Source organism: Streptomyces actuosus (assembly GCF_016921115.1).
Classification (GTDB): domain Bacteria; phylum Actinomycetota; class Actinomycetes; order Streptomycetales; family Streptomycetaceae; genus Streptomyces; species Streptomyces actuosus_A.
Map to the genome: position 1 here is coordinate 57,672 of NZ_JAFFZS010000009.1, position 57,125 is coordinate 114,796.

Annotated in this window: 53 protein-coding genes; 23 read left to right on the forward strand and 30 right to left on the reverse strand. The window is 70.7% G+C overall.

Features of this window, described 5'->3' with window-relative positions:
- Positions 1-515: 515 nt before the first annotated feature.
- The 7 genes from JS756_RS14055 to JS756_RS14085 all read right to left on the reverse strand — a co-directional run bounded on the left by JS756_RS14055 (position 516) and on the right by JS756_RS14085 (position 11,467).
- The gene (locus JS756_RS14055) at positions 516-1,640 is read right to left on the reverse strand and encodes an ABC transporter ATP-binding protein (protein ID WP_205383426.1); all 1,125 of its coding nucleotides are present in this window, start codon (positions 1,638-1,640) and stop codon (positions 516-518) included.
- A 13-nt stretch (positions 1,641-1,653) separates the two neighbouring features.
- Positions 1,654-2,715: an ABC transporter ATP-binding protein gene (locus JS756_RS14060; RefSeq protein ID WP_205383427.1), complete on the reverse strand. Its 1,062-nt coding sequence runs from the start codon at positions 2,713-2,715 to the stop codon at positions 1,654-1,656.
- A gap of 15 nt (positions 2,716-2,730) precedes the next feature.
- The gene (locus tag JS756_RS14065; protein ID WP_205383428.1) at positions 2,731-3,708 is read right to left on the reverse strand and encodes an ABC transporter permease; all 978 of its coding nucleotides are present in this window, start codon (positions 3,706-3,708) and stop codon (positions 2,731-2,733) included.
- A 99-nt stretch (positions 3,709-3,807) separates the two neighbouring features.
- Entirely contained in the window at positions 3,808-5,613 is a 1,806-nt protein-coding gene (locus JS756_RS14070; RefSeq protein WP_205383429.1) for an ABC transporter substrate-binding protein, read from the reverse strand.
- A gap of 101 nt (positions 5,614-5,714) precedes the next feature.
- On the reverse strand, positions 5,715-6,734 hold the full coding sequence (locus JS756_RS14075; RefSeq protein WP_205383430.1) for an ABC transporter permease: 1,020 nt from the start codon (positions 6,732-6,734) through the stop codon (positions 5,715-5,717).
- Between the two features lie 380 nt (positions 6,735-7,114).
- A complete protein-coding gene (typA, locus tag JS756_RS14080) occupies positions 7,115-9,031 on the reverse strand; it encodes a translational GTPase TypA (RefSeq protein ID WP_205383431.1) in 1,917 nt (638 codons plus the stop codon).
- Between the two features lie 138 nt (positions 9,032-9,169).
- Positions 9,170-11,467: an ABC transporter family substrate-binding protein gene (locus JS756_RS14085; protein WP_205383432.1), complete on the reverse strand. Its 2,298-nt coding sequence runs from the start codon at positions 11,465-11,467 to the stop codon at positions 9,170-9,172.
- Positions 11,468-11,764: 297 nt separating this feature from the next.
- Here JS756_RS14085 and JS756_RS14090 point away from each other — a divergent pair, with 297 nt between their 5' ends.
- The 4 genes from JS756_RS14090 to JS756_RS14105 are packed head-to-tail and all read left to right on the forward strand — an operon-like array spanning position 11,765 to position 15,675.
- On the forward strand, positions 11,765-12,052 hold the full coding sequence (locus tag JS756_RS14090; protein ID WP_205383433.1) for an Rv0250c family protein: 288 nt from the start codon (positions 11,765-11,767) through the stop codon (positions 12,050-12,052).
- A gap of 18 nt (positions 12,053-12,070) precedes the next feature.
- Positions 12,071-12,892: a succinate dehydrogenase subunit SdhC gene (sdhC, locus tag JS756_RS14095; protein ID WP_205383434.1), complete on the forward strand. Its 822-nt coding sequence runs from the start codon at positions 12,071-12,073 to the stop codon at positions 12,890-12,892.
- A gap of 16 nt (positions 12,893-12,908) precedes the next feature.
- Positions 12,909-14,882, forward strand: a complete 1,974-nt coding sequence (locus tag JS756_RS14100) for a fumarate reductase/succinate dehydrogenase flavoprotein subunit (protein ID WP_205383435.1) — start codon at positions 12,909-12,911, stop codon at positions 14,880-14,882.
- A gap of 19 nt (positions 14,883-14,901) precedes the next feature.
- The gene (locus JS756_RS14105) at positions 14,902-15,675 is read left to right on the forward strand and encodes a succinate dehydrogenase/fumarate reductase iron-sulfur subunit (RefSeq protein ID WP_205383436.1); all 774 of its coding nucleotides are present in this window, start codon (positions 14,902-14,904) and stop codon (positions 15,673-15,675) included.
- Positions 15,676-15,709: 34 nt separating this feature from the next.
- On the opposite strand, the gene JS756_RS14110 is transcribed toward JS756_RS14105, so the two are convergent.
- Positions 15,710-16,807, reverse strand: coding sequence for a glycoside hydrolase family 18 protein (locus tag JS756_RS14110; protein ID WP_205383437.1), 1,098 nt, complete (start codon positions 16,805-16,807; stop codon positions 15,710-15,712).
- A 231-nt stretch (positions 16,808-17,038) separates the two neighbouring features.
- Here JS756_RS14110 and JS756_RS14115 point away from each other — a divergent pair, with 231 nt between their 5' ends.
- Positions 17,039-18,823, forward strand: coding sequence for a hypothetical protein (locus JS756_RS14115; RefSeq protein ID WP_307790624.1), 1,785 nt, complete (start codon positions 17,039-17,041; stop codon positions 18,821-18,823).
- 256 nt (positions 18,824-19,079) lie between these two features.
- Here the strand turns inward: JS756_RS14115 and JS756_RS14120 are convergent, their stop codons facing one another.
- The 6 genes from JS756_RS14120 to JS756_RS14145 all read right to left on the reverse strand — a co-directional run bounded on the left by JS756_RS14120 (position 19,080) and on the right by JS756_RS14145 (position 25,996).
- Positions 19,080-21,743, reverse strand: a complete 2,664-nt coding sequence (locus JS756_RS14120; RefSeq protein WP_205383438.1) for a SpoIIE family protein phosphatase — start codon at positions 21,741-21,743, stop codon at positions 19,080-19,082.
- 271 nt (positions 21,744-22,014) lie between these two features.
- On the reverse strand, positions 22,015-22,443 hold the full coding sequence (locus JS756_RS14125; protein WP_205383439.1) for an ATP-binding protein: 429 nt from the start codon (positions 22,441-22,443) through the stop codon (positions 22,015-22,017).
- A 363-nt stretch (positions 22,444-22,806) separates the two neighbouring features.
- On the reverse strand, positions 22,807-23,232 hold the full coding sequence (locus tag JS756_RS14130) for a (deoxy)nucleoside triphosphate pyrophosphohydrolase (RefSeq protein WP_205383440.1): 426 nt from the start codon (positions 23,230-23,232) through the stop codon (positions 22,807-22,809).
- Positions 23,233-23,263: 31 nt separating this feature from the next.
- The gene (locus JS756_RS14135) at positions 23,264-23,455 is read right to left on the reverse strand and encodes an SPOR domain-containing protein (RefSeq protein WP_205383441.1); all 192 of its coding nucleotides are present in this window, start codon (positions 23,453-23,455) and stop codon (positions 23,264-23,266) included.
- 424 nt (positions 23,456-23,879) lie between these two features.
- Positions 23,880-24,632, reverse strand: a complete 753-nt coding sequence (locus tag JS756_RS14140) for a GntR family transcriptional regulator (RefSeq protein WP_205383442.1) — start codon at positions 24,630-24,632, stop codon at positions 23,880-23,882.
- Positions 24,633-24,808: 176 nt separating this feature from the next.
- Positions 24,809-25,996: a DUF4190 domain-containing protein gene (locus JS756_RS14145; RefSeq protein WP_307790626.1), complete on the reverse strand. Its 1,188-nt coding sequence runs from the start codon at positions 25,994-25,996 to the stop codon at positions 24,809-24,811.
- A gap of 499 nt (positions 25,997-26,495) precedes the next feature.
- Between JS756_RS14145 and JS756_RS14150 the strand changes: the two genes are divergently transcribed.
- Positions 26,496-28,076 carry a S8 family peptidase gene (locus tag JS756_RS14150; RefSeq protein WP_205383444.1) on the forward strand — a complete coding sequence of 527 codons (1,581 nt, stop codon included), beginning with the start codon at positions 26,496-26,498 and terminating at the stop codon, positions 28,074-28,076.
- A gap of 310 nt (positions 28,077-28,386) precedes the next feature.
- Here JS756_RS14150 and JS756_RS14155 read toward each other — a convergent pair whose 3' ends face one another.
- The 3 genes from JS756_RS14155 to JS756_RS38065 form a co-directional block, all read right to left on the reverse strand.
- Entirely contained in the window at positions 28,387-28,848 is a 462-nt protein-coding gene (locus JS756_RS14155; protein ID WP_205383445.1) for a hypothetical protein, read from the reverse strand.
- 187 nt (positions 28,849-29,035) lie between these two features.
- Complete coding sequence (locus JS756_RS14160) at positions 29,036-29,434, reverse strand: hypothetical protein (RefSeq protein ID WP_205383588.1); 399 nt, start codon at positions 29,432-29,434, stop codon at positions 29,036-29,038.
- Entirely contained in the window at positions 29,341-29,655 is a 315-nt protein-coding gene (locus tag JS756_RS38065) for a thioesterase domain-containing protein (RefSeq protein ID WP_368861098.1), read from the reverse strand. Before JS756_RS38065 ends, JS756_RS14160 begins: the two co-directional genes overlap by 94 nt.
- Before the next feature lie 49 nt (positions 29,656-29,704).
- On the opposite strand from JS756_RS38065, the gene JS756_RS14165 reads away from it, so the two are divergent.
- Positions 29,705-30,766, forward strand: coding sequence for an IS630 family transposase (locus JS756_RS14165; protein WP_205383446.1), 1,062 nt, complete (start codon positions 29,705-29,707; stop codon positions 30,764-30,766).
- A gap of 61 nt (positions 30,767-30,827) precedes the next feature.
- On the opposite strand, the gene JS756_RS14170 is transcribed toward JS756_RS14165, so the two are convergent.
- Entirely contained in the window at positions 30,828-31,358 is a 531-nt protein-coding gene (locus JS756_RS14170) for a hypothetical protein (RefSeq protein WP_205383447.1), read from the reverse strand.
- Positions 31,359-31,454: 96 nt separating this feature from the next.
- A complete protein-coding gene (locus JS756_RS36760; RefSeq protein ID WP_240203736.1) occupies positions 31,455-32,696 on the reverse strand; it encodes a polyprenyl synthetase family protein in 1,242 nt (413 codons plus the stop codon).
- Positions 32,697-33,115: 419 nt separating this feature from the next.
- Here JS756_RS36760 and JS756_RS14185 point away from each other — a divergent pair, with 419 nt between their 5' ends.
- From JS756_RS14185 to JS756_RS14195, 3 genes are all read left to right on the forward strand, one after another.
- A complete protein-coding gene (locus JS756_RS14185; protein WP_205383448.1) occupies positions 33,116-35,293 on the forward strand; it encodes an MMPL family transporter in 2,178 nt (725 codons plus the stop codon).
- Positions 35,294-35,729: 436 nt separating this feature from the next.
- Positions 35,730-36,194, forward strand: coding sequence for a hypothetical protein (locus JS756_RS14190; RefSeq protein WP_205383449.1), 465 nt, complete (start codon positions 35,730-35,732; stop codon positions 36,192-36,194).
- Positions 36,195-36,303: 109 nt separating this feature from the next.
- On the forward strand, positions 36,304-37,026 hold the full coding sequence (locus tag JS756_RS14195; protein ID WP_205383450.1) for a helix-turn-helix domain-containing protein: 723 nt from the start codon (positions 36,304-36,306) through the stop codon (positions 37,024-37,026).
- A gap of 473 nt (positions 37,027-37,499) precedes the next feature.
- Here JS756_RS14195 and JS756_RS14200 read toward each other — a convergent pair whose 3' ends face one another.
- Entirely contained in the window at positions 37,500-39,680 is a 2,181-nt protein-coding gene (locus JS756_RS14200) for a DEAD/DEAH box helicase (RefSeq protein WP_205383451.1), read from the reverse strand.
- A 146-nt stretch (positions 39,681-39,826) separates the two neighbouring features.
- On the opposite strand from JS756_RS14200, the gene JS756_RS14205 reads away from it, so the two are divergent.
- The 3 genes from JS756_RS14205 (at position 39,827) to JS756_RS38835 (ending at position 40,888) form a co-directional block, all read left to right on the forward strand.
- Positions 39,827-40,078, forward strand: coding sequence for a hypothetical protein (locus JS756_RS14205; RefSeq protein ID WP_205383452.1), 252 nt, complete (start codon positions 39,827-39,829; stop codon positions 40,076-40,078).
- Positions 40,078-40,470, forward strand: a complete 393-nt coding sequence (locus JS756_RS14210; protein WP_205383453.1) for a type II toxin-antitoxin system VapC family toxin — start codon at positions 40,078-40,080, stop codon at positions 40,468-40,470. Before JS756_RS14205 ends, JS756_RS14210 begins: the two co-directional genes overlap by 1 nt.
- Before the next feature lie 334 nt (positions 40,471-40,804).
- Entirely contained in the window at positions 40,805-40,888 is an 84-nt protein-coding gene (locus tag JS756_RS38835; protein ID WP_498063048.1) for a CPCC family cysteine-rich protein, read from the forward strand.
- Between the two features lie 129 nt (positions 40,889-41,017).
- On the opposite strand, the gene JS756_RS14215 is transcribed toward JS756_RS38835, so the two are convergent.
- Complete coding sequence (locus JS756_RS14215) at positions 41,018-42,154, reverse strand: Fic family protein (protein ID WP_205383454.1); 1,137 nt, start codon at positions 42,152-42,154, stop codon at positions 41,018-41,020.
- A 605-nt stretch (positions 42,155-42,759) separates the two neighbouring features.
- Between JS756_RS14215 and JS756_RS14220 the strand changes: the two genes are divergently transcribed.
- From JS756_RS14220 to JS756_RS14230, 3 genes are read left to right on the forward strand one after another with little or no spacing between them, the layout of a single operon-like run.
- Positions 42,760-43,146, forward strand: coding sequence for a CPCC family cysteine-rich protein (locus tag JS756_RS14220; protein WP_205383455.1), 387 nt, complete (start codon positions 42,760-42,762; stop codon positions 43,144-43,146).
- Positions 43,143-43,874, forward strand: a complete 732-nt coding sequence (locus JS756_RS14225) for a HEAT repeat domain-containing protein (RefSeq protein ID WP_205383456.1) — start codon at positions 43,143-43,145, stop codon at positions 43,872-43,874. Before JS756_RS14220 ends, JS756_RS14225 begins: the two co-directional genes overlap by 4 nt.
- A 3-nt stretch (positions 43,875-43,877) precedes the next feature.
- A complete protein-coding gene (locus tag JS756_RS14230) occupies positions 43,878-44,507 on the forward strand; it encodes a DUF6000 family protein (RefSeq protein WP_205383457.1) in 630 nt (209 codons plus the stop codon).
- 17 nt (positions 44,508-44,524) lie between these two features.
- On the opposite strand, the gene JS756_RS14235 is transcribed toward JS756_RS14230, so the two are convergent.
- Both JS756_RS14235 and JS756_RS14240 read right to left on the reverse strand, forming a co-directional pair.
- Positions 44,525-45,061, reverse strand: coding sequence for a CbrC family protein (locus JS756_RS14235; protein WP_181802339.1), 537 nt, complete (start codon positions 45,059-45,061; stop codon positions 44,525-44,527).
- Between the two features lie 66 nt (positions 45,062-45,127).
- Complete coding sequence (locus JS756_RS14240; protein WP_039658204.1) at positions 45,128-45,484, reverse strand: hypothetical protein; 357 nt, start codon at positions 45,482-45,484, stop codon at positions 45,128-45,130.
- Positions 45,485-45,581: 97 nt separating this feature from the next.
- Between JS756_RS14240 and JS756_RS14245 the strand changes: the two genes are divergently transcribed.
- Positions 45,582-46,124 carry a hypothetical protein gene (locus JS756_RS14245; RefSeq protein ID WP_205383458.1) on the forward strand — a complete coding sequence of 181 codons (543 nt, stop codon included), beginning with the start codon at positions 45,582-45,584 and terminating at the stop codon, positions 46,122-46,124.
- Positions 46,125-46,142: 18 nt separating this feature from the next.
- Here the strand turns inward: JS756_RS14245 and JS756_RS14250 are convergent, their stop codons facing one another.
- The 3 genes from JS756_RS14250 to JS756_RS14260 are packed head-to-tail and all read right to left on the reverse strand — an operon-like array spanning position 46,143 to position 48,494.
- Positions 46,143-46,604, reverse strand: a complete 462-nt coding sequence (locus JS756_RS14250) for a hypothetical protein (protein WP_205383459.1) — start codon at positions 46,602-46,604, stop codon at positions 46,143-46,145.
- Entirely contained in the window at positions 46,601-47,137 is a 537-nt protein-coding gene (locus JS756_RS14255) for an NUDIX domain-containing protein (protein WP_181802336.1), read from the reverse strand. Before JS756_RS14255 ends, JS756_RS14250 begins: the two co-directional genes overlap by 4 nt.
- Position 47,138: 1 nt before the next feature.
- Complete coding sequence (locus tag JS756_RS14260) at positions 47,139-48,494, reverse strand: NsdA family TPR-like regulatory protein (protein WP_205383460.1); 1,356 nt, start codon at positions 48,492-48,494, stop codon at positions 47,139-47,141.
- 223 nt (positions 48,495-48,717) lie between these two features.
- On the opposite strand from JS756_RS14260, the gene JS756_RS14265 reads away from it, so the two are divergent.
- The 4 genes from JS756_RS14265 (at position 48,718) to JS756_RS14280 (ending at position 51,732) form a co-directional block, all read left to right on the forward strand.
- A complete protein-coding gene (locus JS756_RS14265; RefSeq protein WP_039658209.1) occupies positions 48,718-49,467 on the forward strand; it encodes a hypothetical protein in 750 nt (249 codons plus the stop codon).
- 76 nt (positions 49,468-49,543) lie between these two features.
- Complete coding sequence (locus tag JS756_RS14270) at positions 49,544-50,455, forward strand: aminoglycoside phosphotransferase family protein (RefSeq protein ID WP_205383461.1); 912 nt, start codon at positions 49,544-49,546, stop codon at positions 50,453-50,455.
- Position 50,456: 1 nt separating this feature from the next.
- The gene (locus tag JS756_RS14275) at positions 50,457-51,149 is read left to right on the forward strand and encodes a class I SAM-dependent methyltransferase (protein WP_205383462.1); all 693 of its coding nucleotides are present in this window, start codon (positions 50,457-50,459) and stop codon (positions 51,147-51,149) included.
- A 37-nt stretch (positions 51,150-51,186) separates the two neighbouring features.
- On the forward strand, positions 51,187-51,732 hold the full coding sequence (locus tag JS756_RS14280; RefSeq protein WP_205383463.1) for an HAD domain-containing protein: 546 nt from the start codon (positions 51,187-51,189) through the stop codon (positions 51,730-51,732).
- 201 nt (positions 51,733-51,933) lie between these two features.
- On the opposite strand, the gene JS756_RS36765 is transcribed toward JS756_RS14280, so the two are convergent.
- Complete coding sequence (locus JS756_RS36765) at positions 51,934-52,170, reverse strand: hypothetical protein (RefSeq protein ID WP_240203739.1); 237 nt, start codon at positions 52,168-52,170, stop codon at positions 51,934-51,936.
- An 8-nt stretch (positions 52,171-52,178) separates the two neighbouring features.
- Here JS756_RS36765 and JS756_RS36770 point away from each other — a divergent pair, with 8 nt between their 5' ends.
- Entirely contained in the window at positions 52,179-52,682 is a 504-nt protein-coding gene (locus JS756_RS36770) for a site-specific integrase (protein ID WP_307790631.1), read from the forward strand.
- A gap of 108 nt (positions 52,683-52,790) precedes the next feature.
- On the opposite strand, the gene ychF is transcribed toward JS756_RS36770, so the two are convergent.
- Entirely contained in the window at positions 52,791-53,879 is a 1,089-nt protein-coding gene (gene ychF, locus JS756_RS14290; RefSeq protein WP_205383464.1) for a redox-regulated ATPase YchF, read from the reverse strand.
- Between the two features lie 475 nt (positions 53,880-54,354).
- Here ychF and JS756_RS37805 point away from each other — a divergent pair, with 475 nt between their 5' ends.
- Positions 54,355-54,756 carry a DUF6542 domain-containing protein gene (locus tag JS756_RS37805; protein ID WP_307790654.1) on the forward strand — a complete coding sequence of 134 codons (402 nt, stop codon included), beginning with the start codon at positions 54,355-54,357 and terminating at the stop codon, positions 54,754-54,756.
- A 448-nt stretch (positions 54,757-55,204) separates the two neighbouring features.
- On the opposite strand, the gene ppgK is transcribed toward JS756_RS37805, so the two are convergent.
- Complete coding sequence (gene ppgK, locus JS756_RS14300; protein ID WP_205383466.1) at positions 55,205-55,948, reverse strand: polyphosphate--glucose phosphotransferase; 744 nt, start codon at positions 55,946-55,948, stop codon at positions 55,205-55,207.
- 29 nt (positions 55,949-55,977) lie between these two features.
- A complete protein-coding gene (locus JS756_RS14305) occupies positions 55,978-56,994 on the reverse strand; it encodes a 4-hydroxy-3-methylbut-2-enyl diphosphate reductase (RefSeq protein ID WP_205383467.1) in 1,017 nt (338 codons plus the stop codon).
- Between the last annotated feature and the right edge of the window lie 131 nt (positions 56,995-57,125).

Consider the following 57,125-nt stretch of genomic DNA (forward strand, 5'->3'; position numbering starts at 1 on the left):
CCTCCTCGTTGACGCGCAGGTTGTGCGCTGTGCGGACAGCGCCGGAACGCTGGTCCTTGATCGGCCTTACCGGCCAATATCGACACAAGAGGAGCAGATTGCACCCTGCATTCCGCCCTTCGGAGGAACGGCGGCGCCGGACGGACGGTGGGGCGTCCCGGCACGGCGAAGGCCCGCGCCGGGTGGCGCGGGCCTTCGTACTGCTGACGGGGGCGGGTCGAACGGTCCGCCCCCGGGTTCCGGCGTCCGGTACGACACGGCGCCCGGGCGGGGGCGGCACCGTGCCGTACCGGGCGCGCGGTGCCCCGGCCGGGACGAGCGGCGAGTCCACGGGCCGGGTCGGGGCGGGCGCGCGGCGGGCGGGACCCCGGCCGCCGCCTCGGGCACACCGGGGCCCTCGGGCCCCGGCGGGTGCGCGCCCGCAGGCTCCGGGGACGGCAACGGCCCTCCCCACGACGCGCAGAGGGGCACGGACACGCCGGCGTACCGGCCGCGTACCGCACCCCTCCGGCGCGTCAGTCCTTGCCGGCCCCGTCGCCCTCCAGCGCCTTCAGCGCCGGGTCCATGACGACGTCCTGCGCACGGCCCTGGAGCGTGGGCTCCTCCGGGAAGTGGCACGCGGTCAGGTGGCCCTCGCGGCTGCCGGAGAGCTTGACGAGCGGCGGCTCCTCCGAGGCGCACTTGTCCTGCGCCTTCCAGCAGCGGGTGCGGAAGCGGCAGCCGGACGGCGGCGAGATCGGCGACGGGACGTCACCGGTCAGGCGGATGCGCTCCCGGGCCTCGCCCTCGCCGTCGAGGTCGATCTCGGGCACCGCCGACAGCAGGGCGTGCGTGTACGGGTGGCGGGGGTGGTTGTAGATCGAGTCGCGGTCGCCGACCTCGACCACCTTGCCGAGGTACATCACCGCGACACGCTGCGAGAAGTGGCGCACGACGGCCAGGTCGTGGGCGATGAACAGGAACGCGATGCCCAGTTCCTTCTGGACCTCCTGGAGCAGGTTCACGACCTGCGCCTGGATGGACACGTCCAGCGCGGAGACCGGCTCGTCCGCCACGATCAGCTTCGGCTCCAGTGCCAGCGCGCGGGCCACGCCGATGCGCTGCCGCTGGCCGCCGGAGAACTCGTGCGGGAAGCGGTTGTAGTGCTCGGGGTTGAGGCCGACCAGCTCCAGCAGCTCCCGGACCTTCTTCTCCCGGCCACCCGCGGGCTCGATCCCGTTGACCTCCATCGGGGCCTTGATGATCGAGCCGACGGTCTGCCGCGGGTTCAGCGAGGAGTACGGGTCCTGGAAGATCATCTGGATCTCGGACCGCACCGGCGCCAGCTGCTTGCGCGAGGCGTGCGTGATGTCCTGACCCGCGTACGTGATCCTGCCGGCGGTCGGCTCCATGAGCCGGGTGATGAGCCGGCCGGTGGTCGACTTGCCGCAGCCGGACTCGCCGACCAGGCCGACGCTCTCGCCGACGCCGACCGTGAGGTCGACGCCGTCGACCGCCTGGACCGCGCCGACCTTCCGCTTGATCGGGAAGCCGCCGTAGATCGGGAAGTGCTTGGTCAGTCCCTCGACCTCGAGCAGCGTCTCCGGAGTCGTGGTGTCGGCCGGGCCCTGCTGTGCGGGGAGGGTGAGGTTGTCGCTCATGTCTCGGATCTCCCTAGCGCAGCCGGGGCTGGATCTTGTCGATGAAGAGGGTCTGCTTCTGCTCCGCCGTCAGGTGGCACGCAGAGGCCCGGCCGTCGCCCAGCGGCGGGCGGGTGGTCGAGCACTGGTTGCCGGGGACCAGGTCCGTGTACGCGCAGCGCGGGTGGAAACGGCAGCCGTCGGGCGGGGTCAGCAGCGACGGCGGGGCGCCGGGGATCGGCTCCAGCGCCTCGTCGAGGTTGCTGTCCAGTCGCGGCATGGAGCTGAGCAGACCCCAGGTGTAGGGGTGCTTCGGCGTGCTCATCACCTCGCGCGCGGAGCCGCGCTCCACGGCCCGGCCCGCGTACATCACCAGCAGGTCGTCGGCCATCTGCGAGATGACGCCGAGGTCGTGGGTGATGAAGATGATCGCGGAGCCGAACTCCTGCTGGAGGTCCTTGAGCAGGTCCAGGATCTGCGCCTGCACGGTCACGTCGAGCGCGGTGGTCGGCTCGTCGGCGATCAGCAGGTCGGGGTCGCACATCAGCGCCATGGCGATCATCGCACGCTGGCGCATACCGCCGGAGAACTGGTGCGGGTAGTCGTCGAAGCGCGTCTTGGGCTGCGGGATGCCGACCTTGGTGAGCATCTCGATCGCGCGGTCCTTCGCCTCCTTCTTGGAGGCGCCGCGGTGCTTCATGAACGGCTCGGACAGCTGCCGGCCCACCGTGTAGAACGGCGACAGGGCCGTCAGCGGGTCCTGGAAGATCATCGCCATCTTGTTGCCGCGGAGCTGCTCCAGCTCCTTCTCACTGGCGGTGATCAGTTCCTTGCCGTCCATCACGATCTCACCGTCGACGGTGGTGGTCCGCGGGGAGTGCAGGCCGAGGATCGTGAGGTTGGTGACCGACTTGCCCGAGCCGGACTCGCCCACGATCCCGAGGGTCTTGCCGCGCTGGACGTCGAAGGAGAGGCCGTCGACCGCCTTCACGGGGCCGTCCTCGGTGGAGAACGTCACCTTCAGATCGCGAACCGACAGGAAGCTCTCCGGCCCGGTCGGGGCGGATGCGTCCTCGGTCTTGGTCAGTGTGGTCACGGGGGTTCGTTCTTCCTAGGAGAGCCGGACGCGCGGGTCGATGAACGCGTACGCGATGTCGGTGAGGATGTTGACGATCAGGATGAAGAAGGCACCGACCAGCATCACGCCCATGGTCAGCGGCAGGTCCTTGGTCGTGGCGCCGTTCACCGCGAGTCGGCCGATGCCCTGCAGGGAGAAGGTCAACTCGGTGACCACGGCACCGCCGAGCATGGCGCTGAAGTCGATGCCGAAGACCGTCACGATCGGGATCAGCGAGCCGCGCCAGGCGTAGCGGAAGAAGACGTACTTCTTCGACATGCCCTTGGCGCGCGCGGTACGGACGTGCTCCTCGGCCAGCTGCTCGATCATGGAGGAGCGCGCCATACGGGTGTACTGCGCGGTGAAGATCGTGGCCATCACGCACACCGGGATGGACATGCCGACGAACCAGCCGACCGGGTCCTGGGTGAGGGGAACGTACTTGGGGTCCTCCATCAGGCCCGTGCTGTACACGAGGATGACGAGGACGATCGGCCCGAGGAAGTAGATCTGGAACGAACTGAGCACCATGGACGCGCCGGTGGCGAACTTGTCCACGAAGCTGCCGCGCCGGAAGGCCGCGAGCATGCCCGCGCCGATGCCGACGACGAGGAAGACGATCGAACCGCCGACGGTGAGGGTGAGGGTCAGCGGGAAGCGGTCCATGATGGTGCTCCACACCATCTCACCGGAGTAGAACGACTGGCCCAGGCACGGCGCGGAGCAGTGCCCGGTGGGGAAGTCGCGCCCCATGAAGATGCCCGTCATGAAGTCCCAGAACTGCTGGGCGACGGGCAGGTTGAGCCCCAGGGCCTCCCGGATGTCCGCCAGTCTCTGAGGCGAGCAGTCCTTGCCGCAGGCCAGGGAGGCGTAGTCGGAGGGCGCGGCAACGAACAGGAAGAACGTCGCCGCTCCGATGAGGAAGAGCGTGACGACGGCACCAAGTGTGCGCCGGATGATGAACTGAAGCATGGCGGACTGGCTGCTCTCTGCGGAGACGGTGGAAAGGTTTCGCTCGGAAGCGGGAGCCCGCGCCGCCTGGTGCGGGCTCCCGCTTTCAGTCCTGGAGCGTTACGACTTCAGGTACAGACGGGTCACGTCGATGTAGCTCGACACCGAGCTGTACCGGGCGCCGCCGATGTTCGAACCGAACAGCTGGAGCTGCTTGGTGTACCACAGCGGAGCAGCCGGGATGACGTTCTCCAGCAGGTAGTGCTGCGCTTCCTTCCAGGTGGCCGCGGCCTCGGTCGGCTCCTGCGTGACGGCCTTCTTGATCAGCGCGTCGACCTTCGGGTCCTTGACGTGCGAGTAGTTCGCGGACCCGTCGAAGACCTGGCTCGGGTCGTAGACCGGCGTGACGACCGTGCTGGGCGACGGCCAGTCCTGGCCCCAGCCGCTGATGTAGATGTCGTACGGGTTGTTGAGCTTGCCGATCTGCTCGTAGTAGCTCGCGGAGTCGATCTCCTTGGCCACCACGTCGATGCCGACCTTGGTCAGGGCGTCCTCGATCGCGACCTTGCGCTTCTGGCCGGCCTCGCTGTTGGAGTAGGCGAAGACCAGCTTCTTCTCGGCGGCCGGGACGTCCTTGAGGATCTCCTTGGCCTTCTCGATGTTGCCCTGCGGCGTCTTGAGGCGGCCGTACGGGTCGTAGGTGGCCTCGTAGCCCGGCAGAGTCGGGGCGAAGTAGTTCGGGGCCACGTCGCCGCCGTAGGCACCGCCCTCACCGGCGATGAGCGACTTGGAGTTGACGGCGTAGGTGACGGCCTCGCGGACCTTCTTGTCCTTCACCCGGTCCAGGTTGAAGTCCAGCTGCATGACGTAGGGCTGGTAGCCCTTGATCGTGCGCTTGCTGATCTCCGGGTTGCCGACGACGTCCTGGATCTGCGTGGCCTCGACGCTGCCGGTGAACTGGATGGTGTTCTTGTTGTCGCCCTGGTCGGCGATCAGACGCTTGGTCTGGGTCGACTCGGTGACACCGAACTGGAAGTTGAAGCCGTCCACGTACTGGTGACGGACCGAGTCGGTCTTCGGGTCCCAGTTGGTGTTCTTGACGAGCTTCATGACCTTGCCGACCTTGTACTCGGCAATCTTGTACGGGCCGGTGGCGACCGGGGCCGTGTCGTACTTCTCCTTGGTGTCCGCCTTCTCCGGGACGATGGCGTAACCGGCCATGGCCAGCGTCTGCGGCAGGTCCGGGCGCGGCTTGTCGAAGTGGAAGACGACCGTCTTGTCGTCCGGGGTGTCCAGGACGGAGGCCGGCAGGTGCTTGCCGTCGAAGCCGCCGCCGGGCAGCTGCTTGCGGTAGTCGGCGGAGTTGGCGTCGCCGGCGAGCCAGGTCTGCAGGTACGTCGGGCCGTCGAAGATGAACTTCGCGTACAGGCGCTCGACGCTGTGGCGGACGTCGGCCGAGGTGATGGCGTTGCCGTTCTGGTCCTTGACGCCGTCCTTCAGCTTGAACGTCCAGGTCTTGCCGCCGTCCGAGGACTGACCGGAGTCGGTGGCGAGGTCACCGGCGACCGAGACGTTGCCCTTGTCGTCCTCCTGGAACTGCGTCAGGCGGCGGAAGAGCAGGTTGGCGATCTGACCGGCGTCGGAGACGTAGATCTGACCCGGGTCGAGGTGGGACAGGCCCGCCTCCTGGTAGACCTGGATGGTGCCGCCGGCCTTGGCGCCGGGGACGTCCTTGGCAGGGCCGGTGGAGCCGGCGGCGTCGATGTACGCCACCGCCTGGGACTGCGTCGCAGCCTGCTTCTGGTCCTTCTTCGAGTCCGCGTTGGACTTGCCGCCCTCGTTCTTGGAGCACGCGGTGAGCGCGAGGGAGCCGGCCGCGAGGGCGACCACGACGGCGCGAGCCGTGCGTGAGCGATGAGACATCATGTGGCGAATCCACCTACCTGTCGGTTGTTATCCATGAGTACTGCCAGGCGCCGGCCGGCCGGCCGTGCGGGGGTGGCAGCCACCCCCCACCAATGGACGATTTATCGCCCGGACTTGGGGTCGAAGGCGTCCCGTACGGAGTCTCCGAGGAGGTTGAAGCACAGAACGAAGATCACCAGCGCGAGACCCGGGAAGAACATGAAGGCCGGGTCCTGCTCGGCGTAGTGCGCACCGGCCGCGAACAGTCGTCCCCAGTCGGGCGTCGGCTCGACGAAACCGACGCCGGCGAAGGAGAGGAACGCGATGGTGAGGATGGTGCTGGGCAGCTGGAACGTGAACTGCACCAGGATGGGCGTCACCACGTTCGGCAGGATCTCCTTGCGGACGATACGCCAGGGTGAGGCACCGGAGACCTTGGCGGCCTCGACGAACTCCCGCTCACGCAACGACAGTACGGTCGACCGCACCAGTCGGGCCATGCCCATCCAGCCCAGCAGCCACAGCACGATCAGCATCGCGAGGGCCCGGAAGTAGGTGGGCGTCTCCTCCCGCGGGTCCACGAAGAACGCGGTCACCACCGGCATGAAGGCGATGAAGAACAGCTGCTGCGGGAAGGAGAGGAAGAAGTCGGTGACCCGGCCGATCCAGTAGTCCGTCCGGCCGCCGAAGTAGCCACCGATGAGACCGATGACGACGCCCGTGGTCATCACCAGGGTAGTGATGCCGACCGCCATCCAGAGCGACGTCCGCATGCCGTACACCAGCATGGCGAACAGGTCCCGGCCGTACTGCGGTTCGACACCGAACCAGTGGTCGCCGGACACACCGCCCAGGTAGCCGAGCGGCAGACCGAAGTCGTCCAGCACCGGCTTGTCGGCGAACGTCGGGTCCTGGCCGTACAGCGTGTACGGGTTCGTGCCGCTGAGCTTCGTCAGCAGCGGCGCGCACAGGGAGACGACGAAGTAGAAAATCACTATCCAGGCACAGATGACACCGGTACGGTCCCGCTTGAAGCGCTGCCACATCAACTGGCCGGGGGAGCGCCCCTCGAGCTTCTGCTCGTCCTTCGCAGGCTCGGGGGTCGACTCGAGCTCAGGGTCCAAGGCGACTGGACTGGTCATGTGTGTTCTTCCCCCGGGGGGTTGGAGAGTTGAGCGCAGCACAGATACCGGCAGGTTCTGTGGTTTGGGGGAACTTTCGCCAACGTGTTCAACGCGAGTCAAGGGTGGAAGGCATAGGGATCTCCCTACCGTCCATATTTTGAGGAAAAATTGCAAAGATTGACACCTGCACGCGCTTGACTGGTGAGACACCAAACAGTCAAATCGGACACTAAGGCGCACATTTCCGTTTACATGTCCGAAACCTGAGTGTGTCGACACCGATAACCGGACAGGGTTGCGGAGAGCCTCACCAGCGCATACAGCCCGAAGGCCCGGCCCTCCGCATCGGAGGGCCGGGCCTCGGGTGATGCCCCGCGAGAAGCCCCGCGGAAGCCGGCTCAGCCGTGCTTGGCGCGGCTGGCGGCCCGGGCGCGCTCACGGGCGTCCAGGTTCACCTTGCGGATGCGAACGGCCTCGGGGGTGACCTCGACGCACTCGTCGTCGCGGCAGAACTCCAGGGACTGCTCCAGCGACAGCTTGCGCGGCGGTACGATCGACTCGGCCACGTCGGCCGTGGACGACCGCATGTTGGTCAGCTTCTTCTCCTTGGTGATGTTGACGTCCATGTCGTCGGAGCGGGAGTTCTCACCGACGATCATGCCCTCGTACACCTCGGTGCCGGGCTCCGTGAAGAGCACGCCGCGCTCCTGGAGGTTCGTCATCGCGAACGCCGTGACGGCGCCGGAGCGGTCGGCGACCAGGGAGCCGTTGTTGCGGGTCTGGAGCGTGCCGAACCAGGGCTCGTGGCCCTCGTGGATCGAGTGGGCGATACCCGTGCCGCGGGTCTGGGTGAGGAACTCCGTCCGGAATCCGATCAGACCGCGGGAGGGCACCACGAACTCCATGCGGACCCAGCCCGAGCCGTGGTTGGACATGTTGTCCATCCGGCCCTTGCGGACGCCCATGAGCTGGGTGACGGCGCCCATGTGCTCCTCGGGCACGTCGATGGTCATGCGCTCGACGGGCTCGTGGACCTTGCCGTCGACCTCGCGGGTGACCACCTGGGGCTTGCCGATGGTCAGCTCGAAGCCCTCGCGGCGCATCTGCTCGACCAGGATGGCCAGCGCCAGCTCGCCGCGGCCCTGCACCTCCCAGGCGTCCGGACGCTCGGTGTCCAGGACCCGCAGCGACACGTTGCCGATCAGCTCGCGGTCCAGCCGGTCCTTCACCTGCCGGGCGGTGACCTTGCGGTCCTTCACGGCCGCCTTGTTGTCGGCGCCCTTGCCGGTGCCGCCGCGGCCGACCAGCGGGGAGGTGTTGGTACCGATGGTCATGGAGATCGCGGGCTCGTCGACCGTGATCAGCGGCAGCGCCTGCGGGTTCTCGGGGTCGGCCAGCGTCTCGCCGATCATGATGTCCGGGATGCCGGCGACGGCGCAGATGTCACCCGGGCCGGCCTTCTCGGCGGGCTTGCGGGTGAGCGCCTCGGTCATCATCAGCTCGGAGATGCGGACGTTGGCGACGGACCCGTCGCGCTTCATCCACGCGACCGTCTGGCCCTTCTTCAGCTCGCCCTGGTGCACGCGCAGCAGCGCGATACGGCCGAGGAAGTTGTCGGCGTCCAGGTTGGTGACGTGCGCCTGGAGCGGGGCCTCCTCGTCGTAGGTGGGGGCCGGGATGTGCTCCAGGATCGTGGAGAAGAACGGCTCCAGGCTGGTGGAGTCCGACGGGACCGTGCCGTCCTCCGGCTTGGTCAGTGAGGCGATGCCGTCACGGCCGCAGGCGTAGACGATCGGGAACTCGATCTGCTCCTCGTCCGCGTCCAGGTCGAGGAAGAGGTCGTAGGCCTCGTTGACGACCTCGTCGATACGGGCGTCGGGCCGGTCCGTCTTGTTGATGCACAGGATGATCGGCAGCCGGGCCTGAAGGGCCTTGCGCAGCACGAAGCGGGTCTGCGGCAGCGGACCCTCGGAGGCGTCGACCAGCAGGACGACACCGTCGACCATCGACAGACCGCGCTCGACCTCGCCGCCGAAGTCGGCGTGGCCGGGGGTGTCGATGATGTTGATCGTGATCGGGTCCCCGCCGTCCTTCGGGTGGTATTTGACCGCCGTGTTCTTGGCGAGGATCGTGATGCCCTTCTCACGCTCCAGGTCGTTCGAGTCCATCATGCGGTCGTCGACGGAATCGAGCTGGTGGGCGGCGAAGGCGCCGGCCTGCTTCAGCATGCCGTCGACGATCGTGGTCTTGCCGTGGTCGACGTGGGCGACGATGGCGACATTGCGGATGTCGTGACGCGTGGCGGTCACAGCCATAGTGCGGCGTACTCCCGGAGTGTGAGGAAGGCCCTCGCGCACCTCGGTGTGCGGGCCCTGCCGGGCTTGACATGCCACGGCCTCACCCCATGTTACGTGGCCCTGCGGCGGGAGGCCTCCGCAGGGCCACGGGCCGCCTCAGTTCCGCGACGGGCTCGCCGACGGCTTCCCGCTCTTCTTCAGGAAGCCGATGTCCTCGTAGACCGGGGTCGCGAAGCCGAAGGCGCCTGCGTTGGCCAGGTCCGCACGGGCCGCGATCAGCTGGGGGCGCTGGAAGAGCGGGATCGAACCGGCCGCCGCCCAGATGCGGGAGTCGGCCTTGCGGATCAGGGACCGCGCCTCACTCTCGTCGAGTGTGCCGATGGCCTGGTCGAAGAGCTGGTCGACCTGGTCGGTGCCGACGCGGGTGTAGTTCTGCTCGACGGTCAGCGATCCGTCGGCGGCCGGCACGGGCTTGGCGTAGATGGGGCGGGCGTCGGTGGCCGGGAAGGGGGACGCGGGCCAGGAGTACAGGGCGAGGTCGTACTGGCCGTTGGCGATGTGGTCCTTGAAGTAGCCGTCCTCGGCCACCTTGGTGATCTCGGTGCCGATGCCGACCTTGTCCAGCATCCGCGCGATCCGGTCGGCGACCGTGCGCAGCGCCTCCGAGCCGGGGCCGGAGGGGACGACGAAGCGCAGTGTCAGCGCCTTGCCGTCCTTGGCCAGTGGCCGGGCCGCGGCACCCGCCGGGGCGGCCGTGCCCTTCGGGGCGTACGCGCCGGGCACCGCGCCGGGCAGGTGGTGCTTGTCGGCGTACTGGATGCCGTCCTGCGCCAGGTGCCGGCCGCCGTCCTCGCCGCTGGACGGTTTGTCGTCCTCGCCCACGATGTACGTGCCGTCGTCGTCACCCTCGGCTTCCGTGTCGCCGTCGCCCTTCTTCTCCCCCTCACCCTTTTCTCCCTTTTTACCCTTTTCACCCTCGTCTTTCTTTTCTTCCTTTTCCGTCTTTCCTTCGGCGGCCTCGTCCCCGCCGTTCCCGGACTTCTCCTCGTCCTTCTTCTTCTCGTCCTTCTCCGCGTCGGCTTTCCTGCCCTCGCCGCCCGCGGCCTTCTCGGTCTTCTTCTCCTCCTTGACCGTGCCGCCACGCACCCAGCCCGCGTCGGCGAGGAGGGCCTGCGCCTCGGCGGTGTCCTGGTCGCCGAGGGCGCCGCTGTTGTCGGCGTAGGCGTCCTGCCCGGACAGGGCCAGGTGGCTGCCGACCGGGACGGCCGGCAGACCGAGCGGCTTGAGGACCAGCTCGGCCAGCTCGCGGCGGTCCAGGGCGCGGGCCACGGCCCGGCGCACCCGCTCGTCGGCGAGCGGGCCGTCGGCGCCGTTCAGGGCGAGCTGGGTGTACGCGAGCTCGAAGGACCTGCGCACCTCGAAGCCGCGCAGCGCCTGCTGCCGCTTCTGCCACGCGGCGAACTCCTTGCGCAGTCGGGCGTCGTCGGCGTCCTCGTCGAAGCCGTGCGCGGCGGCCCAGGTGCGCAGGGCCTCGGTCGACGCGGCCTTGCCGGAGTCCAGGGGGCCCGCATTGCCGTGCGCGGCGCCGGTGAGGGTGCGGACGTCGGCGGGGTCGATCTCGGCGAGGTCGACGGTCCCGTCGGCCAGCGCTGCGGCCCGCTTGTCGCGCGGCACGGCGTGCAGCACGATCTCGGTCAGCTTGGCCGGCTCGCCCCACCAGCGCGGATTGCGGACCAGGACGACGTCCTTCTTCTTGCGGTCGACCTTCTCGACCTTGAAGGGGCCGGCGGTGACCTTGAGATTGCGCCGCGCCCCGTCGTTGAAGGAGTCCGGGGTACCCATGACGTCCTTGGGGTACAGCGGCGAGAACAGTGACCGCCAGTCGGCGTACGGACGGCTGAAGGTGACCCGGACCTGGAGGTCGTTGGCGCCCCGCTCCACCTTCTCGATGCGGTCGTAGCCGGCGTTGCGGGCGGTCCAGTACGCGGAGTCCTTGCCGGACAGGGCGCGCCACTGGGCGGCGAAGTCGGCGGCGCCGATCTCACGGCCGTCGCTCCAGACGGCCTGCTGGTTCAGCTTGTACAGCACCACCTGCTTGGGCTCGGTCTCGACGACCTCGGCGGACTCCAGGTAGTCGGCGTTGCGCCGGGCGCGCCCCTCGGCGTCCAGGCGGTACATCGACGGCAGGACGGCCTGGGCTACGCGGACGGTGGTGGCGTCGGCGTCGGCCTGGAAGGAGTTCAGCGTGTCGGGGACGGCGTCCACCGCCCAGCGCAGCGTGCCGCCGTCGGCGAGCTGGGCGCGGGCGGCCGGGGCGATGTCCTGCCCGGCCAGGGGCTTGCCGGCCTCGTCGTCCGCACTGCAGCCGGTGAGCAGGGTGACCGCGAGCGCGCCCGCGGTGAGGAAGGCGGCCGAGCGCAGTGCCGCGCGCGGATGGACGCCGTCGAGTGACATCTCAGGTACCTCCGGGAAGCCGCGGTCGAAGTGATCACGTTTGGCGGTATATGGAGCTGATCAGATCTTTTCGTATCTGTGCGGCCACTGAAGAGGAAAGGATCCTTCAACGCTGGGAGACACGGCGGCGGCAGGCACCAAGCCCACCCGTGCGGCGCAACACCCCGGGGGCCGCACCGGTGTGCCTCGGCCAATCGCTGCACGTCCCTTCCCAGCGCACGGCACGACGCGCAACACTCGCAGGCGCATGACCGTTGCCGCCTGGGGCCGCAGAGCCCGTGGAAGTGAGGTCACGTCATGTCCGTGCACGACGACCTGGCAGCCGTGCAGCGCTGCCTCGACGATCTGACGCGGTCGGTGGGACGGCTGGAGCAGCAGCTCGGCAACGGCGGACTGGAGATCCGCCGGGTCCGCACCGACACCGACCATCTGCGCGAGAGCGTCGCCCTGCTGCGGCAGGCCGCCGCCCCGGCCGAGCCGAAACGGCCCGACCTCGTCACCATCCCCGACACGCCGTACGACACCTCGTTGTGGCAGGACTCGGACGACGAGGGTCTCGGCGCCCGCGACCGGCACGCACCCTGACCCCGACCGGAGTCCACCGTGGCCACTGGTACGGAACCGCATCCGCAACGCGGCGGCGTGCACAACCCCACGCGCGCCGCGATCACCGCCCGTCACCTGCGCACCGACCGCTGGTGGCTGGCGCCCGCCGCCACCGCGGCCGGGCTGCTGGCCTTCGTCGTCTACTCGACGTGGCGGGCTTTCGCCGACACCGACTACTACGCGGCGCCGTACGTGTCGCCGTTCTACTCGCCCTGCCTGGCCGAGAACTGCCGGAGCATGCCGCACGGCCCGAACGCGGACCTGTTCGGCAGCTGGTGGGGGATCTCCCCCGCGGTCATCGTCCTGATCTTCCCGCTCGGCTTCCGCCTGACCTGCTACTACTACCGCAAGGCCTACTACCGGGGCTTCTGGGCCTCCCCGCCGGCCTGCGCGGTACCCGAGCCGCACCGCAGGTACACCGGTGAGACGCGCTTCCCGCTGATCCTGCAGAACATCCACCGGTACTTCTTCTACGCGGCGCTCCCGGTAGCCGGGGTGCTCACCTACGACACGGTGCTCGCCTTCCGCGACGAGGACCACGCCTTCGGCCACATGGGGCTGGGCAGCCTGGTCTTCCTCGTCAACATCGTGCTGATCTGGGCGTACACCCTCTCCTGCCACTCCTGCCGGCACATCGTCGGCGGCAAGCTCCGGCACTTCTCCCGGCATCCGGTGCGCTACCGGATGTGGCGCGTCGTGGGCCGGCTCAACGCCCGGCACATGCTGCTGGCCTGGGCATCGCTGCTGAGCGTGGCCCTCGCCGACTTCTACGTGTATCTCGTCGCGTCCGGCGTCTTCGACGATCCACGCTTCTTCTAGCGGAGTGGAGCTCTTGGTGACAGCGGTGGAACGGCAGGAGTGGGACGTCGTGGTCGTCGGCGCCGGCGGAGCCGGGCTGCGCGCCGCGATCGAGGCACGTGAGCGGGGCGCCCGAACGGCGGTCATCTGCAAGTCGCTGTTCGGCAAGGCCCACACGGTGATGGCCGAGGGCGGGATCGCCGCGGCGATGGCCAACGCCAACGAGCACGACACCTGGCAGGTGCATTTCCGCGACACCCTGCGCGGCGGCAAGTTCCTCAACCAGTGGCGGATGGCGGAACTGCACGCGCGGGAGGCCCCGGACCGGGTGTGGGAACTGGAGACCTGGGGCGCGCTGTTCGACCGCACGGAGGACGGCCGGATCAGCCAACGCAACTTCGGCGGCCACGAGTACCCACGCCTGGCGCACGTGGGCGACCGCACCGGCCTGGAGCTCATCCGCACCCTCCAGCAGAGGATCGTGGCGCTGCAGCAGCAGGACCACCGGGAGACCGGCGACCACGAGTCGCGCCTGAAGGTGTTCCAGGAGTGCACGGTCACCCGGATCCTGAAGAACGGCGACCGCGTCTCGGGGGTCTTCGCCTACGAGCGGGAGAGCGGGCGCTTCTTCGTCCTCCAGGCACCGGCCGTCGTGCTCGCCACCGGCGGCATCGGCAAATCCTTCCAGGTCACCTCCAACTCGTGGGAGTACACCGGCGACGGCCACGCGCTGGCCCTGCTGGCCGGGGCATCGCTGCTGAACATGGAGTTCGTGCAGTTCCACCCGACGGGCATGGTCTGGCCGCCGTCGGTGAAGGGGATCCTCGTCACCGAGTCGGTGCGCGGCGACGGCGGGGTGCTCAGGAACTCCGACGGCAGGCGGTTCATGTTCGACTACGTCCCGGACGTCTTCAGGGAGAAGTACGCCGAGTCGGAGGAGGAGGCCGACCGCTGGTACGAGGACCCGGACCGCAACCGGCGTCCGCCCGAGCTGCTCCCCCGCGACGAGGTCGCCCGCGCCATCAACGCCGAGGTGAAGGCCGGCCGGGGATCCCCGCACGGCGGCGTGTTCCTCGACGTGTCGACGCGGATGCCGGCCGAGGTCGTCAAGCGGCGGCTGCCGTCGATGTACCACCAGTTCAAGGAGCTGGCGGACGTCGACATCACGGCGGAGGCGATGGAGGTCGGGCCGACCTGCCACTACGTGATGGGCGGTGTGGCCGTCGACTCCGACACCGCGGCGGCGCACGGCGTCGCGGGTCTGTTCGCCGCCGGTGAGGTCGCGGGCGGCATGCACGGCTCCAACCGGCTCGGCGGCAACTCGCTCTCCGACCTGCTGGTGTTCGGCCGCAGGGCCGGGCTGCACGCGGCCGGGTATGCGGCGGACCACGCACGGGTGCCCGTGGAGGACGCGCAGGTGTCCGCGGCGTCGGCGGAGGCCCTCCGGCCGTTCTCCGCCGGGGCCGGCGAGACCGCAGGGGCGACCGGGGCGACCGCGGCGGAACCGGGTCCGCCGGAGAACCCGTACGCCCTGCACCGGGAGCTCCAGCAGACCATGAACGACCTGGTCGGCATCATCCGCCGCGAGGAGGAGATGATGCAGGCCCTGCATCGGCTGGCCGCGCTGCGTGTCCGGGTCCGCCGGGCCGGTGTGGAGGGGCACCGCCAGTTCAACCCGGGCTGGCACCTGGCCCTGGACCTCCGGAACATGCTGCTCGTCAGCGAGTGCGTGGCGCGGGCGGCTCTGGAGCGCACCGAGTCGCGCGGCGGGCACACCCGCGAGGACCACCCAGGGATGGACCGCACCTGGCGTGCCGTCAACCTGCTGTGCCGGCTGACCGGTCGGGCGGACGACGGACCGGTGCGCGGCCCGGCCGGCGACGGCGATCCCCTGCCTGGTGCGATCGAGCTCGTCCGCGAGACCACCGACCCCATCCGCCCGGACCTGCTCGCCCTCTTCGACAAGGAGGAGCTGGTCAAGTACCTGGCCGACGAGGAGCTGTACGAATGAGCAGCGAGGAGCGGCACGCATGAGTGGCTACGAGGCGCGTTTCGCGGTGTGGCGCGGTGACGCGGACGGGGGCGGCCTGGAGGACTTCCGCGTCGAGGTCCACGAGGGGGAGGTGGTCCTCGACGTCGTCCACCGCCTCCAGGCGACCCAGGCGCCGGACCTGGCCGTGCGCTGGAACTGCAAGGCGGGCAAGTGCGGTTCGTGCTCCGCCGAGATCAACGGCAGGCCGAGGCTGATGTGCATGACCCGCATGTCGGTGTTCGACCGAGAGGAGACGGTGACCGTCACCCCGCTGCGGGCCTTCCCCGTCGTCCGCGACCTGGTCACCGACGTCGGCTTCAACTACCGCAAGGCGAGGGAGATCCCGGCGTTCGTGCCGCCCGCCGGCCTCGCGCCCGGCGAGTACCGCATGATGCAGCGGGACGTGGACCGCTCGCAGGAGTTCCGCAAGTGCATCGAGTGCTTCCTGTGCCAGGACACCTGCCACGTGGTCCGCGACCACGAGGAGAACAGGACGGCGTTCGCGGGACCGCGCTTCCTGATGCGGGTGGCGGAGCTGGACATGCACCCGCTGGACGCCGCCGGGGAGTCCGGCCTGGACCGCAGGCGCACCGCCCAGGAGGAGCACGGCCTCGGCTACTGCAACATCACCAAGTGCTGCACGGAGGTGTGCCCCGAGGGCATCCGGATCACGGACAACGCACTCGTCCCGCTGAAGGAGCGGGCCGTCGACAGCAAGTACGACCCGCTGGTGTGGCTGGGCTCGCGGATCAGGAGGAGGCCGTCGCCGTAGCGGGCCCGCGGCCGGGCCCGGCCGCGGGCCCGGTTCACCCCACCCAGCCGTCCCGGTAGGCCGTCCAGTCCGCCTCCGTGGCGGCGAAGTCGACGTACAGGGCGACCCCGAATCGGGAGCGGTCGGCATCGGTGCGGGACAGTCCCAGGCGGACACCGCGGACGGCGGCGGGGACGGTCTCCGCCGAGCCGCGGTGGCCGAAGGTGTCGTCGGTGAAGAAGGGCAGGCCCATCAGCAGGTCGGTGGTGGGCGGGGTGACCTCCAGGGCGAGTGAGGTCTGCTCGGCGACGTAGCCGCCGTAGGTGCTCTGCCACTGCTGCATGGTGTCGTACGACATCACCGCGATCTGGTCGACGCGACGTGCCACCTGCCCGAAGAAGGCCTGCGACCACCACTTGGGGTGGTCGAAGAGCGCGCCTGCGGCCGAGTGCAGTCCGGGCAGCGGGTCGATCTGGTGCGCGGCGACGGACAGGACGGCATGCCGGGCGGTGGTCTCGCGGTGCAGCGCGTCCAGCAGGGAGAGGTAGTTCCGGTCGCCGGAGTGCAGGGGCTCCAGGTCGAAGTGGACCCCGTCGAAGCCGGCGTCGAGGACGTCACGGGTGGAGCGGAGCACAGCCGCCCGCGTCGCCGCCCGTTCCAGGTGCATCCCTTCCGGTTCCTCCGGGGCCAGCACGTCCCCCAGCCACGCCTGCACCCGCACCCCGGGCAGTGCGCGGTGCACGGCCGCGACGAGCCGGGACGCCCTCGGAAAGGCCGACGTCGGCAGGGTGCCGTCGTGCTCCAGCGGCCCGGCGTGGACGTACAGGTCGTGGATGCCGGTGCTCTCCAGGCGGCGGGCGAGGGCGGCGACGTCGGCGTCGCCCTTGCGTCCGTCCACCCAGGCATGACCCAGCCAGATCGCGTCGCGGCCGCGGGTGAGGGTGCCGTCGGCCGGGTCGCCCCGGTAGTTCAGGCGCAGGGCGATCTGGGTGGCGAGCACGGGCACCAGGAGGACGAGGACGAGCGCGAGGGCTGCGCGCCGGGCCCAGCGGGCCCAGCGCCTGCCCTTGCGGGGCCCCTCCGGCCCGTGCAGGGCCGGTGGGGCCCCCTCCTCCCCGTCCGTGCCGATACCGGCCGTCACTGTCTGCTCCATCCCCCGCGTCCCCGCCTCTCGCTCTTCGGACTCTCCGGCGTCCCCGGCGTCCCCGGCCGTCCGGCTTACCGGCGGCTCGGTCCCCCGGCTCCCCGGCGTCCCGGCTCCCCGGGTGGCCCCGGCTCGGACGTATCCCGCTCGCGCCCCCACAAACACCGCCATACGCTCCCACATGTGACATCGTCCAGGAGCCGGAACCGCCCGCGGCGGCGATCCGCCTCGCACATACCGGTGCGAGTCGCGCACACCGTGCTGGGTGGCACGGCCGCACTGGTGTGGTTGGTGCTTCCAGGGACGACGTCGCCGTCCACCCCTCCGGTTGCGGTCGCGCCGCCCGGGCCGTCCGCGAGCGCCGCCGGCACCGCAGCAGCGCAGCAGGACGAGACGGACCCCGCCGACCTCGTACTGCCGTTGCTGGTCGTCGGCGCGGCGGGGGCCGCCGCCGGATACGCCTATGTGCGTCGCACCCGGCGGGCACGAAGGCGCACCACGCCCCCCGCGCGCCCGCCAGACTCGGGCGGAACGGCCACCGGGCCCCGGACCCGGCCGGCGCAGTCCGCCGCCGGGGAAGCCGTCCCGCCGGCGGACGCCGTCACCCCCGCGGGCCCCGTCGTACCGTCCCGGCCGTACGAGCCCGGCCTCGGCGAACTCGACCGGCAGGCCTGCGCGGCACTGGTGGAGGCGGACGACTGCGTGCGCGCGGCGCGCGAGGAACTCCCCTTCGCCGAGGCCGCGTTCGGCGCCCAGGCGGTGGAGCCGTACGTCCGGGCGGTGCGGGAGGCCCAGGGTGAGCTGACGGCGGCGCTGCGGATGCGCCGTCGGTACGACGACGGGGTGCCTGCGGAGGAGGCGGCCCGCCGTCAGGCCCTCGCGGGGATCGTCGGGCGGTGTGCGGAGGCCGGGCGCCGGCTGGACGCGAAGGCTCCCGGCCTCGACCGGCTCCGGGCACAGGAGGAGGCCGGTGCCGCGCTCGGTGTGGCGGAGACCCGGTTCAGGGAGCTGACCGGCCGGACCGCGGCCGCCCAGGCGACCCTCGACCGGCTCGGCGAGCAGTACGCGCCCGCCGCGAGCGCGGACGTCACCGGATACGTCGAACAGGCCAAGGACCGCCTGGTGTTCGCCACGGCCCGCCTCAACCGGGCCCGCCAGGCGGCGGATCTGGGGGACACCGCCGCGGCTGCCGCCCACCTGCGCGCGGCCGAGGGCGCCGTCGCCCAGGCAGACGTCCTCGTCGGCGCCGTCGAGCGGCTGGCCGGGGACCTGTCGGGGGCGGAGGGGATGGTCGGTGCCGCGCTCACCGGCGCGGAGGCGGAGCTGGCGGCGGTCCGCGTGGCGCACCCGGCCACCGCACCCGGCGAACGCCCGGCGGGCGCAGAGACGGGGACGGAGACGGAGCGTCCGCCCCGGGCACCCGGCACACCGCCGGCCGGCCCCGGTACGCCGGGCGAGCCGGGTTCCGCCTCGCCCGGTGGGCCCGCGCACGACCTCCCCCCGGGGGAACTGCGCTCCCTGGTGATGCACGCCGACGCCGTACTGGCCTCCGTACGGCACGAACTGACGCGTGGGCGGCCCTGGGACCCGCCGGCCCTGCTGCGCCGCATCACCGTCGCTCTCGCGCCGGTCGCGAGCGGCCGGGCCGGAGTACTGCCGGCCGCCGCGCGGCTGACCGCGGGCAGCGCCGTCGCGGCGGCCGAAGGCTTCGTCGCCACACACCGGGGCGCGGTGGGAGCCCCGGCCCGCACCCGGCTGGCGGCGGCCGGGGACCTGCTCGGCTCCGCCGGCCTCGCCGAGGTGGTGCACGCCGACGTGCTCGCCCGGCAGGCCCGGGACCTGGCCGAGCAGGACGTGCGGCTGCACGGCACACCGTCCGCGGGCACCGTCGAGGACGTACTCGGTGCCGCGGGCGCGGTGCTCGGCGGGATCCTCCTGCCCGGGGGCACACCCGCGTCGTTCGGGGGGCCGCGGACGCGGGGCCGCCGCACGGGTCGGCCCGACCCGCCCGGTGAGGAGGGCTGAGCGCGCCGCCGGAGCAGCCGCGGACGGGCCGTGGCCCGTCCGCGGCACCGTCGTGGCCGGTCGCGCGTTTCCCCGCGCCCCTGGGTGGACGCTGCCGCTGCGGCAGCGGGCTTCCCCCGGCCCGCCGTTCCCACGGCAGGCGGGTCCGAGCGGTTCCGGGCCCGGCTCTCGCCCTCCGCCCCGCTCGCGTCACCCCCGGCCCGTGGGCCGGGGTGCGGCCGGCCGGGCCGCCACGGGGTCCGGCGCGGACGCCGGGTCAGAACAGGCTCAGCAGCGCCTCGGCCGGGTCGGTGAGCACCGACTCGCCGTCCGGCAGGGGCAGTTCGAACCACACCGTCTTGCCGCGGGGGGTCCGGCGGGAGCCCCAGGCCGCGGAGAGCAGGCCGACCAGTTGCAGGCCCCGGCCGCCCTCGTCGGTGTCGCGGGCGCGCCTGCGTCGCGGCTGGACCAGGCCCGAGTCCCACACCTCGCACACCAGCGTGCGGTCGAGCAGCAGGCGGAGCCTGATCTCGCCCTCGCCGTACCGCAGGGCGTTGGTGACCAGCTCGCTGACGAGCAGCTCGGCCGTGTCGACCAGCGGCTCGAGCTCCCAGGACAGCAGCTGTGCGCGGGCGGACTCGCGGGCGCGGCCCACGCTGCGCGGTTCGCGGGGCAGCAGCCAGTCGCCGACGGACTCGGCGGGCAGGCCCTGGACGCGGGCCATGAGCAGGGCGATGTCGTCCTCGCCGTGGTGGGTGTCGAGGGTGTTGAGGACGTGGTCGCAGACGTCCTCGAGCGGGTTGGAGGGGTCGGTGAGCGCGCCGACGAAGGCCTGCAGGCCCTCGTCGAGGGGGTGGTCGCGGGATTCGACCAGGCCGTCCGTGTAGAGGGCGAGCAGCGCGCCCTCCGGCAGTTCCACCTCGACCTCCTCGAACGGCTCCCCGCCGACGCCGAGCGGCATGCCCGGCGGCACGTCCAGCATGAGCGCCGACTCGCCGGGCTCGACGAGGACCGGGGGGAGATGGCCGGCGTTGGCGAAGGTGCAGCGGCGGGTGACGGAGTCGTAGACGGCGTACACGCAGGTCGCCAGGTACACCTCGGACAGGTCCGCCTCGCGCGGGCGGCGGGCGGCCCGGGTGGCCTGCTGCACGCCGCCGGGGGCGCCCAGGCCGCGGGCGATCTCGTCCAACGCGGAGAGGACTTCGGCGGGTTCGAGGTCGAGCAGCGCCAACGTCCTCACGGCGGTTCTGAGTTCACCCATCGCGACCGCCGCGCGCAGTCCACGGCCCATGACGTCGCCGACCACCAGTGCCGTTCTGTGGCCGGGCAGTTCGATGACGTCGAACCAGTCGCCGCCGACCTCGCTGGGCCGCCCGGTGGACGCGTTGCCGGGCAGGTAGCGGCAGGCGATGTCCAGGCCGGACGCCACCGGGTCGCCCGGCGGGAGCAGGGACCGCTGGAGTATCAGCGCCCGCTCGTGCTCGCGCCGGTACAGGCGGGCGTTGTCGATGCAGACGGCGGCGCGGGCGGCCAGTTCGACGGCGAGGTCGCGGTCCCGGTCGCCGAAGGGCTCGCTGCCCTTCGTCCGGGCGAACTGGGCCAGTCCGACGACGGTGTCGTGGGCGACCATCGGCACGGCGAGCGTGGACTGCACCAGGCCGCCCTCCTCGCCGGGGACGTTCCGCGGACGGGCGGTGCGCAGCGCGTCGGCGCAGGGCGAGTTGAAGGGGTAGTGGTGGACCGAGCCCAGGGCCATGGGCCCGCCGGAGCCCCGGAACGGCGCGTCGGCGACGGCGCTGGCGAAGGCCACGCGGCGCAGTTCCGCGCTGCCGTCGGCGAGTCCGGGCGCCGTCTCGTCACCGCTCAGGAGGCCCTGGTAGAGGTCGACGCTGGCCAGGTCGCAGAAACCGGGGACGACGACGTCCAGGAGTTCGCGTGCGGTGGTCTCCAGGTCCAGGGAGTTGCCTATCCGGGCGCCGGCCTCGTTCAGCAGGGCGAGGTTGCGGCGGGCGGCGGCGGCCTCGCGGGCGGCGGCGCGGCGGGCGGTGATGTCGGTGCCGAGCCAGGCGATGCCGATGGGCCGTCCGGAACCGCTGTGCACGCGGTAGAGGTTGATCGACCAGTGGCGGCGTTCGGCGGAGTCCGGGACGTGCCCGGTGACGTGCATGTCGGTGATGGAGTCGCCGGTCTCCAGGACCCGCCGCAGGGTGGCCGAGACCCGGTCGGCCTCGGGGCGGGGCAGGTAGTCGTGGACGCCCTTGCCGCGGTGGTCGTCGGGGCTGCCGCCGAAGATGGAGGCGAACCGGTGGTTGGCCCGGCGCACTCTGAGGTCGGTGTCGATGAGCAGGAAGCCGAACGGTGATTGACCGAAAATCGCCTGCGAGGCGGCGAGGTCGGTCTCGATGCTGCGCAGGGTTCGGACGTCGACGACGATGCACACGGCGGCCTTCTCGCCGCCCTTGTTCCGCGTCGGCATGACGTAGACCTCGGCGAGCCCGTCCTCGCCGCGTCCGCCGCCCTCGGGATCGGGCATCCGGAAGGGGACCACGCCCGTCCACTCGCGGCCGTCGAGGATCTCGGCCATCCTGCGCTGGCCGTTCTCGCGCAGGTCGGGGTCGACGAACGCCTCGACGGGGTCCATGCCGACGGCGCGGTCGGCGGTGATGCCGAAGATCTGCTCGGCGCGCAGGCTCCACTGGTCCACGAGCCCGTCGGGGCCGATGGAGAAGGAGGCGACCCTGATGTAGTCGTAGATGGAGCCGGGCGGGCTGCTCTGCCAGACGGGTTCGCCCGGCCCCCGGCCGCCGCCGCCGGCGGCCGTGTTCCCCGCCGCACGGGCCAGTGCCTGCGTGACGTCCGAGGCGAGTGCGCCTGCGGCCGCCGTCCTCGCGCCGTCCGACGGGTCCTCGGACTCCGTGGCCTTCGCTGGTATCTCGCTCACGCGAACCGTCCCCTCCAGCTCACCGCGTCCGGCACCGGTCACCGGCGGCGGCTGCCCGCAGTATCCAGCACTACGGCGCCGCGCAACACGGTGTTCACGATCACAGCACGGTCCAGGCTTTTTCCGGACCGCGCTGCGAGAACACTTCCCGTCTTCTAACCAGGGGACACGGCTTCGAATCACGCGCGACGGCAATCTCCGGTGGCCGAATCGCGATGCCCGACGGCGTCACGGGCCGTGTACACCCGGGCCGCTCCGACATGCCCCCGGTTCACCCAGGGATCTTCAGTTCGAACCACACCGTCTTCCCGCCCTCCCCGGGCCTGGTGCCCCAGCGGTGCGCGGCGGACGCCACCAGTTGCAGACCCCGGCCGCTCTCGTCCTCGGGCTGGGCGGCCCGCTCGCGCGGCGGGTCGGGCAGCGGGTCGGAGACCTCCACCAGCAGCACGTTCCGCGCCCCGTCGGGGCGCACCAGGCGGAGGCCGATCGGGCCGGTGGCGTGGCGCAGGGCGTTCGTGACCAGTTCGCTGACGAGGAGGGCGGCGACGTCACCGACGTTGTCGAGGCGCCAGGCGGTCAGCCGGCTCCGCACGGCGGCACGCGCGGTCCGCACGGAACCCGGCTCCGCGGGAAACGTCCACTCGGCGCAGTCGCCTTCGGTGTCGATCACGCCGATCACTTCCCAGGCCAGCGGGTCCACCCCTGTCCGATTTCTGGGGTTAATGGGGACATACCCGATATCAGGAGGGCGGTACCGTCAGGGAGAGCGCACTGTGGCACAAACGGCGTACCGGAAGCACGCCCGCATCGCCCCCGGCGCACGCCACGACACGGCTCCCCTCGGCGCGTGTCGCAGCGCCCCGGCTCGCTCCGGCGCGCAAGGCATCGCCCGTGGGGCGTCCACGGACGGCGACAGGGGGCGCCGGAGGTCGGGGGCGGCACGAACACCCACCGGTGCGGCCCGGCAACGCCACCGGCGCGCCCCCGTGGACTCCGGCACGACTCCGTGCGGCACAGCCCGGTCGTGCGCGGATCGGTCGCGGTCGGTCGTGCGCGGCCGGGGTCAGCGGGGGTCGGGGCGACGGGGTGTGGGGCCCAGCCGTGCGGCCACCTCACGGACCGCGGGTACGTCCTGGTCGAGCCAGTCCACGTCCCAGAGTTCGCCGGGCGTGAGCCAGCGCAGCACGTCGTGGTCCTGGAGGGGGTGCGGCGTGGCGGATCCGGGCAGCAGGCGGGCGGTCCAGACCGTGAGCACGTACGGCGCGCGCAGCGGCCACTCCCCCGGCACCCGCTCGACGACCTCGGCGGTCACACCGAGTTCCTCGTGCAACTCGCGCTCCAGGGCGACCTCGGGGAGCTCACCCGGCTCCACCTTGCCGCCCGGCAGTTCCCAGCGGCCGGCCAGGTCCTCGGGCGCGCTGCGGCGGGCGGCGAGGAGTCGGCCGCCGTCGAGGAGGGCGGCCCCCACCACCATGATCCGTTCGCTCATGGGCCGGAGCCTACGCCCACCACCGTGCAGGTCAGTTGCGGGTGGCGTCGCCGTTCTGCCCGATCCGCTCGACCCAGTAGAGCTGCTTGTGGCCGCGGCTGTCGAGGCTGTCGGCGATCTTCTGGGCCTCCGCCCGGGTCGCATACCGGCCGACGCGATAGCGATTGCCGTTGTCGTCCTGCCTGACGACGAGCCAGGGAAGGGAGACCACGCTGTCGTTCATCGCCCCTCACCGCTCCTTCCCGCCTCGGTCCGGCCACGCCCCGCCCGCGGCCCGCGCCATGCCTCGCCCGCTAAGGAAACCGCAATCCGCATATGCCCGAGCCTACGCCTCACCTTCACGCAGCGAACACGCCTTTTCACAAAGAGGTACGCAACCGGCCAGTACGGAAGGGGCGCACGACATCGCACGCGCCGTGCGCGCAGGACACCTCCCCCGTTCGGAGGCGTGCCGGGCACACCGGGGACGACCTGCGAAGACGACCGAAACACAACGGCACGGCAGAGGCGCACGCGCCCGAACGGGACGGGGGGCTGCCCAGGGCGACTGCCGCGGGGTGGTGCGCCACCCCACGCCAGCGTGTGACATGTCACACGGCCGGGGGTTGTGGTGCGCCGCCCCCGGCCTTCCCTTCGGCGGTCCGCGCCTACTTCACCGGCAGGTGGTACGCGACCCGGAAGCGGTCGGCCGGGATGACCACGTCGGCCGTCTCGACCGGGCGGCCCGAGGCGTAGTAGGTGCGCTGGACGACGAGCACGACATGGCCGGGGACGCCGCCGAGCGTGAGCAACTCCTCGGCGAGGCCGGGTCTGGCGCCGACCTCCTCGGTGACGTTGTCGACGATGACGTCGATCGCCCGCATGCGCTCGACGACCCCCATGCCGCCGAGCGGCCCCTCCTCGGGGAGCATCACGGGCGTGCGGCCGGTGACGGCGAGGGGCTCCCAGGAGGTGGAGAGCATCATCGGCTCGCCACCCTCCCGGAACAGGTACCGGGTGCGCATCACGCGCTCGCCGGCCTCGATGCCGAGCCGCTCGGCGACCGCGGCGCTCGCCTCGGCCTGCTCGCTGCGCGACTCCCAGGTACCGCGCGCCTCGGCGTCGGCCTGCTCCTGCCGGAACGGGGTGGCCCCGGTGGCCGGGCGGAAGCCGGAGCGGGCGACCCGGCGCGGCACGGGCCGCTCGCGCACATACGTGCCCGAGCCGGAGCGGCCCTCGACCAGCCCCTCCGCCATGAGCACCTTGCGCGCCTCCAGGGCGACGGTGTCCGAGACGCCGTACTCCTGGCGGATGCGGGCCTGGGAGGGAAGACGGGTGTGCGGTGGCAGCAAGCCGTCGACGATCTTCTTGCGGAGATCACCCGCGACGCGCAGATACGCCGGCTGCTCACCGAAAGTCACTGGCCGCTCCCATCAGCTTGTACAGACAGCAACAGCGTGGCAACCGACCGTTGTGCCGGGCAAGTAAAGGCCAGAGAATCACTCGATGTGATGACTTGTGCCGGGGGAAGGCTTTACCCAGGCACTTTCTCCCCGCTATGGCCTCGTTCACACGTCCGCGGGAACGCGCGCCGCATTCACACCGCGAGGCCGCCGCCGGCCGAGGCACCGCCCTCGCCGCCGCGCCGCTCGCCGGCACCGTGGTCGCCGAACCATTTCGGCGGGGTCGTGGTGAGCCCCAGGGCACGGCGGGCGCCGACCGTGGAATCGGCGTCGACGGACTCCCAGCCCTTGCCGCAGTGGGCGGCGAAGGTGTCCGCGTCCGTGGCCGCGGCGGCCCTCGCCCACTCGTCGCGGGCGGTACGGAGGTCCTTGAGCCAGGCGGCGACGGGGCCCTCGGCACCGGTGGACCAGGCGTGCCCGCGCAGCGCCGTGAGCTGCGCGGAGAGTGCGCCTCGGACCTCGCCGGCCCAGGCCCGACGGGCCTTCAGGTCGCCTCGGGGGGACATCTCGGGCTCCTCCCCCAGGGCGTCGTCGACGGCTGACTGGGCCCGCAGAAAGGCGAGTTGGTCGCCGTCGAGGGTGGTCGCGTCCAGGCGCAGCGAGCCGACCAGGCCCTTGCCCTCCTGCGCGCCACCGAGGACGCAGGCCACCGAGCGGTCGCCGTACCTCCAGGTGTCCTCGGTCGGACCGAGGTAGAACACCTCGACGTCGTCGGTGACGGCCCAGGCGTCCATGACGTACTCGCCGATGTGCGCGGAGCAGGCCTCGTCGGCGGCGTCGCTCACGGCGGCGCGGCCGGGGAAGGAGGAGCCGCCGGTCATCGTGAAGGTGTGGAACACCTCGCCGTCGTGCTCCCCGGCGCAGGGCACCTCGTCGATGTCGTACAGGTCCCCGTCGCCCATACCGCCGGGCGCGACGTAGCAACGGCCCTCGACGAGCGTCGAGTCGGTGCCGACGGACACCCCCTCCCGGAAGCCGTCCCACAGGTCGGTGGCGGCACCCGTGGCCAGTGCCGCCGCCCACAGCGCGAGTCCGATCGTCGACAGCACGGCCCCGACGACCGCCATGGCCGTGCCCCGCTCGCCCCTGCGGCGGATCTGCACCAGCGCGATCACACCCAGCACCAGCCCGAGAGCGGGGATGCAGCACAGCAGGCCGAGGACGAGGGCGGCGATGGCGACGCCGTTGACCGGCGCCGGCCGGTTGATCGGGCTGTAGCCCTGCGTCCACGGCTGGTACGGCGGACCGTAGGAACCCGGCGCCTGGTACGGGCCCGGCGCGGCAGGGGGCTGGTGGGGCCCGGGGGGCGGCGGTATGGACACGGGTGCCGTGCTCCTGTGTTCGTGGGTGCGGGGCGAGGGGGTCGGCGCGCGAGCGGCGGGAACTGACGTACGACTGGCCGCATCGTAAGGGGGGCGGCGAACACCCGCGGAAGGCCGGTCGCGCGGGGCGGCGTCCCGAACGCCGGGATGGAGGGCGACACACGGGGCGGCGACGCATCGGCGGAGTCCCGGAGTGAGGACGGGGGACGAGACGGGGACGAGGCCGACGGCCCGCCCGCGGCCCGGAGGGTCGTGGCCGGAACCGGCCGGGCCCGAACCGGCCGGAACGGCGACGAAGCGGGGGGAACGCCCCGGTGGAACCGTCGGACGCACCGGGCACCGGTGCCGGCCGGCGTCCCGCACGGGGGTGCGCGGTCGGCCAGGTCCGCGCAAGACCCCTTGTGCACTTCCCGTGGAAGCCCCACTCTCTCGACTGACGCACAGTCGAGGCAGACAAATTTGACATGCCCACGCCATCCCCACGAGGAGGACCCCTCACATGGCAGTGACGCGTCACACCGGCCGAAGACTGGCCGCACTCGGCACCGCAGCCACCGCACTGCTGGCCGCCGGCCTCGCCTCCGCCCTCCCGGTCGCGGCCGCCCCCGCGGCCCCGGAGGGCCGGATCCAGTACGAGGGCGCGGCGAACGCCGTGGCCGACAGCTACATCGTCACCCTCCGGTCCACCCGGGCCGGCTCCGCCGCCGGCCGCTCGCTGGCCACGAAGTACGGTGCCGCGATCGAGCGGACGTACGCCACGGCCCTCAACGGCTACGCGGTCTCGGCCTCCCCGACCGAGGCGAAGCGTCTGGCCGCCGACCCGGCCGTCGCCTCCGTCGTCCAGAACCGCACGTTCCACATCGACGCCACCCAGCCCAGCCCGCCGTCCTGGGGCCTGGACCGCATCGACCAGGCGAACCGCCCGCTCGACGGCTCCTACACCTACCCGGACTCGGCCGGGCAGGGTGTGACGGCGTACATCATCGACACCGGCGTCCGCATCACCCACAGCGACTTCGGGGGCCGCGCCTCCTACGGCTACGACGCCGTCGACGACGACAACACCGCCCAGGACGGCCACGGCCACGGCACCCATGTCGCGGGCACCGTGGCCGGCTCCTCCTACGGGGTGGCCAAGAAGGCGAAGATCGTCGCCGTGCGGGTGCTGAACAACTCCGGCTCCGGCACCACCGACCAGGTCGTCGCCGGCATCGACTGGGTGGCCCAGCACCACTCCGGCCCGTCCGTCGCCAACATGTCCCTCGGCGGCGGCGCGGACTCCGTCCTCGACACGGCCGTGCGCAACGCCATCGCCTCCGGTGTCACCTTCGCGGTCGCCGCGGGCAACGACGGTTCCAACGCGTCGAACTACTCGCCCGCGCGCGTGAGCGAGGCCATCACGGTCGGCGCGACGACGTCGAGCGACTCCCGCGCGAGCTACTCCAACTACGGCTCGATCCTCGACCTGTTCGCACCGGGCTCGTCCATCACCTCGGCCTGGAACAGCAGCGACACGGCGACGAACACCATCTCCGGTACGTCGATGGCGACACCGCACGTCACCGGCGCCGCGGCGCTGTACCTCGCCGATCACCCGACGGCGACGCCGTCGCAGGTCGGCAGCGCCCTGGCCGACGCGGCGACCGGCGGCGTGGTCTCCGGTCCCGGCAGCGGCTCGCCCAACCTGCTGCTGAACGTGGGGTCGGGCGGCAGCACACCCCCGCCACCGCCCTCCGGCGACCGGTTCGAGAACACCACCGACCACGCGATCGACGACTACTCCACCGTCGACTCCCCGATCACCGTCAGCGGCGTCCCGGGCAGCGCCCCCTCCGACCTGGCCGTCGAGGTGCACATCCGGCACACCTACATCGGCGACCTGCGCGTCCAGCTCATCGCGCCGGACGGCTCGGCCTACCTGCTGAAGAACTACGGCACCGGCGGCAGCGCCGACGACATCGACACCACGTACACCGTCGACGCCTCTTCGGAGAGCGCCGACGGCACGTGGCGGCTGCGCGTGAGCGACGACGCCTGGTTCGACACGGGCACGCTCGACGCCTGGGCGCTGCAGTTCTGACGCCCTGAACACCGAACGCGGCCCGGGACACCCGTCGACGGCGGTGTCCCGGGCCCGCTTCTCCCGGGCGACGGCCTCGGCGCGGCCCCGGTCCGGATGGACGGGGACGGCGGAGGCGCCGTCCCCGTCGAGCGGCAGGCGCAGCGGGGGTCGCCTCCGTGGCCGGGGCCTGCAGGCCGCGCGCGGCCTCGGCGGGATCCCCGGGCCGGCTGCCGCCGCGGCCCGCCCGGACACCGCGGTCCGGCTGCGCGGGGCGAGCGCCGCAGGGATCCGCCCGCGGGCCTCGCGGGCCGCTCGTGGACGCGCCGCATCAGCCCCCCGCCTCCACGGGCTCCTCCGGGGACTCCTCCAGAGGAACGTGGGGAGGCGCGTACGGGGGTGCCTCCGCGGTACCGAGCGGCGCCGGCGCCCCCGTGCTCCGCTGCGTGCTCTCCCGCGCCCCGAGGGCGTCGCTCTCCGAGTCCGGCCCGTATCCCCGCCCGACCTCGATGTCCGCGCCAGGCCTGCCGCCCGCAGACGGCGCGGCGCCCGGCCGCGGCACGGCCGCCACGGCGTCCATGGCCTCCGCCCGGTCCGCGCCGTCCGGACCCGGCACGTCGTCCGCTGCGCCCGAAGGGCCTCCCGGGTCGCCGCCCACCGCCAGCCGGGCCTGCTCCTCCTCCACGATGCGGCGGGCCAGGGCCGTGTCCGAGACGTCCAGGGCGTCCGGAGTGGACTCGGCGACGGCGCTGCGCCGCGCATAGGCGTCGAACAGGCGGGACGTTCCTGCCAACAGCCGCCGAATTGTCAGTCACCGCACTGTCAGCGGTCACGGTGCGAGGAAGGCCCGCGGAGAGGTGACGGACAGCCGTCGTCGGCCGATGGCCCACCTCTCCGCGGGCTCGCTCACTCGTCGAAGGCTGAACCCGCCAGCTTCTCGCCGACCGCCTCCCCGATCAGCCTGAGGGCCTCCGGCCCCATCAGCTCGTCGTGCGTGCCAGCTCGCGGACGTCCATCTTCTCGGTGACGTACGGCGTCCACAGCTCGACTTCCGGCGCGGACTGGGGGCGTCCTCGTACCGCCCTGACAAACAGCACCTCTCCGTCGAAGCTGCCAGGAGCGTGCTCGCTGTCGATCACCATGTTGTTACGGGTCACCCGGCCCACCCTCGCCAGTGTCTCGGCGTCGAAGTTCCCGAACAGCCCGCCCTGCTGGCCGAGGAGTTCCGCGGTGCTGCTCGCGGTCAGCGGACCTGCGGCCGGGTCGGACTCGGCTCCGGCGTACTTCAACAGCTCACCGAACAACTGCTCGTCCGATGGCACCGTGGACGTCTCGCCGCGCTGGGCCGGGTAGGAGTCGAGCATGGCGAGCAGCTCCACTCCTCGCCCGCCTTCCGCAGCTGTACGGCCATGGCGTGCGCGACGACTCCGCCGAACGACCAGCCGAGCAGGTGGTAGGGCCCCGATGGCTGCACCTCGCGGATGCGGGCCACGTAGTCGGCCGCCATGTCCTCCAGCCTCCGCGGCAGCTCCTTGTCGCCGCCCATCCCGCGCGCCTGCAGCGCATAGACCGGGTGCTCGGCCGAGATCTCGTGCAGCAGTCCGGCGTATTGATCCGAAACGGTTTGGGTTCTGGGTCGTTGGTGGGGTGTGAGCGATCTGGTGGGGGACGCGCGGCATCTGTCGCCGTCGGCGCAGGAGGCCCTGCGACTACGGGCGGTGGCCGCGTTGGTGGCGGGCCGGGACCGTGAAGACGTGGCGGCAGTCTTCGGCGTGTCGCTGAAGGCCGTCGACAAGTGGTGGGCGAAGTGGCAGGCCGGCGGCCGGGAGGCGCTGGTCATGCGCCCGCGGGGCAGGCCGGTCGGGGTGCACCAGGTGCTCGGGGAGGCCGAGCAGGCCGCCCTGCGGCAGGCGGTCCTCGACCACCGCCCCTGTGACATGGGCTTGAGCGGGCAGCTGTGGACGCGGCGGCTGATCGGTGACCTGATCGCGAAGCTGTACCGGGTGCGGCTGACCGAACCGGGGGTGGGCACGTACCTGAAGCGCTGGGGGCTGTCCTTCCAGCGCCCGGACAAACGGGCCGTCGAACAGGCCCCCGAGGCCGTCCGGCGCTGGCACCAGGAGACCTGGCCGAAGATCCGCGCGAAGGCGAAGGCCGACGGCGGTGAGATCCTCTTCGCCGACCAGGTCGGCATCCGATCCGACCAGGTCACCGGCCGCACCTGGGGAGAGAAGGGGAGGACGCCCGTGGTGCGGCGGAGCGGGAACCGGTTCTCGGTGAACGCGATGTCGGCGATCAGCACCAAGGGCCGGATGCACTTCATGGTCTTCACCGAGAGCTTCACCGCGGAGGTGATGTGCCGCTTCCTCGGCCGGCTGGCCGGCCACTTCGACCACAAGGTCCACCTCGTCGTCGACGGACACTCCGCCCACCGGTCCAAGAAGGTGCGCGGCTGGCTCGCCGCCCACCCCGACGACGTCGAGCTGCACTTCCTGCCGCCGTACTCGCCCGAGCTGAACCCCGACGAGCTGGTCAACGCCGACCTCAAGCACAGCCTGCCCCGGCAGCACCGAGCCCGCGACCAAGTCGAACTCGCCGCCGAGACCCGCCGCTTCTTCCGCCGACGCCAGCGCCAGCCACACATCGTCCGCGGCTACTTCGGCGGCCCACACGTCCGCTACGTCCTGGACGAGAACCCCATGAGTTTCTGATCAATATATACATGCCAAGGAGTTCGTGCAGATGCGTCTGCGCGGAGGGTCCTGCTGCCGCTCAGCGGTGCCCGAGCACCCCTTGCAGCGCGGGAGCTGAGGTGGTGCGCCGCCGGTAATACGCGATCGCCGACACCGCGAGGAGCGGAGCCCAGGCAAGCAGCGGGGTGTAGCAGACGGCGAGGAAGACCGTCTGGGCCCTGGTGTCCGTGAGAACGCCGTCCGCCAGATTGCCCCCCTGAACGAAGCCGACCAGAAGGCTCAGAGCGAAGAGCACGAACGACCCGACGAGCGCCGGGACCACCGCCGCGAGCGGACGCACCGGCCGGCCGCCGATCAGCGGGATCCAGCGCGGCACGACCTCACCCCACGGCTGCACCAGGCCGAGTGTCAGCAGGGCAAGCCCCTCCGTGACCGCCGTCAGAACCAGGACGTACGCCACGCCCCAGCCCGTGTGTAACGGCTGCGATGTCACCGGGAGCCCGGCGGCCAGGGCGAGCCGCCACAGGCTCGAGGGCAAGGTGAGCAGCGGTACGGCGTAGGCGGTGCGGACTGCCCAGCGCGGTACGCCCGAAGCTGTGTTCTTAAGCATGTGATCCACTTTCGTCCCTGCGGCGCCGCCGCGCATCAGCCTGTGGGTTCATCCGTCTCCCCCGTGCGAGGGAGACGGACCGACACCCCTGGACCGTCACGTCGGCTGGTTTCCGTGCTTGCGCACCGGCAGTGGGGCGTGCTTCTCGCGCAGCATCGCGAGCGCGTCGATCAGCACCTCGCGGGTCTCGGCGGGGTCGATGACGTCGTCGACCAGACCGCCCTCGGCGGCGTAGTAGGGGTGCATCAGCTCGGCCTTGTACTCCTTGACCAGCAGAGCACGGGTCGTCTCGGGGTTGTCCGAGGCGTTGATCTGCCGCCGGAAGACCACGTTCGCCGCGCCCTCGGCGCCCATCACCGCGATCTCGTTGGTGGGCCAGGCGTAGCAGAAGTCGGCGCCGATCGAGCGCGAGTCCATGACGATGTACGCGCCGCCGTACGCCTTGCGCAGAATCACCGAGATCCGCAGCACGGTGGCGTTGCAGTACGCGTAGAGAAGCTTGGCGCCGTGCCGGATGATGCCGCCGTGTTCCTGGTCGTCAGCGCGGGCGAGCAGGACGGGCAAGCAGGCCACCCCCACCGCGAGGTCCTTGCCCTGTTCCTTTCCGCTCAGCCCGGACGACGAGGTGATGTCGAGCAGGTCGTCGGCGATCTGGAACGCCACGCCGAGGTGTTCTCCGTACTCCGCGAGCGCGTCGGCCACGGCGGTGGGCGCCCCGGCCTGGAGCGCGCCGAGCCGCAGCGCGAGGGATATCAGTGCCGCCGACTTGTCGGAGACCACGCTGAAGTAGTGGACGAGCGGGTCGTCGTCCCCGCCCGGGCCGAGCAGCTCCCGCATCTGGCCCCGCACCAGTCGTGCGGAAGCCTCGGCATGCAGCGCAAGGGTCTGTGCCACAAGGTCGGCGCAGAGCCGGGCGGACGTGGCGAGCAGCCAGTTGCCCGCCATGACGGCGACGGAGTTGCCCCAGCGCGCGTTGACGCTGGGCACTCCGTGCCGGATGCGGGCCTGGTCCATCACGTCGTCGTGGTAGAGCGAGGCGGCGTGGACCAGCTCACAGATCACGGCGGCGTCCGCAACACCCGGAGCCCCGGGTTCCGCGAACTCGGCTGCCACCAGGGTGAGCAGCGGGCGCAGCCTCTTGCCGCCCGCCGCGACGAGATAGCCGACCATCTCGGTCACACGCGGGTCGGCCGCCCCCGCGGCACACTCCCGGAGCCGCTCTTCCACCCGTTCGAGGCCGGCGGCAAGGCTGGATTCCAGCTCGTCCTCACCTACGGCGATCCGGGAAAGCACCGAACGGCCGCGCTCCTGAGCGACCAGTGTGGCCACCTGCGACATCTGCCCCTCCCCCCGGGCACGTCTGCGTCGTCACGGCCCACCACGCCGAACGGTAGGAAGGGGACGCCCGGGCAGGACAGGGAATCCACCTCGACTGTCCGCAAGAGGACAGCGAGGGAATGTCCAGCAGGCGCACGGCCCTCGGTTCGGGCGACATTCCGCCGGAAGTTCCACTCCGGCTGTCACCAACGTGTCGACCAGCCCGCTCGGAGCCTGTGATTCCGGGTCGGCGCGGGAGACTTGGTGAGCAGCGCTCGAATCCCGGCCACGATTCGAGCGGCGTGCCCGCGTGCCGCTGGGGGCCATGCGCTGCCTCCCACCCCGCGTTGAGTCGCGCCGTCCGGTCACCGGGCGGCCATAGGTGCTGCCATGCCGCAGACCTGCGGCCGCGCACCACCATCCCTTTCCAAAGGAGCGTCGTGTTCGGACGGATAGGACGGTTCACCGTCAACCGGCCTTGGCTGGTCATCTTGGCCTGGATACTTGCCACGGTCGCACTGGCCACCCTGGCTCCCACGCTGAAGTCCAGTACGGACCAAGCCGACTTCCTGCCCTCCCGGTACGAGTCGGTCCAGGTCACCAAGATCCAGGAAAAGGCGTTTCCGCAGCAGGAGACCCCCGCTGCCGTGGTGGTCTTCCAGCGGACCGACGGCCGCAAGCTGACGGCCGCCGACAAGGCCACCGTCACCAAGGTGGCCAAGGAGTTCCAGGCGAAGCGGTACGAGACCTTCGACAAGGTCCTGAACTCGCCCGAGTCGGTGTCCAAGGACGGCAGAATGGCGCTCGCGAGCGTCGTCTCCGCCGAGAAGGACCCGGCCACCGAGAAAGGCCAGGAGTCGGTCCGCAAGCTCCGCGCGGACGGCAAGGAGCAGCTCCGGGGCAGCGGGCTGAAGATGGGGGTCACCGGCCCCACGGCCCTGGCGCTCGACGCCAAAGAGGCGGCCGGGAACACCGACGCCATGATCATGATGGCCACGCTGCTCCTGATCATCGTCCTGCTCGGGGTCATCTTCCGCAGCCCGCTCATCGCGCTGCTGCCGGTCCTCACCATCGCGCTGACGTTCATCGTGGCCAACGGCCTGATCGCCACCGCCAGCGAACTCTTCGGCCTCGAGGCGGACAGCAGCAACTCCGCGATCCTGATCGTGGTCCTCTTCGGTGTCGGAACCGACTACATCCTGTTCCTGCTGTTCCGGTACCGGGAGCACCTGCGCGAGGGGCGCGAGCCCAAGCGGGCCCTCATCGACTCCGTCTCGCGAGTCGGAGAGACCATTGCCTCCGCCGCGGGCGCGGTGATCGTCGCCTTCCTGGCCCTGCTGTTCTCCACCATGGGCAACCTGCGCGCGATGGGCCCGTCCCTCGCGATCTCCGTCGCTGTCACCCTGGTCGCGGCACTCACCCTGGTGCCCGCGGTCTTCTCCCTCCTCGGTACGAAGGCGTTCTGGCCGTCCAAAGCATGGCAGCGGGCCTCGAAGAACCGTCTGGCCAGCAATGTCGGCACCTTCGCCTCCCAGCGACCCGGCCTGGTCGCCACCGTCTCCACGGGCCTGCTCGCCGTGCTCGCCATCGGGGCACTCGGTTTCAAGCCCGGCTTCGACCAGGAGAGCACACTTCCCAAGTCCCTGGAGTCGATCCGGACCAACGCGGATCTGCAGAAGAGCTTCTCAGCGGGCGAGACCGAGCCGAGCCTGGTGTTCGTCACATCGCGTCAGGGCACGCCGCTCGACAAGGCCGCCCTCGACTCGTTCCGGCGGTCCGTCGCCAAGGTGTCCGGCGTCGGCGAGGTCTCCCCGGCCCGCCTGAGCTCCAAGGGCGACGTCGCCCAATACCACGTGGTGCTGAAGTTCCGGCCCTCCTCCGACCAGGCCATCAACCTGGTCGCCGGCGCCCTCAGGGACACCGTGCACAAGAACGCGCCCGAGGGTACGAAGGCGCTGGTGGGCGGAAAGACCGCGGTCCTCGCCGACATCGAGGACGCCGTCGAGCACGACTACAGGCTGGTCTTCCCGATCGCCGCGCTCGCCATCCTGCTCATCCTGGGGCTGCTGCTGCGCAGCGTCGTCGCCCCGCTCTACCTGATGCTCGCGGTCGGCCTCGGCTTCGCCGCCACGCTGGGCTCGGCGGTCTTTCTCTTCCAGAACGTCAAGGGCGAGCAGGGGCTGCTGTTCTCGCTGCCCATCGTGGTGTACCTCTTCGTCGTCGCCATCGGAACCGACTACAACATCCTCATGGTGGCGCGGCTGCGCGAGGAGGTACTCAACGGGAAGTCCACGGCCGAGTCCGTACGTCTCGCCGTCTCCCAGTCGGCCCCGACGATCGGATCCGCCGCCGTCATCCTGGCGGGCACCTTCGGTGTCCTGATGCTGGCGGACAACTCGATGCTGCAAGAGATGGGCTTCGCGGTGGCGTTCGGCATCCTGCTGACCGCCTTCGTCATGGCGCTGCTCCTGGTGCCGACACTAACCGGGCTGATCGGCCCGAAGGCGTGGTGGCCCCGGAACCGGTCCGGGCAGCACCCCGGCCACCCCGAGCAGTCCCTCGCCGGGCCTCGCCAGGAGGAGCAGGAGCCGGTGACAACCACCCCGGGCCGCTCCTGACCCAGGCGCACGGAGGACCGAGCGTACGAAGGAGCCGGGCAGCACCTCTCGGGGGGGCTGCCCGGCCCCGCGCGATCCCGCGCGGTCCCCATGGCCTGCCGTGCCACCCGCCATGGGCGCATCTTGCCGCCACGGAGGGACTGCTCTTCCAGTCCGAGGACTGATTCGCCCTGTGGTTTCGGCCCTTTGGCGCAGGGCAGTCGAGAGGTGATCACATCGTTCTCGACGGTTCCCGCAGTGTTACTGACAGGCAGTGGTCGACAGGCCATCGTCGGCATGACAACGAAAGGACGTGATGAGAGCGATGTACCACCGGTGGCTGCCGTCCGGCCCCCCATACCAGGCGAGGCCCACCGATCGTGGTGCCTCCTCCGGAAGTTCGGACGGCGGCGAGCGAGCGCGGGCCATGGGACCGGCCCTGGAGAGGCGCTCCGAGGTGCGACAACGGCATGTTGCCGACGGCCTGTTGGACACGTCGGACGCACTGGGCGACGAGCTGTCACGCAACCGTGAGCACAGCGGTCAGGCGTCCGTCACCCGGGTGGCAACGACTGACGCCGGGACGTTCGTGATCGTGGACGGCAGTGTCCCGTGCGTCCCCGCCCACGGCCCCGCCGGGGTGCGCCGCCCGGCCGTGGTGCGCGTCCTCGAGTCCCTGTTCGCCGGCGCATGGACGGCGGCCGTGCCGTCGGCGGACCGCAACAGGCTGCGGCACCGCACGCGCAGCGGGATGACCCCCGGTGTCCTGCGCCGACTCGGCGCGAGGCTCGCGGACGACGCCGGGGGCCGGGGGACGAGTGTCTCCCTGCACACCTACCGGCGACATGTGGCCCAGGTCATCGTGGCGTTGAAGATGGATGCGCGGGCCGTCGCGCTGGACCCGACGCCCGGTCACAGGTGATGCGCTCGTGGACATCGATGCAGGGGAAGAACATATGGGGCCTGCCCGGGGCGAGAATCGTATGCACTCCCGGACCAGGAGAGACGACATCGCCCGGATCCTCCTCGACATGAGTTCCCTGATCGAGGACACCGTGGCCCTGCCCAGGGGCCAGAGAGCCGAGGAGCCATGGGCACTACCGGCGGAACCGGACGAGGCGTCGGTCATGGCGGCCATCGGGGAACAGATCCGCCAGGCGCGGCAGTCGGTGGACATCTGCCTCGCCGGGCACACCACCCGTGCTCACCGGTTCGTCGAGATCCTGCGGGCACGGGACGAAACGGTCCGGGTACGGCTCGCCCGCTCCTGGCCCGGACTGGACGGAGTCCCGGAGTCTTGGGAGGACCTCGCGGCGAGCGAGCACATCGAGGTCCGGATCGCCCGCGTACCGCTGATCGACTGCGTCGTCGTCGACGGCCGGAGCGCTCTGCTGATCGCCGACTCGGCCACCGGAGCACAGGTCTCCCATCACCGGGCCGGCGGTGTGGTCGGGGCGCTGCACAGCCTGTTCATCGCCGTGTGGCGCGGCGCCACACCGGTGCCGGTCCGTTTCGGCAGGGGCGGTCAGGCCCGCGCCGAGCTCGTGGCGGGGATCCTCGGCTGTCTGCACGCCGGGATGTCGGACAAGCTGGCGGCCGATGAGCTGTCGTTGTCCGTGCGCACGTATCGGTGCCACGTGGCGGAGATCACGGCGTCCCTGGGTGCGACCTCCCGTTTTCAGGCGGGTCTGCGCGCGGCCGAACTCGGCCTGCTGCCCACCCCGCTCCCGCGAGCGGCACCCTCGGAGAGCTAGCCGGGTCCGGGCACGCTGCCAGGAATGGGGCCGTCGGCGGCCGACTCCGACAACCCCCAGCAGCGGCGCCGGCTGCAGCGTGGAGAAATCGACCCTGCTGCAGATCAGCTGCCCCGACGTGCAGCACGCAGGCCGGTGGTGCCCCACGCCTACGCCGACATCCAGCACGATACCGTGATGGGAGGTGATAACAGGTGACGAGAGGTCAGAAGATCCAGCGCCTGTCCAGCACGGCAAGAATCAAGGGGTCTGATTCCGAAGAGTCAGAACCCATTTGACCTGCATGTTGCCAGATCAGCGAAGTGGCGCCATGTCACCGGCTAGACATTGAAGCGGAATGCCTGAACGCTGATCCTGACCTGCGGCGGAGCCTCTCACACGCCCCTGACTTGGTATTTCGTCGTTGGCACGCGTCGGCTCCCGACGGCCGTTTACGGGTGTCCTGCGGACTGGCTGCGGACCGGAGGACACCCTCACTCGGACGACGGGGGCCTCTCGTCCGTCATACCCAGACGTGCCTGTTCCTCCTCGACGATGCGACGTGCCAGCTCGGTGTCCGACACGTCGACCGCGTCCGGGGTGGCTTCGGCCACGGCGCTGCGGCGGGCATAGGCATCGAATAGGCGCGTCTTGGTCTCCAGCATCTTCACCATGCGTTCGTCCACGCCTCCGGTGGCGAGGACACGGTGCACGCGAACCGGCCTGACCTGGCCCATACGGTGGGCCCGGGCCACCGCCTGATGTTCGATGGTCGGCTTGATCTGGGGTTCGCAGATGACGACGACGGAGGCGGCCTGCATGTTGAGGCCGACGCCCGCTGCCTGGATCTGCCCTAGGAGCACAGCCGGGCCCTGGACAGCGGCGAAGTCGTCGACGATCTCCTGGCGACGCTGGGCCGGGACGCCGCCGGTCAGCGGACCGAACACCGGAGTGGCCCTGGCGGTTCCGGCCGCGAGGGCCTCCTTCACCACGCCCAGTACGTCCTTGAAGTTGGAGAAGACCACCGTCTTCTGCCCGTTCTCGCCGGCCTCCTGAAGGATCTCCCGGAGCCGGTCCAGCTTGGCCGACTTCTCAGGGCGCATGTACGCGGCCCTGCGCATGGCCATGAAGTTGCCCGCGCGCACGGCGTCGCGGTACGCCTCCTCGTCCGAAGCGCTCAGCTCCTCCCACTCGTCGGTCTGTTGAAGGCTCGGGAGTTCCGTCAGCACGTCCTCCTGGTTGCGCCGCAGGTAGACCGGGGCCACAGCCTTGCGGAAGGCGACCGATCCGGCCAACGCGTCCCGTTCACCGAGGGAGTCCGCGACGTCGCCATCGAGCATCTGGACCAAGTTGCGGAACTCCACGACCCGGTTCTCCATCGGGGTCCCGGTCATGAAGAGGCTGCGCTCACAACGCTCCGTCCACAGGGCGACCGACTGAGACCGCTTGGTCTTCGGGTTCTTCACGGAGTGCGCTTCGTCGACGACGAGGAGTCCGACCTCCCCGCCACCCGGCGCCGGAAATCCGCGCAGTGCGTCGAACGTGGTCACCCCCACCCCGCCCCGCCCCTTCCAGTCGGCGAACGCGTAGTGCCGGTCAGGACCGTGGAGCACCATGACGCGCAGGGCGCTGCGGTCCTCGATCTCCCGAGTCCAGTTCACGAGGACGCTCGCCGGGCAGACGACCATGAAGTGACTCTGTCCCTCGGCAGCCAGGTGGGCGAGGACGGCGATCGCCTGGATGGTCTTCCCGAGGCCCATCTCGTCGCCGAGTATCACCTTGCGCTGCGCAAGCGCGAACCGTGCGCCGAACGCCTGGTAACCGCGCAGGGAGACCCGCCGGTGCGTGTCGTCGAGGTGCTGGGTCCGTACCCGCTCCGCGATCTCGTCCGGCAGAAAGCCCTCCGCGGCAGCCGCGTCCGGCAGCCGCCCGGAGATCTCGGCGAGCAGGCTGTAGTACTCCGCGGAGCGGAGTTCGAAGTCCACCCAGGCCGCGACGTCGGACGAGAGCCCTCGGAGCAGGTCCACGGACACCTGGGCGAGCAGCTCGGGCAGACCGGCGCGCTCCGCCTCGTCCACCAGCGACCGGATCTCGGCGACCGCCGCCCACGCGCGAGCCTTCTTCTCCCGGCCGGCCAGAAGCATCCTGACCCTTCCGGCGGCGGGCCTCGCGTCGGCCAGCAACGGACCGAGCCGTTCCGCCAGGGCGGTGGCCTTGTCGACCGCACGCCGGGCGTCCGGGCCGGCCTCCACCAGGACGTGCAGGGCCATGACGAGCGCGGTGGTGCGCGGCTCCGGCTGGTCCACGTCGATGTGGACGGCCACGGTCTCGTACACAGCCTCGGAGAGCCTGCGGGCGGCGGCGAGCATCTGGTCGACGGTGCGCTGCCCGACACCGGGAATCTGCCGCAACCGGTAGGGGCCCGCTTCGAGAACACTGCCCAGGGTGCGCAGTCCGCTCTTCTCGACGCTCCCCAGCCGCAGCCGCCCTTCGGTGACGTCCTGCAGCCGGGCGACGGGAATGGTGTCGAGCTCCCGCTTCACCTCCGCATCGTGGATCAGCTTCAGTGCCGCCCGTACCGCCTCCACTGCCCTTCCGTGGTCACCGACCACTGCCTGAGCCGCCTCATGCAGTCGCGCTCCCCTCGCGACCGTGTCCCGCTCGCCACGCCCCACGCTCCCCGCCCCTCTCTGACCCTCCTCGCATCCTCCCACCGCCCTCACCGGGCCTCGACAGGCGTTCGCTGCTCCCTGCGGGTGGACCGAAACTCGGGGCAGTGATTCACACCCCCAGACTTACGACTACCGGTAGGATCAGCACCATGAGCGGTAGCAGGAAGTATTCGATCAGCCTGCCCGAGGATCTCGCCGAGGCCGTACGCGCCCATGTCGGGCCCGGCGGTTTCTCCGCCTACGTCGCCGAGGCCCTCGAACAGAGGGTCGCCATGGACAAGCTGCGGGAGATCGTCGCCGACTTCGAGACCGACAACGAAGCTCTCACCCGCGAGGAGGTCGAGGCCGCCCGGGCGCTGCTGCGCCACGACCAGGGGCAGGCCGGCGGAGCCGCCGCCTGATGCCCGGCACCCTCCTGCTCGACAGCGAAGGACTCTCGAAGCTCTACCGCAAGGACCGCACCGTCGTGGCTCTGGTCCAGGCGGCGTCGGAGGAGGGCGTACGCGTCGCCACCAGCGCCATGACCACGCTTGAGGCCGACTACGAGCGCATCCACCCGGCCCGCATCAAGTGGGTCCTCTCCCGCGTCGACGTTCACGACGTCACCAAGGAGATCACCGACCGGGCCGCCGTCCTCCTTCGCACCCATCACCTTCACGGTCACACGTACGCCATCGATGCCGTTCTCGCCGCCATCGCCCGCAGCGCGCCCCAGCCGGTCACCGTCCTCACCTCCGACCCCGAGGACCTGACACTCCTGTGCGGCCCTTCCGTGGAGGTCGTCAAGGTCTGAGACCGCGTCGCCGCCATGCCGCCCGGCCAAACGCTGTCACCGCATCGCGGGATCGAGGACTCACTGCGGACACACAGCTGTGCCCGACCCAGCAGCAGGCGGGTCGAGCCCAGGCATTGACATAGCGTCAGACGTTGAAGCGGAATGACTGCCGCTCGATCCTGACCTGCGACGGAGCCCCGCGCAGGGCCCTGACCTGGGATTTCCTCGTTGGCATCCGTTGGCTCCCGACGGCCGTTTACGGGTGTCCTGCGGACTGGCTGCGGACTGGCCGGGCGGGCGGAGGCCGAGAAATCCATGGCGCACCGGCGGGACCAGCAAGGAGACTGCCCAGGTGAGCGACCGCTACCCCTGCCCGTGCTGCGGACACCGCGTGCTGAGCGCGATGCCCGGCTCGTACGAGATCTGGCCGATCTGATTCCGGGAGGACAACAAGGTTCAGCTCCGCCGGCCATGGGTAGCGGGGCGAGCAACAAGTTGCGCGTGCCCTGAGTGCGCCTGTTCCGCATCGCCCATCGTGACTGATTCGGCAGTTCGCGAGATGCTCTCAGTGCGTGTACGGATCAGCCAGTGCCAACGGCGTCCGGGCCGCTTCCAGAGCCGACCCCGGAAAGGCGGGCCCGGCGGTGTAGAAGCGGGCACGGGTGCGGCCGACCGGTGTCAGGACCTCCCCCGCGACCAGGTCCCGCAGGTCGCGTTGGGCCCGCTGCAGGCTCAGGTCCTCCGTTCGTTCGTAGCGTGTACGACGTACCCGCCCGGACATCGCCACATCATGCAGGGCGGAAACCACCCTCTCGTCCAGCCCCCGGCCCTCCGCGAACTCACCCAGCAGGAGCCACACCCGACTCGAACGATCCAGGCGATTGCGTACGGTCTGCGCCTGCTGGTGGTAAGCGGTGAGGTTGAAACGGATCCAATCGGAGACGTCTTGGTCGGGGCGGTAGGTGGCCCCCCGACGCTGCAACTCGCGGTAGTACTCCCAGGTATTGCCAGGGCGCCCCAGCCAAGCCTCGATCGAGGAGAACTCGGGAGCCAGTTCTCCCTGTCTCGCGATCATGAGCGTTTGGAGAGATCGGGACATTCGGCCGTTGCCATCCGCCCATGGGTGGATGGCAACAAGGTGGAGATGCGCCATGGCGGCCCGCACCAGCGGATGCGGGCCGCCGTCCGCGTTCAGCCACTCGACCAGTTCACCCGTCAACGCAGGCACCTCGGCTGCGTCCGGTGCCGTATATGCCGCGATGCTGGGGTCGCGGGCGTCTGTCACGTACACCGCTCCACGGCGCCACTGCCCGGCCGGCTTCCGCGGGGTGTGCCGGTGTCCCTGCAGCATCCAGTGGAGCGCATTGAGCAGCTCCTTGCTGTACCGGAAGTCCGCGACGTCATGCAGCGTCTGGATATAGGTCATCATCCGCTGATAGGCCAGCGTCTCCTCGCGATCCTCCTCGGAGACGTCGACATCCCGCTCACCCTCCAGCAGGTCCTCGACGTCGACCGTGGACACCCTGAAACCCTCGATCGAGTTGGAGGCCGCCACCGCATCGGCAGTCAAGAACTTGCGCAGCCCTTCGGTCCACTTCACCGGAGTTGACCGGACCTGGAGGCGCAACGAGCGACGAAGATCTTCGATCTCGCCAAGAACGCGCTGATCCTCGGCGGTGAGGGCGGGCGCGGGGAAGAGCATGCCCTTACCATAGATTGACGCAAACATTACGTCAATACGTCAGTACTCATCGACACCTCAACATCGATCCTTCACCGGAACGACGAAGAGGCCGAGCCCGCAAGAGGGACAGGGGGCGGCAGCCTGCGCCTCGATGGCGGCAGGGCTGGTGAGAGGCGGGGCCAGACCACGGTCATGGCGCCCATGAGCGTCACGCGCCATGCGAACGCCGAGGCGACCGAACGAACATCTACCATCAAACAGGCCCCGGTGTTGCGACGGCCGGTTGACTCCGGGCCGCTGCCGCGGTCCGAATGCACAACGCAGCCGGGCCAGGCGAACCGCTCTGCGGACTGTTGCGGACAGCGCGACGGCCTGACTCGCGATCCCGCAGGTCAGGCCGCCTCCATACATGCGATCAGACGTTGAAGCGGAATGCCTGAAGCCCGATCCTGACCTGCGGCGGAGTGCCCTCCAGGGCTCTGACCAGGGATTTCCTCGTTGGCATACGTTGGCTCCCGACGGCCGTTTACGGGTGTCCTGCGGACTGGCTGCGGACTGACCGGGTACCGCGGAGGCAGAGAAACCCATGGCACACCGGCGGGACCTGCCACGAGACTACGCAGGTGAGCGACTCCTACCCCTGCCCGTGCTGCGGACACCACGTGCTGAGCGCGATGCCCGGCTCGTACGAGATCTGCCCCGTCTGCTTCTGGGAGGACGACGGGGTCCAGTTCCGCTGGCCCACCATGGCCGGCGGGGCGAACAAGGTCTCCCTGATCGAGGCCCAGCGCAACTACCAGGACTTCGGCGCCTGCGACGAGCACGGCCGCCGGTACGTCCGCCCTCCGACCGAGGATGAGCCGCTCGACCCCGCCTGGCGCCCCATCGACCTGACGCGCGACTCCTTCGAGGACTGGGACGCCGAGGACCGGGCCCCGTGGCCCGACGACCGCTCGGTGCTCTGCTGGTGGCTCCCCACTTTCTGGCGCCGGGACCACTCCGCGTCATGACCTCCCACATCGAGACACTCGTCCGGCAGCTCGACGGCAAGGCCGACGAGTCCTACGACGCCCGCGCGGAGCTGATCTGGATCGGCGCCGCCGCCATACCCGCCGTCATCAACGGCCTGCCTTCCCTCGGCGGCTTCGGTCAGCTGACCGCCATCGAGGTCTTCGAGGAGGTGGGCGATCCCTGTTGCGGCCCCGCTCTCATCGGCCTGCTGGACAGCGACAACCCGACCGTCCGCGAATGGGCGGCCATGGCCCTGGCGAGCCTGAAGATCGACGGCGCGGTCGAGCCTGTGCGCCACGCCTATCGCGCCTGCCTGGAACGGGCGACGCCACCAGACTGGAGCGAGCCGGAAGGCATCCGCTGGGCCCTGACCGAACTCGGCGCACGCACCCCCGTCGTCCCACCGCTCACCGCGCGCCTACGAGCCACCGCTGCGGACGACGCCCCCGGCTGGCCCTCGACCCACTTCACCGAGATCATCAACGATCTGGCCGACCACGCCCAGGTGATCCTCTACTCCCAGTTCTGGCGAGTGGACGCCGGCCGCCCATACGGCGTCGACGGCCCCGGCCTGGACTGGGAACTCGACTGGACCGCGCCCTGGGAGCACCTGGTCGAGGAGTCCCGCACCTGGTCCCTGCTGGAAGCCTCCGAAGCCCCCGTCGGCGACAACATCTTCGTCGCCCCCACTTGGATCGACCGTACCGACCTGTACCCGGAGAGGTGACCGATGCCGTCCCAGCACCCCGAGGAAGTCGGCTACGGCCATGTGGTCGAGAGCTACGTGACGAGGACGTACGGGGGCCTCCCGCGCTATCTCGTACTGAACGGCGGGCGGTTCCTGGGCCCCCGGTGGTGGCACACCACACGCTTTACCCGGCATCTGATCGCTGACGCCGCCGCGATCAACGACGAGGAACTGGAAGCCCTCCTCGGGTACGAATGGCGCTCGCGTCTCACCGCCGGCTGGCTGATCGGCGTCGACCGCCGCGAACAGTTCCGAGCACGCATCGGCGACCTGCTCCTGGCCAGCGAGGTCTGCTATTCCGGCGGCGCCTACTGCTTCGCCTTGGCCCGCTTCGGCACACACGTCGACGCTGAGATCCTCACCGCCTACCTCGACCGCTACCTCCCCTGCACCGACCTCCACTACGACCAGCCCGCCGCACTGGGCGCCCTCCTCCGCCTCGACGCCCTCCTCGGCACCCGCCACGCCGACCGCTTCACGGACCCCGACGGCCTCTGGGACGAGTGGGTCACGGGCGTGGGGCGCCTCGGCTACCCCAGCTACACCCCCGCCGAACAGCGCCGCTGGACGGACCTCCAGTGCGAGTTCGCCAACGGCTGGACCCGGCCGTAGCAGCCGCCTGACTGCGGCTACGTGAAGTCCGCGTACGCCATGTATCGGCCGCACGTGCGGCACATGAAGAGGTAGCCCGTGGGCTGACTGTCCTTGTCCAGAGCACCCAGATAGCTCTCCACCGCCTCGGCAGACCACCCCCACGCGCCAACCTCGCTGCGCAGCGCCTGCAGGGCATCCGGGAACATGGCCAGCTCGGCCATCCCGACCGCCCCCAGGAACGCCGCACCATCACCGCAGTGGAAGAACCACTGCGGGTCCTGCCAGGAGGAGAAGCCCGGCGTACACGCGTCGACGGACATCACGACCTCAAGCGGGACATCGTCCCCGGCCGGGTCACCGATGAAGTGCGCGTCGTACTTCGAAGCGGCGCTGCCATCCGCGATGCACCACGGGCACAGCAGGTTGGAAAGTTCCTCGACCGCGTACACCGGGCCCGTGTAGATGAACCCCCGCGCCCTCCCGCAGCAGAGGCACGTCGTGCTGGACTCAACGACCGCCCCGGTCGCCAAGGGGTCGGGGTGGTAGTGAAAACCGGGCAACTCCTCGGACATGCCAGTCACGCTACCTGCGCACAGGAAGGTCGTGCCGGACTGCACCCGCCCTCGGTCCGAAGGCGGTCATGGCCGCAGCAGCCGAGCCTGCGGGTCATAGCAAACGAGCCCCATCGATGCCGCGAGATCGGCGGCGTAGGCCGAAGCCTCCTCGGCCATGCTGTATCGCATCGGGAAGTAGATGAACGGCCCGGACGCCTCGCCGATCAACGGCCCCGTCGACCAGGGGGAGGTGTCCTCCTCGTCCTCCGTGAGATCCACCCATCGCGCCAAGAGCCCAGCAACGTACTCCGCGATACGCGGTGACGGTGGAAACTCTTCCTCCGTGTCGATGTAGCGGTCGTACAGCTGGGTGAGGACCTCGCCCGCGATCACATCGTCAGCGGGCTTGCTGCCTTCCCACACCGCCAGGTCGTAGCTCATGGCCGAACTGTGCCACGCCCTACTGACAGCACCGCTTTAGCGTCGATCAGCAGGCCAGCCGCACCAGACGTCCGAGGGCGCTGTTACGTTCCGTCCCATGACCGCATCAGACGATCTACTCCGCCGGATCGAGCAGGAGCCTTCCCTTGCTACCGCGCTCGCCTGGCCTGGCGATTTCGACGTCGAGCGCCGGGATCCCATCGAGCAACTTGCTCTTCCTACCAGGATCCCCCTACACCCGATAGCCGGCTGCGGCGCCGGCGGCACGTACTACCTGTGCGGGGAGGCTGAGGCCGAGGAGAGGCCCGTCCTGTACGCCGACTCGGAGGGCCAGGTCACGTTGATCGGCGCCGACCTCGTCGAGGCGATCACGCTCATCGCTGTACTGCCCTTCTGGCGCGACCTGGCGAAGGGCTTCGCGATCAGCGAGCTCGGCTCGGACCTTCGGGCCGACCACCCGGACTTCGACGCCGAGCGCGACCGCCTTCTGCACGCCCTCGGGCTTGCCTCCCTCTCCGAGGAGGAGGCTGCCGCTCGCCTGCTGGCTGTGGGCGCGCGCACGGCCCCGGACTACGTGCCTCGCGTACCGGACGACGATCACCTGCCGTACGAGCTTCTGTTTCCGAGCAGCCCCGCATAACGAAGCCATCGCTTGACGTCAGTACCGGGCGAGGACCTGTCGCAGGTCCGTGCCCAGGAGGTCCTCCAGCGCCTGGACGCTGGCTGGCGATAGCGGCAGCTCGCATTCTGGGTCTGTGGTGACGAGGCTGTACCTGGCGAAACCCGCAGCCTCGACGTAGTCGAGGGCGTTCAAGTCCGTCTGGGCAGAGCAACAGGGCACCGTTACGGCAAGTGCGTCGAAATAGCCGTCCGGAAGGACTGCCGTGTCCATCGCGTCGCCCCACCAGTCTTCGATATCGGAGCCGCATACGGGGCACCGAACACCACACCAGTTCTCCCCGGGATCGATGAAGGCTGTGCCAGGGATGTCCCAAACGTCGTAACCGCCCAACGCCTCAGGAACCAGTTGCTGTAGCCGGGCTTGCGCAGCCTCGCTCGCAGCCGGTGCAGGCGAAAAGTGCGGGTCCTTGGGTATGAGGTGAAGCAGCGTGATGCTCACGCTGCCGACCAGCCGTCCAGCGAGACCTCCGAGCCGTCATTCAGGTAGTGGTGGAGGGCACTGGCGGTGGTGTCAACGAAGGCTTCAGGGATGGCGTCGGTGTCGACCCAGCGGACCTGGGCGTGCTTGCGCGGTTCGCGGTTCTCGGGCTCGCCGGTCCAGTCGTGGGCGGCGAAGACGACCGTGAGGAAGCCGTTGGGGGCCTCGACGCCCCAGGCACCGTGGATGATGTGGGCGACCTTGAGGGACTCGGGCTTCACCGTGAGGCCGGTCTCCTCGTAGAGCTCGCGGACGGCCGTCTCGGTGATCGGTTCGCCCGGTTCACTCTTGCCGACGGGGAGGTCCCACATTCCCTGGGCGAACTTGGCGTTCTCGCTGCGTTGGAGGAGGACGACGCGGTTGGTGGCCTTGTCATGGACGATGACCGCGGCGACCAGCAGGGTCATCGATTCGAGCGCCGGCTTGAGGGCCTTCGGCTGGTCGTCGGTCTGCTGGGTCACGGTGTTCCCTTCGTCGGGCGGGTTGTTGGGCATGTTAGGCGAGGGCCTCGCGGGCGCGGCGTGCGAGATCGGCAGCACCGGGAACGCGGCGGCGCTGGTAGACCGCGAGGGTGGAGCGGATCGAGGTGATCGCCTTGCGGGTGCGGTCGGAGGTCATGCCCTCCATGAGGACCAGGGCCTGGGTCCAGGCGGCGACGGCCTCGTCGGCGCGGGCCTGGGCGGCGAGGCTGTCGCCGAGGTCGGCGTGGGTGAGGGCGTGGACGCGCTTGTACTTCGCAGGGTCCCAGCGGGTGAGGGCGTCCCGGTGCTGCTGTTCGGTGCCGATGTGGTCCGCGAGGTCGGTCAGGGTGCGGGCGGTGTGGCTGGCCACCGTGCCGGCGGCCGGGCCGCTCACACGGGAGTAGCTGGGCTGGGGACCGTCGTCCCGGAGGAGGGCGTCCTCGGCGGCGAGCAGGGCACGCGCGGCCGACGAGTTCTCGTCGGTGGCGGCGTAGGCGCGGGCGTGCGTGATGTGGAGGAGCGCTTCGGTCCGGCCGTCGACGTGGCCGAGACCTGTGCGGAGGGCACCTTCGATGAGGTCGACGCAGTGGTGGGGCTGTTTGAGGCTCAGTGCTTGGTGGGCGAGGGCGCGCATCATCCAGGCGGCGTGGCCGTGGGGGTCGGCTTCGCAGGCGAGCTTGTAGCCGACCTGGTAGTAGCGCTGAGCGGCGCCTTCCTGGCCAAGGTCGTGGTGCTTCCAGCCTGCGAGGTAGGCGAGTTCGGCGACGGCGCCGAAGGCGGCCCGGCGTAAGCCTTCGCTGGGGAAGCGTCCGCGCAGCATGGGGGCGGCGGTGTCGGCGAGGTACGCGGTGACGGTGGTCAGGCCGTGCCCGCCGCCGAGGCGCTCGTCGGCGGCGCTGAAGGCCGCCGTGATCTGCCGTACGACGTCCACGTCCTCTGCCCCGACCATGGACGTGCCGGTGCGGGCGCGGAGCATGCGGGCGGTGGCTTCGTGGTCGTAGCCGAGCGGCATGGCGACGCCGGCGGTGGTGAAGGCCGCGATGGCGAGGAAGCGGCGGCGCTCGACGTCGGCGCGGCCCAGGTCGGTGACCGCGAGGACAGGGTCGGATTCCGCTGGCTCTTCGTCATCACCGGCCTGGAGGCCGATCTCGGTCTGGGTGACCGTGCGCCCCGCTCTGCGGGATAGCGCCTCGGCCAGGTACTGGCCTACCCGGCCCGAAGGGGCACGGGTGCCGTTCACCCAGTGCGAGATGGCCGACTTATTGGTCTGGAGGATCTCGCCGTTCTCGGCGGCGATGCGCCGCACGTCTCTGGCGAAAGCCTCGTAGGTGCAGCCGACCGCCTCAATGGCGTCGCGCAGACGGGAGTTGGGTTCTCTCTGCGCCGTCACGATCGCCTCCGCCCTGGAGCTGTAAACCGCGTATACCGCTTCAACTGCCTTCCACCGTACCCACTGAGCGTGACCACCGGTTCACTTATCAGTAGCCGCCCGGAACGGCGCGACCGTGATCCAGACTCCCCCTTGGTCCAGGCGGCACCCCGAAGTTCCGTACGCCCACACCAGGCTCGGGCATTCCTGTGCCCGAGACCGGCCAATCAGGGACGGAGACACGGTGACCACCATCGACACCACGGCCATCACGGTCGAGCTGCCCGAGGCGTTCGACCCGCGCTGGAGCCGCCTGCCCGGCATCCAGGTCGACGGCCGGCGCATCACCATCGACCCGGCCGAGTACTTCTTCCGCTTCGAGTCGAACACCTGGCTCGTCGCTGACTGGGAGCTGGTCAAGTCCCAGCTCCTGGACGTGGACGAGACGACCGAGAGCGCGGTCGAGCAGCTCGCGCTCGACTTCATCAAGCAGCACAGCGAGTCCACGTCCGACGCGTCCCGCGTCCTGGCCACCGCGTACGAGGTGTACGCGTACCTCTTCCGCGAGGAGCACCTGGCCAGCCTCGGCCTGCCGCAGATCACCGCCGACCACCTGCGGATGCTCCGCGAGGCGGCCACGCTCATGGCGCTCAACAAGGTCGAGCTGGACGGGCACATCTCCAACGTCGGCCCGTGCTGGTTCTTCCCCGCCGCCACGTCCGTCGTCTTCGACCTGGACGACGAGATGGGCGGGATGCTCGACGAGGTCTACCACGGCGGCTGGTTCAACGAGCACCGCCGGATCGAGTCCATCAAGGCACACGCGGCGCTCGGCGGCCGGCTCGTGCATGGGTGCCAGTCCGTGCCGGACCAGTCCGGCGGCGTGGTCGCGCCCTACGGTGCCTCGATGGCGAACTTCCGTGACGACCTCGCGGCCTTCAAGGCGGGCTGGATCGAGCAGGTCTACGCCCACCGAGTGAACCCCGCCGCGTAACCCACCCGATCAGGCTCCGGGACGGGCCAGTATCTCTCGCCCGCCCCGGACGCCACCATCCCCCCGGAGCCCTCCCGTGACCACGAACCCCAGCGCCGAACTCCTCGACAACCTGCTCACCGCGACCGGCCAGACCACCGCCGTACGGGAGGAGGTGCGCGTGTGGTCCATGTCCGGCGTCGAGCGCGTGGCCTTCCCCGACGGCTCCACGGCCATCTTCAAGTACGCCAAGAAACCCTTCGACAGCGAGGACCAGGCCCTCCGCCTGGCCCACACCCTCGGCGTACCCGTCCCCCAGGTCCACGCCTCCGCCGTCCTGGACGGCTGGCTCGGCATGCTCATGGAGGACCTCGGACCCTCCGTCCGCGAGGCCGACGACCTCGACGGCGTCGCCGCGGCCGTGATCCTGCACAGCACCCGTACGGCTCCGCCCTTGTCCGTCCTCGACCAAGACCGGCTGCGGACGCTCCCGGCCCGGGCGCTGGAGCACCTCGAACGGCTGCGCAAGGCCGACCGGTGGCAGGACGCCGACGACGTCGAGGACGCGCTCGACCGGATCGCCCAGGCCGCCGAGGCCCGCTCGGCCGGAGCGACGCTGGAACCGTTCGGCTGGGTGCACTCCGAGTTCCACCCCACCAGCCTCCACATCGGCGAGCGCGGCTGGCGGCTGCTCGACTTCGCCCGCGCCTTCACCGGCCCCGGCCTGCTCGACCTCGCCAGCTGGCACGGCACCATCGATCCCCCACACCCCGTGCGCCGCCGCGTCTTCCTGGAGCAGTACGTCACCGCCGGCGGCACCCCCGACGCCCTCGCCCCGCGCGGGGGGCTCACCGCTGAGAACTGGGCCCTGGGCTGGCACCGCATGTGGGCCGTCGAGTGGTTCATGGAGCAGTCCATCCGCTGGATCAACGACCCGGCCACCGACCCCGCCTACATCAAGGCCGTACGCCGCCACCTCACCGATGTCCTCCACCTCCTGGAGATCTGACGTGCTCGCCCAGGCATCCCCCTGGCACGCCCACGCCGCCCAGCGCACCAACGCCGGACTCGCCGAACCCCTGTCCGTACCCGCCCGGATGGAGTGGACCACGAGACCCGGCCAAGGTCCCGGCGCCGACGTCCTCGGGCCTGACCTGCGCGGCAAGCGACTCCTGGAACTCGGCTGCGGCCCCGGCCACAACACCGCCCACCTCGCCACCCGACACGGCGCCCACGTCACCGGCGTCGACCTGGTCGGCCTGCAGGTCCGCCGCGCCCGCTCCCACTACGGACGGCTGAACAACCTCACCTTCGTCGCCGGCCACGCACTGCACTACCTACACGCCACCGACGAGCAGTTCGACGCGATCTACTCCGTCTTCGGAGCCATCGGCCTGGTCGCCCCCGAGCTCCTGCTCCCGGCCATCGCCCAACGCCTCACGCCCGGACGAGTGCTGGCCTTCTCCGTCCCCCACCCACAGCGCGGCGGCCGAAGCCCCTCTGGCGACGACCGGCCCCGCCGCGACCACGTCACCCTGCCCGACCGCACCCGGCTCCCCATCGCCCGATGGGAGTTCGATACCGACCGTTGGGAGAGGCACCTCAGCCGGGCGGGCTTCTGGCTCACCTCAGCCCAGGAGTTCCACGACCCCCGCATGGGCCACTGGCCCACCACCCTGCTGATCCGCGCCCGCAGGCTCTGACCAGCCATTCGCCGGCCAGCTTCCCTTGGAGGAACCGATGCGCCCGCCCTACCTGCTCCTCGACATCGACGGCGTCCTCATACCCTTCCCCAACGCGGACGGCTCGACCCCGGCCACCCACGCCCGCCACGACGTCGTCCCCACCGGCCGGAGCGCCGACAACCCGGTCACCGTCTGGCTCCACCCCGACCACGGCCGTCTGCTCATGGACGTGATCCGCACTGGCCTGGTCGCCCCGATCTGGTGCACCAGCTGGCGCCAGGACGCCACCACCCTCATCGGCCCGCTCCTCGGCCTTCCAACCCTGCCGTACGTCGATCTCCCGCGTCCGCGGATCACCACCAGCCACCCCAACGGCTACCTGTGGAAGCGCGACCACGTCGACGCCTGGCTGGGCGACACCCCCGCCGTCTGGATCGACGACGACTTCACCAGCCTCGACCATGAATGGGCGGCGGAGCGCACTGCCAAGGGAGCGCCAACTCTCCTCGTTCAGCCCGACCCAAATCATGGGCTGCAGCCCGGGCACCTGACCGAGCTCACGACGTGGGTCTCGCAGTTACCCGCAGCCCGCGCCGCCTGACGACTGGTACGGGGGACACTGGCCTCGGACATGCCGCATGGCCCGCGAGGAGAGTTCATGACGCACAGGGGGCGACCTTGAGTTCATCTGCTCACAGGGGACCCGGCCTGGGAGAAGCGGGCACTCGGCGCGATCAAGCCCGGCGACGTACAGAGCTGGGTCACCAGTCTGACCACCACGCACGGGCTGGCCGCCAGCACCTCACGGACGGTCTTCAACACGGTCAACGCCGTCTTCCGGGCGGCCGTTCGTGACCGGATGATCCCCCACAACCCCTGCGCCGAGGCGAAACTGCCCTCGGTACCACGGAAGAAAATCGTGCCCCTGGCCGTCGAGCAGGTGCGGACACTGTCCGAGGAGATACCCGCCCGATACAAGGGCCTCGTGCTGCTCGGCGCAGCCACCGGGCTTCGCCCCGGCGAGCTGTTCGGTCTCCACTCCGGCACGTGGACCTGCTGTACGCCACCGTCTCGGTCGAGCAGCAGATCCAGCAGACCGCCAAGCACGGCGTGTACGTCTGCCCGCCCAAGACAGCTCGCTCGCACCGCACGGTCCCACTCCCCCGCATGGCGGTGGATGCGATGAAGGCCCACCTGCGGGACTTCCCCGCCGATGGGCCCGAGAGCTGGATCTTCACGGCGCCGCAGGGCGGGCCCGTGGTCTACACGCACTTCATGGACGGGTCCTGGCGGCCCGCCTGCGCGAAGGCCGGCATAGCGAAGGGCGCCGGACCCCACGCCCTCCGGCACCACTACGCCAGCCTGCTGATCAAGCACGGCGAATCCGTGAAAACGGTCTCCGAGCGCCTCGGCCACACCAACGCGGCCATGACGCTGAACATCTACACCCACCTGTGGCCCGACTCCGAGGAGCGGACCCGGGCCGCCGTCGACAAGGCGTACGCGGACCAGTCCGCCGAGGCTCAGCCACAGGTCGACGAAGCGGCGTAACCGCTCCCCCGCGTGCCGGACTCATCCAGCACGCTGCGGACTCTGTGCGGACCGCAAAGGCCGCCCAACCCGCTCCGCCGCAGGTCAGACGGCCTTTCGCCGGACGTATTAGACGTTGAAGCGGAACTCCACCACGTCCCCGTCCTGCATGAGGTAGTCCTTGCCCTCCATGCGGGCCTTGCCCTTGGCGCGGGCCTCGGCGACCGAGCCGGTCTCGACGAGGTCGCCGAAGGAGATGACCTCGGCCTTGATGAAGCCCTTCTGGAAGTCGGTGTGGATCACACCGGCGGCCTCGGGGGCGGTGGCGCCCTTCTTGATGGTCCAGGCGCGGGACTCCTTGGGGCCGGCCGTCAGGTAGGTCTGCAGGCCGAGGGTGTTGAATCCGACGCGGGCGAGCGTGGCGAGGCCGGGCTCGTCCTGGCCGACGGACTGGAGGAGCTCCAGCGCCTCGTCCTCCTCCAGCTCGGCGAGGTCCGCCTCCAGCTTGGCGTTGAGGAAGATCGCCTCGGCGGGGGCGACCAGGGCGCGCTGCTCGTCCTTGAAGGCGTCGTCGGTCAGCTCGTCCTCGTCGACGTTGAAGACGTAGAGGAACGGCTTGGTGGTGAGCAGGTGCAGGTCGTGCAGGGGTTCGGCGCGCTCGCTGCCCTGGACGATGCCGTGCCCGAAGAGGGTGTCGCCCTTCTCCAGGATCTCCTTGGCCTCCTCGACGGCCTTGACCTTGGCTGCCAGGTCCTTCTTGATCCGCGACTCCTTCTGGAGGCGGGGCAGCACCTTCTCGATGGTCTGGAGGTCCGCGAGGATCAGCTCGGTGTTGATCGTCTCGATGTCGTTCTTGGGCGAGACCTTGCCGTCGACGTGGACGACGTTCTCGTCCTTGAAGGCGCGGATGACCTGGCAGATCGCGTCGGACTCGCGGATGTTCGCGAGGAACTTGTTGCCCAGGCCCTCACCCTCGGACGCGCCGCGCACGATACCGGCGATGTCGACGAAGTCGACCGTGGCCGGGAGGATGCGCTCCGAACCGAAGATCCCGGCGAGCTTCGCCAGACGGGCGTCGGGGACGCCGACCACGCCGACGTTGGGCTCGATCGTGGCGAACGGGTAGTTGGCCGCCAGCACGTCGTTCTTGGTCAGGGCGTTGAACAGGGTCGACTTGCCGACATTCGGCAGACCGACGATTCCGATCGTGAGCGACACGTTGCGACTTCCCGTACGTGAGGGTGGAGGGCGGGCTCCCGGGCGGGGCCGATCCACCAGTCTAAGGGGTGCCCGGCACGGTCGGGATGGACCTCTCGAACGCTTGGCCAAGCTCTGTCCAACGGCGTGTCCGAGCCGTGATTCGGCACATAAACCGACCTAAGTTGGTCCAATGGAGCAGCACAGGACGCGTCCCCCCCAGTCCGGACCGCGCCGCGGCATGTCCGCGCCCCTGCCGCCTCAGTCGGACCGCGGCACGCACGAGGGCCGCCCGGCGCGCTCCGCTGCGCCCCGGACAGGGCGGAAGGCCCGCGCGGCGGGACCGGACGGCCGTCCCCCGGCGCAGGGCACGGCCGGTGTCCGGCGTCCTGCCGGGGCCGACCGGCCGGGGCCCCCGGCCGAGGGCCAGGCGCCGCGCCGCCCCGCTGCCGCGGGCCGGGGGCCCGCCTCGCCGATCGTGCGGGCCGTGGCGCGGATGCCCGACCCGCGGCTGACCGGACTCGGCGGCGGCCTGTTCTGCGCGGCCGTGATGGTGGCGCTGGGGTTCCTCGACCAGTTGCTGTTCGGGACGTCGTCGGCGCTGTACGGCGTGCTGTTCCTGCCGGTGTGCGCGTTGACGGCGCTGTGGGTGCGCAGGAGCGATCTGCTGCGGGCACCGGTGATGGTGCCGATCGCCTTCACCGCGGGGCTGCTTCCGGTGGCCGCCGGGGGCGAGGGGGTCGTGGGCCGGCTGGTGGGCCTGGTCGCCGCGCTCGCCACGCAGGCCGGCTGGCTGTACGGCGGGACGCTCGTCGCCGGTCTGGTCGCGATCGTGCGCCGGATGAGGCAGGTCCGGCAGCGGCGCCGGACGGCACCGGCGCAGCGCCCGGCCACCTGAAGCGTCGGCACCGCCGTCGCCCCGACCGTCCGCCCCGTCGGTTCGGGTGCTGTGCCCGGCGATCTGCCCAGACGGTTGCGGTGCCGCGCGAGGCGGTCAGGCCCCGCGGCACCGGTGCCGCAGGAGGTCGGACCCGTCGGCGCCGGTGCCGAGCCCGATGATCGGGCCTGGCGACACCGGTGCCGTGTCCGACCGTCCGGCGGGCCGTCCCGGCTCTGCGTCCGGGCCCCTGCTCCGACGGCACCGGGCTGTGCCCGGCCGTCGTCGCCGGCGGCGCCGACCGGGCCGCCGATCCGCCGCCGGATGCCCTGCGGCGCCGCCGTTGAACCGGTCCTCGGGCCGGGCGCTCGGGCCCGACGGACTGCGGCCCTCCTGCCCCACGGTCCCGCCGTCCGGCCCGAGGTCCCGTCGCCCGGCCTCGCCGCCCCGCTGCCCGGGCCCGCCGCCCCTAGTGCTCCGCCGCGTGCATCGCCGCGCCCACGATGCCCGCGTTGTTCTGGAGCTGCGCCGGGACGATCTCGGCCCTGATGTCCTTGATGTGGTGGAGGAACTTGTGGGCCTTGCGGCTGACGCCGCCGCCGATGATGAACAGCTCCGGGGAGAAGAGCATCTCGACGTGCGCGAGGTACTTCTGCACGCGGTGGGCCCAGTGTTCCCAGGACAGCTCGTGGTCCTCCTTGGCCTTGCTGGAGGCGCGCTTCTCCGCGTCGTGGCCGTGCAGCTCCAGGTGGCCCAGCTCGGTGTTGGGCACCAGCTCGCCGTCGATGAAGACGGCGCTGCCGATGCCGGTGCCGAAGGTCAGCAGGATGACCGTGCCGTCGCGGTCCTTGCCGGCGCCGAAGTGCATCTCGGCGACGCCCGCCGCGTCGGCGTCGTTGACGACCGTCACCGGCAGACCGCCCAGCCGCTCCCGGAACAGGGCGCGGGCGTCGGTGTCGATCCAGCCCTTGTCGACGTTGGCCGCGGTGCGGATCGTCGATCCGCCCGTGACGACGCCGGGGAAGGTCAGGCCGACAGGCCCGGTCCAGCCGAAGTGGTCGACGACCTCCCGGACGCCGTCGGCGACCCCGTCGGGTGTCGCCGGGTGGGGGGTGAGCACCTTGTGGCGCTCCTGGGCCAGGTCGCCCCTGTCCAGGTCGACAGGAGCGCCCTTGATGCCGGATCCGCCGATGTCCACGCCGAAGATCTGCATGGCTCCACGTTACGACGTGCGACGGACGGTCACGCCCCGGCCGGACCGGCTCCGCCCCGTTCGGCGACCAGGGTGGCGGCCTCCTCGCGCAGGTCCCGGCGCAGCTCCTTGGGCAGGGAGAAGGTGATGGACTCCTCGGCCGCCTTCACGATCTCCACGTCCTCGAAGCCGCGCTCGGCGAGCCACTCCAGCACCTGCTCGACGAGCACCTCGGGCACGGAGGCCCCGGAGGTGACGCCCACGGTCGTCACGCCCTCCAGCCAGGCCTCGTCGATCTCGTCGGCGAAGTCCACGAGGTGGGCCGCGCGGGCGCCGGCCAGCTTGGCGACCTCGACGAGCCGCTTGGAGTTGGAGGAGTTGCGGGAGCCGACGACGACGACCAGCTCGGCCTCGGCACCCATCTGCTTCACGGCGAGCTGCCGGTTCTGCGTGGCGTAGCAGATGTCGTCGCTGGGCGGGGAGACGAGCTGCGGGAACTTCTCCTTCAGCGCGTCCACCGTCTCCATGGTCTCGTCGACCGAGAGCGTGGTCTGGGACAGCCACACGACCTTGGACGTGTCGCGGACCTCGACCCCGGCGACGTCCTCGGGACCGTCGACGAGCTGGATGTGGTCGGGGGCCTCGCCGGAGGTGCCGATGACCTCCTCGTGGCCCTCGTGGCCGATCAGGAGGATGTCGTAGTCGTCGTCGGCGTACCGGATGGCTTCCTTGTGGACCTTGGTGACCAGCGGGCAGGTGGCGTCGATGGTGGCGAGCCGGCCGCGGCGGGCCTCCTCGTGGACGACGGGAGCGACGCCGTGCGCGGAGAACATCACGATGTTGCCCGGGGGCACCTCCTCCGTCCGCTCGACGAAGACGGCGCCCTTCTTCTCCAGGGTCTGCACGACGTACTTGTTGTGCACGATCTCGTGCCGGACGTAGACCGGGGCCCCGTACTGCTCCAGGGCCTTCTCGACGGCGATCACGGCGCGGTCCACACCCGCGCAGTAGCCCCGGGGGGCGGCGAGCAGGACACGGCGGCCAGGCGAAGCAGTCATGCCCCCCATCGTAAGGCCGCGTTCGGGGGCCCGGAGATCGCGCGCCGGGCGGCGCCGCGTTCGGCGCGCCGGCGGGGCAGGCGACGGCCGCGTGCCCGCACCGCGGAAGCGGGGTGCGGGGCTGTCTCCGGGGCGGGGCG

Coding starts and splice junctions, on each gene's coding strand:
- JS756_RS14055 (WP_205383426.1), bottom strand. CDS start 1,640: ATGAGCGACAACCTCACCCTCCCCGCACAGCAGGGCCCGGCCGACACC.
- JS756_RS14065 (WP_205383428.1), bottom strand. CDS start 3,708: ATGCTTCAGTTCATCATCCGGCGCACACTTGGTGCCGTCGTCACGCTC.
- JS756_RS14070 (WP_205383429.1), bottom strand. CDS start 5,613: ATGATGTCTCATCGCTCACGCACGGCTCGCGCCGTCGTGGTCGCCCTC.
- JS756_RS14075 (WP_205383430.1), bottom strand. CDS start 6,734: ATGACCAGTCCAGTCGCCTTGGACCCTGAGCTCGAGTCGACCCCCGAG.
- typA (WP_205383431.1), bottom strand. CDS start 9,031: ATGGCTGTGACCGCCACGCGTCACGACATCCGCAATGTCGCCATCGTC.
- JS756_RS14085 (WP_205383432.1), bottom strand. CDS start 11,467: ATGTCACTCGACGGCGTCCATCCGCGCGCGGCACTGCGCTCGGCCGCC.
- JS756_RS14090 (WP_205383433.1), top strand. CDS start 11,765: ATGTCCGTGCACGACGACCTGGCAGCCGTGCAGCGCTGCCTCGACGAT.
- JS756_RS14105 (WP_205383436.1), top strand. CDS start 14,902: ATGAGTGGCTACGAGGCGCGTTTCGCGGTGTGGCGCGGTGACGCGGAC.
- JS756_RS14110 (WP_205383437.1), bottom strand. CDS start 16,807: ATGGAGCAGACAGTGACGGCCGGTATCGGCACGGACGGGGAGGAGGGG.
- JS756_RS14130 (WP_205383440.1), bottom strand. CDS start 23,232: ATGAGCGAACGGATCATGGTGGTGGGGGCCGCCCTCCTCGACGGCGGC.
- JS756_RS14135 (WP_205383441.1), bottom strand. CDS start 23,455: ATGAACGACAGCGTGGTCTCCCTTCCCTGGCTCGTCGTCAGGCAGGAC.
- JS756_RS14150 (WP_205383444.1), top strand. CDS start 26,496: ATGGCAGTGACGCGTCACACCGGCCGAAGACTGGCCGCACTCGGCACC.
- JS756_RS14170 (WP_205383447.1), bottom strand. CDS start 31,358: ATGCTTAAGAACACAGCTTCGGGCGTACCGCGCTGGGCAGTCCGCACC.
- JS756_RS36760 (WP_240203736.1), bottom strand. CDS start 32,696: ATGTCGCAGGTGGCCACACTGGTCGCTCAGGAGCGCGGCCGTTCGGTG.
- JS756_RS14195 (WP_205383450.1), top strand. CDS start 36,304: ATGAGTTCCCTGATCGAGGACACCGTGGCCCTGCCCAGGGGCCAGAGA.
- JS756_RS14205 (WP_205383452.1), top strand. CDS start 39,827: ATGAGCGGTAGCAGGAAGTATTCGATCAGCCTGCCCGAGGATCTCGCC.
- JS756_RS14210 (WP_205383453.1), top strand. CDS start 40,078: ATGCCCGGCACCCTCCTGCTCGACAGCGAAGGACTCTCGAAGCTCTAC.
- JS756_RS14215 (WP_205383454.1), bottom strand. CDS start 42,154: ATGCTCTTCCCCGCGCCCGCCCTCACCGCCGAGGATCAGCGCGTTCTT.
- JS756_RS14225 (WP_205383456.1), top strand. CDS start 43,143: ATGACCTCCCACATCGAGACACTCGTCCGGCAGCTCGACGGCAAGGCC.
- JS756_RS14230 (WP_205383457.1), top strand. CDS start 43,878: ATGCCGTCCCAGCACCCCGAGGAAGTCGGCTACGGCCATGTGGTCGAG.
- JS756_RS14235 (WP_181802339.1), bottom strand. CDS start 45,061: ATGTCCGAGGAGTTGCCCGGTTTTCACTACCACCCCGACCCCTTGGCG.
- JS756_RS14240 (WP_039658204.1), bottom strand. CDS start 45,484: ATGAGCTACGACCTGGCGGTGTGGGAAGGCAGCAAGCCCGCTGACGAT.
- JS756_RS14245 (WP_205383458.1), top strand. CDS start 45,582: ATGACCGCATCAGACGATCTACTCCGCCGGATCGAGCAGGAGCCTTCC.
- JS756_RS14255 (WP_181802336.1), bottom strand. CDS start 47,137: ATGCCCAACAACCCGCCCGACGAAGGGAACACCGTGACCCAGCAGACC.
- JS756_RS14280 (WP_205383463.1), top strand. CDS start 51,187: ATGCGCCCGCCCTACCTGCTCCTCGACATCGACGGCGTCCTCATACCC.
- JS756_RS37805 (WP_307790654.1), top strand. CDS start 54,355: ATGCCCGACCCGCGGCTGACCGGACTCGGCGGCGGCCTGTTCTGCGCG.
- ppgK (WP_205383466.1), bottom strand. CDS start 55,948: ATGCAGATCTTCGGCGTGGACATCGGCGGATCCGGCATCAAGGGCGCT.
- JS756_RS14305 (WP_205383467.1), bottom strand. CDS start 56,994: ATGGGGGGCATGACTGCTTCGCCTGGCCGCCGTGTCCTGCTCGCCGCC.